This is a genomic window from Comamonas sp. A23 (assembly GCF_004522605.1).
Taxonomy (GTDB): Bacteria; Pseudomonadota; Gammaproteobacteria; order Burkholderiales; family Burkholderiaceae_C; genus Comamonas; species Comamonas thiooxydans.
Genome location: NZ_RSDT01000007.1, coordinates 220,964 through 277,239, shown reverse-complemented (window position 1 = coordinate 277,239; position 56,276 = coordinate 220,964). Strand labels below are relative to the sequence as shown.

General features: G+C 61.0%; 50 protein-coding genes. 36 read left to right on the top strand and 14 right to left on the bottom strand.

The window, feature by feature from the left end; translation table 11 throughout:
• Positions 1–29 precede the first annotated feature (29 nt).
• On the bottom strand, positions 30–419 hold the full coding sequence (locus tag EIC84_RS17300; RefSeq protein ID WP_003052449.1) for a DoxX family protein: 390 nt from the start codon (positions 417–419) through the stop codon (positions 30–32).
• Positions 420–745: 326 nt separating this feature from the next.
• Here EIC84_RS17300 and EIC84_RS17295 point away from each other — a divergent pair, with 326 nt between their 5' ends.
• Positions 746–1,330 (top strand): YSC84-related protein, encoded by a 585-nt coding sequence (locus tag EIC84_RS17295; protein ID WP_003067122.1) that lies wholly within the window; start codon positions 746–748, stop codon positions 1,328–1,330.
• Positions 1,331–1,414: 84 nt separating this feature from the next.
• Here the strand turns inward: EIC84_RS17295 and EIC84_RS17290 are convergent, their stop codons facing one another.
• On the bottom strand, positions 1,415–1,825 hold the full coding sequence (locus EIC84_RS17290; RefSeq protein ID WP_080746019.1) for an energy transducer TonB: 411 nt from the start codon (positions 1,823–1,825) through the stop codon (positions 1,415–1,417).
• 266 nt (positions 1,826–2,091) lie between these two features.
• Here EIC84_RS17290 and xdhC point away from each other — a divergent pair, with 266 nt between their 5' ends.
• Both xdhC and EIC84_RS17280 read left to right on the top strand, forming a co-directional pair.
• Entirely contained in the window at positions 2,092–2,922 is an 831-nt protein-coding gene (xdhC, locus tag EIC84_RS17285; RefSeq protein WP_003067126.1) for a xanthine dehydrogenase accessory protein XdhC, read from the top strand.
• Between the two features lie 291 nt (positions 2,923–3,213).
• Positions 3,214–4,524 carry a urate hydroxylase PuuD gene (locus EIC84_RS17280; protein WP_003067128.1) on the top strand — a complete coding sequence of 437 codons (1,311 nt, stop codon included), beginning with the start codon at positions 3,214–3,216 and terminating at the stop codon, positions 4,522–4,524.
• 241 nt (positions 4,525–4,765) lie between these two features.
• Here EIC84_RS17280 and EIC84_RS17275 read toward each other — a convergent pair whose 3' ends face one another.
• A complete protein-coding gene (locus tag EIC84_RS17275) occupies positions 4,766–5,563 on the bottom strand; it encodes a helix-turn-helix domain-containing protein (RefSeq protein WP_034362435.1) in 798 nt (265 codons plus the stop codon).
• Between EIC84_RS17275 and EIC84_RS17270 the strand changes: the two genes are divergently transcribed.
• Positions 5,562–6,329 (top strand): MSMEG_1061 family FMN-dependent PPOX-type flavoprotein, encoded by a 768-nt coding sequence (locus tag EIC84_RS17270; protein WP_003067131.1) that lies wholly within the window; start codon positions 5,562–5,564, stop codon positions 6,327–6,329. The two genes, EIC84_RS17275 and EIC84_RS17270, sit on opposite strands and share 2 nt — an antisense overlap.
• 67 nt (positions 6,330–6,396) lie before the next feature.
• Here the strand turns inward: EIC84_RS17270 and EIC84_RS17265 are convergent, their stop codons facing one another.
• A complete protein-coding gene (locus tag EIC84_RS17265) occupies positions 6,397–7,038 on the bottom strand; it encodes a TetR/AcrR family transcriptional regulator (protein WP_003067135.1) in 642 nt (213 codons plus the stop codon).
• Positions 7,039–7,281: 243 nt separating this feature from the next.
• On the opposite strand from EIC84_RS17265, the gene EIC84_RS17260 reads away from it, so the two are divergent.
• From EIC84_RS17260 to EIC84_RS17165, 20 genes are all read left to right on the top strand, one after another.
• Positions 7,282–8,976, top strand: coding sequence for an ABC transporter ATP-binding protein (locus EIC84_RS17260; RefSeq protein WP_237704471.1), 1,695 nt, complete (start codon positions 7,282–7,284; stop codon positions 8,974–8,976).
• Positions 8,970–10,739 carry an ABC transporter ATP-binding protein gene (locus tag EIC84_RS17255; RefSeq protein WP_003067137.1) on the top strand — a complete coding sequence of 590 codons (1,770 nt, stop codon included), beginning with the start codon at positions 8,970–8,972 and terminating at the stop codon, positions 10,737–10,739. Before EIC84_RS17260 ends, EIC84_RS17255 begins: the two co-directional genes overlap by 7 nt.
• Positions 10,739–11,680: an ABC transporter permease gene (locus tag EIC84_RS17250; RefSeq protein ID WP_003067138.1), complete on the top strand. Its 942-nt coding sequence runs from the start codon at positions 10,739–10,741 to the stop codon at positions 11,678–11,680. Before EIC84_RS17255 ends, EIC84_RS17250 begins: the two co-directional genes overlap by 1 nt.
• Complete coding sequence (locus EIC84_RS17245) at positions 11,680–12,636, top strand: iron chelate uptake ABC transporter family permease subunit (RefSeq protein WP_003067139.1); 957 nt, start codon at positions 11,680–11,682, stop codon at positions 12,634–12,636. Before EIC84_RS17250 ends, EIC84_RS17245 begins: the two co-directional genes overlap by 1 nt.
• On the top strand, positions 12,633–13,409 hold the full coding sequence (locus EIC84_RS17240; protein WP_034362439.1) for an ABC transporter ATP-binding protein: 777 nt from the start codon (positions 12,633–12,635) through the stop codon (positions 13,407–13,409). Before EIC84_RS17245 ends, EIC84_RS17240 begins: the two co-directional genes overlap by 4 nt.
• Positions 13,406–14,347 (top strand): siderophore ABC transporter substrate-binding protein, encoded by a 942-nt coding sequence (locus EIC84_RS17235; protein WP_003067141.1) that lies wholly within the window; start codon positions 13,406–13,408, stop codon positions 14,345–14,347. The genes EIC84_RS17240 and EIC84_RS17235 overlap by 4 nt, the downstream gene beginning before the upstream one ends.
• A gap of 98 nt (positions 14,348–14,445) precedes the next feature.
• Entirely contained in the window at positions 14,446–16,650 is a 2,205-nt protein-coding gene (locus EIC84_RS17230) for a TonB-dependent siderophore receptor (RefSeq protein WP_034362443.1), read from the top strand.
• A gap of 317 nt (positions 16,651–16,967) precedes the next feature.
• The gene (locus EIC84_RS17225) at positions 16,968–17,447 is read left to right on the top strand and encodes a sigma-70 family RNA polymerase sigma factor (RefSeq protein ID WP_003067144.1); all 480 of its coding nucleotides are present in this window, start codon (positions 16,968–16,970) and stop codon (positions 17,445–17,447) included.
• Between the two features lies 1 nt (position 17,448).
• A complete protein-coding gene (locus EIC84_RS17220; RefSeq protein WP_003067145.1) occupies positions 17,449–18,402 on the top strand; it encodes a FecR domain-containing protein in 954 nt (317 codons plus the stop codon).
• A 143-nt stretch (positions 18,403–18,545) separates the two neighbouring features.
• On the top strand, positions 18,546–21,086 hold the full coding sequence (locus tag EIC84_RS17215) for a TonB-dependent receptor (RefSeq protein WP_034362458.1): 2,541 nt from the start codon (positions 18,546–18,548) through the stop codon (positions 21,084–21,086).
• Between the two features lie 400 nt (positions 21,087–21,486).
• Positions 21,487–22,125 carry a Crp/Fnr family transcriptional regulator gene (locus tag EIC84_RS17210; protein ID WP_003067148.1) on the top strand — a complete coding sequence of 213 codons (639 nt, stop codon included), beginning with the start codon at positions 21,487–21,489 and terminating at the stop codon, positions 22,123–22,125.
• 248 nt (positions 22,126–22,373) lie between these two features.
• Positions 22,374–24,449, top strand: a complete 2,076-nt coding sequence (locus EIC84_RS17205; protein ID WP_003067149.1) for a diguanylate cyclase domain-containing protein — start codon at positions 22,374–22,376, stop codon at positions 24,447–24,449.
• A 155-nt stretch (positions 24,450–24,604) separates the two neighbouring features.
• Positions 24,605–25,537, top strand: a complete 933-nt coding sequence (locus EIC84_RS17200) for a LysR family transcriptional regulator (protein WP_003067150.1) — start codon at positions 24,605–24,607, stop codon at positions 25,535–25,537.
• 76 nt (positions 25,538–25,613) lie between these two features.
• Positions 25,614–27,173, top strand: a complete 1,560-nt coding sequence (locus EIC84_RS17195) for an ABC transporter ATP-binding protein (protein WP_034362445.1) — start codon at positions 25,614–25,616, stop codon at positions 27,171–27,173.
• On the top strand, positions 27,166–28,260 hold the full coding sequence (locus EIC84_RS17190) for an ABC transporter permease (protein ID WP_003067153.1): 1,095 nt from the start codon (positions 27,166–27,168) through the stop codon (positions 28,258–28,260). Before EIC84_RS17195 ends, EIC84_RS17190 begins: the two co-directional genes overlap by 8 nt.
• 3 nt (positions 28,261–28,263) lie before the next feature.
• On the top strand, positions 28,264–29,184 hold the full coding sequence (locus tag EIC84_RS17185; RefSeq protein WP_003052482.1) for an ABC transporter permease: 921 nt from the start codon (positions 28,264–28,266) through the stop codon (positions 29,182–29,184).
• Positions 29,185–29,236: 52 nt separating this feature from the next.
• Entirely contained in the window at positions 29,237–30,382 is a 1,146-nt protein-coding gene (locus tag EIC84_RS17180; RefSeq protein WP_003067155.1) for a BMP family ABC transporter substrate-binding protein, read from the top strand.
• A gap of 195 nt (positions 30,383–30,577) precedes the next feature.
• Complete coding sequence (locus EIC84_RS17175; RefSeq protein WP_003067156.1) at positions 30,578–31,735, top strand: BMP family ABC transporter substrate-binding protein; 1,158 nt, start codon at positions 30,578–30,580, stop codon at positions 31,733–31,735.
• A gap of 181 nt (positions 31,736–31,916) precedes the next feature.
• Positions 31,917–32,891, top strand: a complete 975-nt coding sequence (locus tag EIC84_RS17170; protein WP_003067157.1) for an aromatic ring-hydroxylating dioxygenase subunit alpha — start codon at positions 31,917–31,919, stop codon at positions 32,889–32,891.
• A 168-nt stretch (positions 32,892–33,059) separates the two neighbouring features.
• Positions 33,060–34,103: an adenosine deaminase gene (locus tag EIC84_RS17165; protein ID WP_003067158.1), complete on the top strand. Its 1,044-nt coding sequence runs from the start codon at positions 33,060–33,062 to the stop codon at positions 34,101–34,103.
• 104 nt (positions 34,104–34,207) lie between these two features.
• Here the strand turns inward: EIC84_RS17165 and EIC84_RS17160 are convergent, their stop codons facing one another.
• The 3 genes from EIC84_RS17160 to glaH form a co-directional block, all read right to left on the bottom strand.
• Positions 34,208–34,648, bottom strand: a complete 441-nt coding sequence (locus tag EIC84_RS17160) for an HIT family protein (RefSeq protein WP_003067159.1) — start codon at positions 34,646–34,648, stop codon at positions 34,208–34,210.
• A gap of 52 nt (positions 34,649–34,700) precedes the next feature.
• Positions 34,701–35,942 carry an alpha-hydroxy acid oxidase gene (locus tag EIC84_RS17155; protein ID WP_003067160.1) on the bottom strand — a complete coding sequence of 414 codons (1,242 nt, stop codon included), beginning with the start codon at positions 35,940–35,942 and terminating at the stop codon, positions 34,701–34,703.
• Positions 35,943–36,042: 100 nt separating this feature from the next.
• Positions 36,043–36,966, bottom strand: coding sequence for a glutarate dioxygenase GlaH (gene glaH / locus EIC84_RS17150; RefSeq protein WP_003067161.1), 924 nt, complete (start codon positions 36,964–36,966; stop codon positions 36,043–36,045).
• 104 nt (positions 36,967–37,070) lie between these two features.
• Here glaH and EIC84_RS17145 point away from each other — a divergent pair, with 104 nt between their 5' ends.
• The 3 genes from EIC84_RS17145 (at position 37,071) to dcd (ending at position 40,132) form a co-directional block, all read left to right on the top strand.
• Positions 37,071–37,967, top strand: a complete 897-nt coding sequence (locus tag EIC84_RS17145; protein WP_003067163.1) for a LysR family transcriptional regulator — start codon at positions 37,071–37,073, stop codon at positions 37,965–37,967.
• A 242-nt stretch (positions 37,968–38,209) separates the two neighbouring features.
• On the top strand, positions 38,210–39,502 hold the full coding sequence (gene guaD / locus EIC84_RS17140) for a guanine deaminase (protein WP_034362447.1): 1,293 nt from the start codon (positions 38,210–38,212) through the stop codon (positions 39,500–39,502).
• 63 nt (positions 39,503–39,565) lie between these two features.
• Positions 39,566–40,132 carry a dCTP deaminase gene (dcd, locus tag EIC84_RS17135; protein WP_003052512.1) on the top strand — a complete coding sequence of 189 codons (567 nt, stop codon included), beginning with the start codon at positions 39,566–39,568 and terminating at the stop codon, positions 40,130–40,132.
• A gap of 73 nt (positions 40,133–40,205) precedes the next feature.
• On the opposite strand, the gene nadB is transcribed toward dcd, so the two are convergent.
• From nadB to EIC84_RS17120, 3 genes are all read right to left on the bottom strand, one after another.
• Positions 40,206–41,732 (bottom strand): L-aspartate oxidase, encoded by a 1,527-nt coding sequence (gene nadB / locus EIC84_RS17130; RefSeq protein ID WP_003067166.1) that lies wholly within the window; start codon positions 41,730–41,732, stop codon positions 40,206–40,208.
• Between the two features lie 15 nt (positions 41,733–41,747).
• Positions 41,748–42,881 carry a quinolinate synthase NadA gene (gene nadA, locus EIC84_RS17125; RefSeq protein ID WP_003067167.1) on the bottom strand — a complete coding sequence of 378 codons (1,134 nt, stop codon included), beginning with the start codon at positions 42,879–42,881 and terminating at the stop codon, positions 41,748–41,750.
• 213 nt (positions 42,882–43,094) lie between these two features.
• Positions 43,095–44,054: a delta(1)-pyrroline-2-carboxylate reductase family protein gene (locus EIC84_RS17120; protein WP_003067168.1), complete on the bottom strand. Its 960-nt coding sequence runs from the start codon at positions 44,052–44,054 to the stop codon at positions 43,095–43,097.
• A 157-nt stretch (positions 44,055–44,211) separates the two neighbouring features.
• Between EIC84_RS17120 and EIC84_RS17115 the strand changes: the two genes are divergently transcribed.
• From EIC84_RS17115 to EIC84_RS17105, 3 genes are all read left to right on the top strand, one after another.
• Positions 44,212–44,547 (top strand): hypothetical protein, encoded by a 336-nt coding sequence (locus EIC84_RS17115; protein ID WP_003067169.1) that lies wholly within the window; start codon positions 44,212–44,214, stop codon positions 44,545–44,547.
• Between the two features lie 143 nt (positions 44,548–44,690).
• Positions 44,691–45,560 (top strand): neutral zinc metallopeptidase, encoded by an 870-nt coding sequence (locus EIC84_RS17110; protein ID WP_003067170.1) that lies wholly within the window; start codon positions 44,691–44,693, stop codon positions 45,558–45,560.
• A 211-nt stretch (positions 45,561–45,771) separates the two neighbouring features.
• Positions 45,772–47,193, top strand: coding sequence for a DEAD/DEAH box helicase (locus EIC84_RS17105; RefSeq protein ID WP_034362449.1), 1,422 nt, complete (start codon positions 45,772–45,774; stop codon positions 47,191–47,193).
• 60 nt (positions 47,194–47,253) lie between these two features.
• Here the strand turns inward: EIC84_RS17105 and EIC84_RS17100 are convergent, their stop codons facing one another.
• Positions 47,254–48,108, bottom strand: coding sequence for a symmetrical bis(5'-nucleosyl)-tetraphosphatase (locus EIC84_RS17100; protein ID WP_003067173.1), 855 nt, complete (start codon positions 48,106–48,108; stop codon positions 47,254–47,256).
• A gap of 273 nt (positions 48,109–48,381) precedes the next feature.
• Between EIC84_RS17100 and EIC84_RS26360 the strand changes: the two genes are divergently transcribed.
• From EIC84_RS26360 to EIC84_RS17080, 4 genes are all read left to right on the top strand, one after another.
• Positions 48,382–48,732, top strand: a complete 351-nt coding sequence (locus EIC84_RS26360; RefSeq protein WP_003067174.1) for a hypothetical protein — start codon at positions 48,382–48,384, stop codon at positions 48,730–48,732.
• On the top strand, positions 48,713–49,126 hold the full coding sequence (locus EIC84_RS17090) for a TlyC (protein WP_237704472.1): 414 nt from the start codon (positions 48,713–48,715) through the stop codon (positions 49,124–49,126). Before EIC84_RS26360 ends, EIC84_RS17090 begins: the two co-directional genes overlap by 20 nt.
• A 429-nt stretch (positions 49,127–49,555) precedes the next feature.
• Positions 49,556–49,846: an H-NS family nucleoid-associated regulatory protein gene (locus EIC84_RS17085; protein WP_003052529.1), complete on the top strand. Its 291-nt coding sequence runs from the start codon at positions 49,556–49,558 to the stop codon at positions 49,844–49,846.
• Positions 49,847–49,968: 122 nt separating this feature from the next.
• Complete coding sequence (locus EIC84_RS17080; RefSeq protein ID WP_003067176.1) at positions 49,969–51,159, top strand: FAD-dependent monooxygenase; 1,191 nt, start codon at positions 49,969–49,971, stop codon at positions 51,157–51,159.
• 61 nt (positions 51,160–51,220) lie between these two features.
• Here EIC84_RS17080 and EIC84_RS17075 read toward each other — a convergent pair whose 3' ends face one another.
• A complete protein-coding gene (locus tag EIC84_RS17075; protein ID WP_003067177.1) occupies positions 51,221–52,486 on the bottom strand; it encodes an MFS transporter in 1,266 nt (421 codons plus the stop codon).
• Between the two features lie 114 nt (positions 52,487–52,600).
• Complete coding sequence (gene kynA / locus EIC84_RS17070; RefSeq protein WP_003067178.1) at positions 52,601–53,476, bottom strand: tryptophan 2,3-dioxygenase; 876 nt, start codon at positions 53,474–53,476, stop codon at positions 52,601–52,603.
• 155 nt (positions 53,477–53,631) lie between these two features.
• Here kynA and ada point away from each other — a divergent pair, with 155 nt between their 5' ends.
• A complete protein-coding gene (ada, locus tag EIC84_RS17065) occupies positions 53,632–54,510 on the top strand; it encodes a bifunctional DNA-binding transcriptional regulator/O6-methylguanine-DNA methyltransferase Ada (RefSeq protein WP_003067179.1) in 879 nt (292 codons plus the stop codon).
• A 141-nt stretch (positions 54,511–54,651) separates the two neighbouring features.
• On the top strand, positions 54,652–55,593 hold the full coding sequence (locus EIC84_RS17060; RefSeq protein ID WP_003067180.1) for a DNA-3-methyladenine glycosylase 2: 942 nt from the start codon (positions 54,652–54,654) through the stop codon (positions 55,591–55,593).
• Positions 55,594–55,613: 20 nt separating this feature from the next.
• On the opposite strand, the gene EIC84_RS17055 is transcribed toward EIC84_RS17060, so the two are convergent.
• Positions 55,614–56,189, bottom strand: a complete 576-nt coding sequence (locus EIC84_RS17055; protein ID WP_003067181.1) for a helix-turn-helix domain-containing protein — start codon at positions 56,187–56,189, stop codon at positions 55,614–55,616.
• Positions 56,190–56,276 lie beyond the last annotated feature (87 nt).

Sequence of the window (56,276 nt, the reverse complement as noted above, 5' to 3'; positions counted from 1 at the left end):
AGGCGCAAGCCGCTCTTGTTTTTAAGGACTTATTTGCCCTTGGAATAGGCCATGGCCACGACCAGGGCGCTCACGAAATAAAAGGCCTGCAGCTCCAGCGCCCAGCCGCCGGTGTTGTTGAGCATCAGAATCTGCCGGGTGTGCATCAGCGCAAATGCCACCACCATATTCACCGCAATCACCAGTGCGGCGGGTACCACCCACAGGCCCACCAGCAACAGCAAGGGCGCGACCACTTCGCCCAGATAGACGGCATAGGCGAGAAATCCCGGTGCACCCAGACTCTCGATCTTCGCCTCTATGCTGCCTATGCCATAACGAATCTTGGCCCAGCCGTGCAGCAGCATGAGCAGGGCCAGGGTGACACGCAGCACAACCAGAGCTGCCTTGGGGTGGTGAAAGTAATTCCAGAACTTCATGAATTTCCTGTCGTCCGCGCGATGCTTATATCAACAATGCTAGCGCCTGTTTCAGACAATTCGTCTGATTGCCTATGGATGAGGCCAAGTGTTGTCTTGTGTTCATGTTGTAGGTCTTTTTCGACAACTGCTCTTGCCTTCTGTAGGCCAATGGCGCAAGCTGTAACCGCTGAGTTTTATCGGCAACGCTGCGCACTAGCATCGTGCCAACCCTGTTTCTGACAGCTTTGCATCGGGGGGATGTGCAAAAGCGACTCAATGTCGGACTGCAGGACCTTCTACCTCTGAAATGTGTCTACACATTCATCCCATGAAAGGATATAGGTATGCGTCAAATTTCTCTGCGTTCTGTTGCGATGGCTGCTGCACTGGCTGCCGGTGCCTTGACCATGACGGCCTGCACCACGACCAAGCCTGACACGACATCGGCTCCCCGTGCCGATTCCACAACGGTCAATACCCGTGCCAATGCAGCTCTGGAGCGCCTGTACCAGACCGCACCAGGATCCAAGGAAATGGTGCAACGCGCCAAGGGTGTGCTGATCTTCCCGTCGGTGATTGGCGGCAGCTTTGTGGTCGGGGTGGAGCATGGCCGCGGCGTGCTGCGCGTGGGCGGTCACAACCGTGGCCTCTACAGCACGACAGCGGCCTCTATCGGATGGCAAGCTGGTGGTCAGTCCAAGGCTGTGATCTATGTGTTCAACACACAGGAAGCACTGGACAAGTTCCTCAAGAGCGACGGCTGGTCCGTGGGGGCTGATGCCACCGTGGCAGCAGGCAAGATCGGTGCCAATGGCAGCGTGGACACCACGACCGCCCAGGCTCCGGTCACCAGCTATGTGCTGACCAACGCGGGCCTGGAGGCCGGTGTATCGCTGCAGGGCACGAAGATCACCAAAGTGGTCGAATAAGCCTCGCCTGGCTTGTTGCAACAAAAAACCGGCCTTGGCCGGTTTTTTATTGTCCGATGCAGCGGGCTGCATCGCTGTGCACTTTTACTGGCCCAGCTGACCTTCGGTCAAGGTGTCGAGCTGGAAGCGTCCCGACTTGTCCCACAGCCAGGTGTCGGTATAGGTCACGCTGCGACCCGGGGCCGGGAAGGGGGCGGCGGAGCGCACGGCTCGCTCGATCTCGGCCACCACTTCGGGGGCATGACCTGGCTTGCGCATCCAGTGCAGGTTTTTCACGCGGCCCTGGCCGTCGAGCTGAACCTGCAGCACGCCGATCGCATACAGCATAGGCGGCAGCATGCCCTGGTAGATGCGGCCGGAGTTGCGTTCATACAGATGCTGGGCAGCCTGCTTGCGATAGCCGGGGCTGGCCTTGTCGGCAGGCGTTGTGCCGATGGATGGGCTTTGAGGTGCGATCTGACAGGCGGTCAGCACCGCTGCAACGGCAGCCATCATCCCGGTCCGCAGCCAGTTCAGGGGGCGGCGGGCTGTTGTGGCGCGGGTGGGGTCGTGGGTTTCAGACATGACGTCAAGCGTAGCCGCAAATGGATGGAGGCAGCGGCCTGGGGGGCACAATTCTGACGCCTCCTCGTGAAAAATCTGCAACGACTCGTCAAAACCGGTCCGGATATGCATCCGATTAATGTGCTCATACGCTTGTCTGTCTATTGCGACTCGCAAAATGCATGAACATCGGTCATCAAAGCAATCGGCGTTCAGTCATGTGGAGCGAAACACAGCAAGGAATCTTGAACCGTCTGGCGCAGCAGCCGCTGTGCTGGGTGCAGGTACAGGCCACTCGTGGCTCCGTGCCCCGCGAGGAGGGGGCCTGGATGGCGGTGTTCGCCGATGAGGTGATGGGGACGATCGGCGGCGGTCATCTGGAATGGCAGGCCATTGCCCAGGCGCGCCAGCTGCTGGCGCAGTGGGACGCAGACCCCGCAGCCTTGCGCGAGCATGTCCAGCGGTATGCGCTTGGCCCCAGTCTGGGGCAATGTTGCGGCGGTGCGCTGGAGCTGCACTTTGCATGGTTTGACGCCCGCGATGCTCAACGTCTGCGGGCCTTGATGCCCGAGCCGTCGCAATGTGTGGCCTTGTTCGGCGCGGGCCATGTGGGGCATGCGCTGGTGCGCATTTTGCGCAGCTTGCCGTACCGCGTGGTCTGGGTGGACAGCCGTGATGCAGTCTTTCCCGTGGAGGAGCAGATAGGGGTGCAGTGCGAGCATTCCGATCCGGTGCAGGCCGCGGTGGCAGAGTTGCCGCCGCAGTCGCAGGTGCTCATCATGAGCTTCAGCCATGCCGAAGACCTGGAGGTGGTGGCGCAATGCCTGCTGCGCCAGCGCGAGCGAGGAGATCTGCCTTTTGTGGGGTTGATTGGCAGCAAGACCAAATGGGCCAGTTTCAGCAGCCGCTTGCGCAGGCGAGGGTTCAGCGATGCAGAGTTGGCTCACATCACCTGCCCGATCGGCGTGCCGGGCATTACCGGCAAGGAGCCCGAAGTGATCGCTGTGGCGGTGGCGGCACAGCTTCTGCAGCGCTTGTCTGCGAGCTGATGGTGCAATGAATGCCCTGATCTGGTGCGTGTGGCCGCAAACATGCTGTTACCTGCCCTAAAAATCAGGCCCGATCCTTGCATATCGCTCTTGTATTAGGGAAATCTCTAGGGTGGTTTATCCCTGATTCGAGAGTTGTGGCAGCAAAAATTGCATACACTTTCGGTCGACAGAATGGTCGCAGCGGTGCCCCGTGTGTAACGTCCGGGAGCGCGGCCTTTTCTTCTGCTCAGAGCGCCCGCAGTGGTGAGCAGGTTGTTCGGCAGCCCCACGCTGCCAAGGTTGAGAGCTATGGAAAGCTACATTCTCGACTGGGCCGGCCTGCTGTTGCGGTGGCTCCACGTCATTACCGCGATCGCCTGGGTCGGTTCCTCCTTCTACTTTGTGTTCCTGGACAGCAGCTTGACGCCGCCCGTGGATGACGACCTGAAGAAGCAGGGCGTTAACGGCGAACTCTGGGCTGTGCACGGTGGCGGTTTCTACCACCCCGTCAAGTTCAATGTGTCTCCTCCCAAGATGCCGGATCACCTGCACTGGTTCTACTGGGAAAGCTACACCACGTGGCTGTCCGGTTTTGCCCTGCTGACGGTCTCCTACCTCTGGAACGCCAACATCTACCTGGTCACTCCCGGCGACCCCAATGCCATGAGCACCGGCGCTGCCGTGGCTTCGGCTCTGGGCTTCCTGGTGGTCTTCTGGCTGCTGTATGACTTCATCTGCCGCACTTTCGGCCAGAAGAAGAATGGCGACGCCACCGTCGGTGCCATGGTTCTGGTTCTGGTGTGTATCGCAGCCTACCTGGCCTGCCACATCTTCCCCGGCCAGGCAGCCTTCTTGCTGATGGGCGCGATGATCGCGACGTCCATGAGCGCCAACGTGTTCTTCTGGATCATCCCTGGCCAGCGCAAGGTGGTGGCTTCGCTCAAGGCTGGTGAGCCTGTGGACCCACGTCACGGCCAACGTGCCAAGCAGCGCAGCGTGCACAACACCTATTTCACGTTGCCCGTGCTGTTCGCCATGCTGTCCAATCACTATGGCTGGTTGTACAGCCACAAGCTGAACTGGCTGGTGCTGATCGGCATGATGTTTGCCGGCGCTGCCATTCGCCAGTTCTTCGTGATGCGCCACGGCTACAAGCTGGGTCGCAACAGCCACCCCTGGCCTTACGCTGCTGTCGGCGTAGCTGCTCTGCTGGCCGTGTTTGTCTGGCTCAAGCCTGCTCCTGTGGCTGCAACCGCTCCTGTTGCTGCAGCGCCTGCCGCTCCTGCTCCAGCCGCGACTGCTGCTCCTGCAGCACCCGCTGCCACTGCCGAGCCAGCGGCCCCCGCCGCCGAAGGCGCTGCACCGGCAGCCGCTGGTGGCGAAGGCTTCGCCAAGGTCAATGCCATCTTCCAGCAGCATTGTGTGGTGTGCCACGGCACTGCCATCCAGCAAAAGGCGGTTCGTCTGGACTCCCCCGAAGCTGTGAAGTCGCACGCCCAGCAGATCTACCAACAGGTGGTGCAGCTGAAGAAGATGCCTTTTGGCAACCCTGCGGCTCTGTCGGATGACGAACGCAACCTGATCAAGACCTGGTACGAGTCCGGCGCTGCCGTGAACTGACCATCAGCTATTCGGGGCAATTGAAGTCGTAGGCAGCGATCTGGTATCCATGCGGCTTTCTGTGGAGCTAGGTTGCGTCAGCAAAGCCTAGACTCCTTCTCCTCGTAAAAAAGCGCTCCTTGTGAGCGCTTTTTTTATTGAGATTCAACACTCAAGCTTCGGCGATGCGGTGTTGAACAAGACGACTGCAGCAAATGAAAGTGTGAAGTCTGCCTTGGCCTGAGGACTCAACTGATCCCTGCTAAACGGCTTTCAAGCGTGATCGATAACATGCCGGCGTTTCACCGAAGGTCCGGCGAAACAGGCTGATGTAAGCGCTGATACTGGCATAGCCGAGATCCAGTGCAATGGCTGTAATGCTTATGCCTTCGGCAAGCATCTCAAGTGATCGCAATAGGCGTACGCGCTGGCGCCAGGCAGTGAAGTTAAAGCCTGTCTCGCTGACAAACCTGCGACTGAGAGTGCGCGAGCTGATGGCTCCGAAACTTGCCCAGTCATCGATGTTGCGCTCGTCGGCTGGATTGGCTATCAAAGCTTTGGCGATACGCTGCAGACGCGCATCTGCTGGTATGGGCAGGCCAAACTCCTCAACCGGCAGGCTTCTGATCTCGTCCAGAACCACAGCGCATATATGTGACTGTGCTTGACTCGATTGATCGGAGGCTTGCGACATGGAGCTGGCAATACGCAGCACCGCTTCGCGCAGCAGGCCCGATACCCGGATGATGCAGGGCTGTGCCGGCAAATTGGCGCATGCGGCTTCTGCCACATAGGCGCTCCAGCCATGGTAGGGGCCGAAGGAGCGCCCCGCGTGAGCATGATGGGGAGGAAGCCAAACGGCATGTATGGCCGGCACCACCCAGAGACCGCCATCGACCTGCACCGAGATCAAGCCTTTGATTGAACCAAACAATTGACCGCGTGCATGCTGATGCATCTCGGAAGAGAGTTCACTCTCCAGCATCCGAGTGGCCGCTACAACACTGGGCCCGTCAGGGGAGTCCATATAGGAGCCCAACAGATGCATGAGATCAGGCATGGCGGATTTGAGTTATCTAATGGCCGATAAATTCTACAGCCGCCATATCACCTGGGCCTACGCTTGCAACTTTCCTCAAACACAGGAGTTTCACGTGCCTTCATCAAAAGACTCGGCAGATCAAGGATTGCACAAGAGCAGTCGGTCAGATGCGGTTGATCTGAATCGGCTGTACGCGCGCCCAACGGAGCGAATTCAAAAAGCGGTTCTCGATCATTTGATGGATTTCCACAAGGCGTATTTGGCAAAAGCGACGTTTTTCTGTCTTGCCACGGGAGATGGGAATGGCTTGGATGCATCGCCACGCGGAGGTCCTCCCGGTTTCGTACGGGTACTGGATGCACGCACCTTGGTTTTTGCGGACTGGCCCGGCAACAATCGCATTGCCTCCTTGCGCAATCTTCAGGATGACGACCGGTTGGCGATGCTGTTTCTCTTCCCTGGTCTGGAAACCTTTTTGCGAATCAATGGACGCGGTCGAGTTTCATCCGATGGTGACTTGATGCAAGAGTTGCGAGAAGGGGTCAAGCTGCCAAAAACTGCAATAGTGATTCGGATCGATGAAGTGCTGTTCCACTGTGGACGAGCCATCAATCGCGCCCGGTTGTGGCGCGACGAGAGTCATCTGGACCCCAATCATCTGCCTACAGTCGGAGACGTGATGGCTGGCCTGGCCCAATTGCAGGGTGACGCTCAATTCACATCAGAGCAGATCGTTCACGCAAATGAGCGCTACTCAAGTGCCGTAAGAACCGAGCTTTACTGAGCGCTCACAGCTTCGCTCTATTTCTGCCCATCTCTGCCGCATGCCCTGCGGTTTCGCAGGACTCGAATTACTTGTTGATGCGAGCGCCGATCTTGGGGTCTGGCCTGCTTTCGAGTAGCCCCAGGGCTCCTGCTATCAAGGCTTGAGTTCCCTCAATCAGTTCTGCCTCCATTTCTGCCTCTTGCAGTTGCCAGTCCGCTTCCTCAATCGGCTCCAGACGGGCTGCGGAATACACCGTGTCGGCCGCAGAGATGCAAAAGAAGGTCACGGTGGAGAGCAGCCAGCGTGATTGTTCCTTGGTGATGCCGTAGGCCTGTGCAATATGGGCCTGATGGGCGCTGATCTTCTCCAGCATGGCCGGTGTGGCCGCCAGGCGGCGAATCACGAAGGGCGTGACGCCGGGGTGCGCTTTTACGAACTGTCGTGTGGACGCAGTGAACCCCATAAGGTATTCCTCCAGCCCAATCTGCTGAGGGCTTGTTGCCTGCGGCAACTCCCAGCGCTTGAAGATTTCCTCTGCAATCAGGTGTTTGAGTGCTTCCAGGCTTGGCACATGCTTGTAGAGCGCCATGTGGCTGACGCCCAGTGCAGCGGCAACGCCGACGAACGTAATGCCAGGAAGGCCGATGGCAATTCCGGCGTCTGCAATTTTCTCTCTGGTGATGGAGCGTGGTCGCCCACGAGTCGAGGGCTTGGGTGTGTGGGGCATACGCTGGTTCTCAGTCTCTGGGCGAGATTGTCGGCGATTCACATCACTTGTCGTAGACCTATTACTTGAATCGTTTTGAATTAGTTTATCATCATGCAACTAATTCGCATCTAGCTTCTCGTTCGCATCTTTGCGAGAGATAGCCTTCTTCCATATCGAATGTCTACCTCTGAATCGCTTGCAGTTGCTGCCAGACCCGCGCAGCCGATCGCCCGGATATTCGCGCCTGTTCGCGGGCGCTTGATGCTTGCTGGTCTGAGCGCTGCGGTTGGCACCATGTTCACGCTGGTGCCACTGGCGGTCATCGCGCATACCGTCAAGCAAGCCTTGCTCGATGACTTGGGGGGCATATGGGTCAGCATCGCTGTCGGAGTGCTGTGCATGTTCGTGGGCATGGGTTTGGTGATCGTCGCCGAGCTGATCGCGCACCTGGCAGACAACCGCCTCACTTACGATCTGCGCATTGCTGTAATCAAGCGGTTGTCGCAAGTGCCTTTGGGCTGGTTTACTGCCCGCGCCTCAGGGGAGGTCAAGCAGGCACTACAGGACGATATCGCGACGCTGCACAGTCTGACTGCGCATTTCTATACCGCCGTGGGGCGTGCGGCCGGGGCGATCGTGATTGCAGTGATTTATCTGTTTGTGCTGGATTGGCGCATGGCGATCTTTGCGCTACTGCCATTTCCCGGATTCTTCGTTTTTCTCAAACGCGCAATGAAAGCCAGCAATGCTCACATGCAGGAGTTCGTTGCGCGACTGGGGCGGATCAACAGCGCTACGGTGGAGTTTGCGGGAGGGATTCCGGTCATCAAGGCCTTTGGTGGAGCGAGCCCGGTCCACGCAGGTTACAGAGATGCCGTGGATGGATTTGCCAGTGCCTTTACGGATTTCACTCGCCCGCTGGTGATCTCCATGGCTCGTGCGCATGCATTGATTGCGCCTGTGACCGTCCTCGGTGTGGTGCTGGCTTCTGGCGCTGCGTTTGTTGCCATGGGCTGGATGCAGCCTCTTGATGTATTGCCGTTCGCACTCGTCGCGCCCGGTATTTGTGCGCCGCTTTTGCTTTTGCATACCTTGCTGCATGACCTGCAGGGTGCAACCGGTGCGGCCCAGCGCGTGCTGGCATTGCTGGACACTCCGGTGCTGCCGCAACCGACGCCGGGGCAGCCATCGCATCCTGAAGGCAATGCCGTGCGTTTCGAGCAGGTGGGTTATGCGTATGCGGCAGAGCATCAGGTGCTGTCCGGCATCAGCTTTGACATGCAGCCCGGCACCGTCACGGCCGTGGTCGGCCCTTCGGGTTCTGGAAAATCCACGCTGGCACGTTTGCTGTTGCGGTTTTTCGATCCCGCACAAGGGCGCATCACTCTGGGTGGAGTCGATTTGCGGCAGATCACCAGCACAACCCTGTATCAACGCATTGGCTTTGTGCTGCAGGAAGTGCAGCTGATTCACGCCAGTGTGCGCGAGAACATTGCGCTGGCCCGTCCATCGGCCACTATTGAGGAAATCGAGGCCGCAGCCCGCGCAGCCCACATCCACGATCGCATTCTGGCGTTGCCGCGTGGCTACGACTCCGTGGTGGGCGAGGATGCGCAGCTCTCCGGCGGGGAACGCCAGCGCCTGAGCATTGCCCGGGCAGTGCTGCTGAATCCGCCCATTCTCGTGCTGGATGAAGCTACCGCATCTGCAGATGTGGAAAGCGAAGCCTTCATTCAGGACGCACTTTCTCGCTTTGCACGCGGGCGCACCTTGCTGGTGATTGCACACCGGCTCGACACCATCGTGCATGCGGATCACATTCTGGTGCTGCGCGATGGAGAGATTGCCGAGCAAGGCAGACATGCGCAACTGCTGGCTGAAGACGGTCTCTATGCGCGGCTGTGGCAGCTGGGTGCTTATGCCAGCCCGATGCCAAAGAGTGAGCTGCCATGCTGAAGACCTTTTTGAAGTTGCTGGGTGATGATGCACGCCTGCTGCACCGCTACACATGGATGGCTGTTGCCTACGGTGTGCTGTGCGGTCTGACGATGGCGGCGCTGCAACCGTTGCTGACGCATTGGTTGCAAGGTGACTGGCGTGCAGCCATGGGCTGGCTATGCGTGCTGCTGCTGGGTGTGCTGCTGTCATGGATTGCCAGACGTGTCGTGGAGCAGGCGGGCATCTGTGTCGGCGTGGCGGTTCTGCAAAGCGGACGCCATCGCCTGGGCCTTCATATGGCGAGCCTGCCCATCGGCTGGTATACGCCGAAAAATACTGCGCGCATCGGCCATGTGGTGACGCAGGGGATGATGGGCATTGCGCAATTGCCAGCGCATGTTTTCACTCCACTCATCAGTGGTGCGGCCACGGCCGTGATCGTGTTGGTGGCACTTCTGGTTGTGAGTCCGGTCCTGGGGCTCACTGCGCTGATTGCGCTGCCATTGCTTGCAGGGTCGTTCGCATTGACTTCGTCGATGTCGGCGCGCGCCAATGCCGCTTTCCAGCGCGACTTTGCCCAAGCCAGTCAGCGTGTGGTGGAGTTCGCGCAGGCCCAATCCGTGCTGCGTGCGTTCAGCGGCGATGGCCGCAGTACACGCTTTCTGGAGCAGGCCATCACCGAGCAACGTCAATCCGGACTGCGGCTGGTGGTGTTGTCATCGCTGTCCTCCGTATTCTGTGTATGGACCGTGCAGCTGATCTTTGCCGTGCTGTTGGTGGTCGCGATCTCCGGTTTGAACGCAGCATCCGGTGGCTCCTTGTCCATAGCGCAAATCATTGCCTTGACGGTTGCGTTATTGCTTGTGGTGCGTTTTATCGAGCCCTTGCAGGAAATCGCCGGCTACGCAGAAGTGCTTAGGAGTGCAGGCTCGCAGCTGCAAGCAGTACAGGAGCTATTTGCCGTGCAGCCGCTGCCGCAACCGAAGCAGGCAACACTTGTTGGCGATTCTTCCGTGGAGTTGCGTGATGTGCGGTTTCAATATCCAGGGTCTGCAGATGAAGTGCTGCACGGTGTGAGCTTGCATGTGCCGCCGCGCAGCATGACGGCGCTGATAGGTGCATCTGGTTCCGGCAAGTCCACGGTGATGCGACTGATCGCCCGTTTCTTCGATGCCACGCAGGGCGAGGTCTTGATCGCAGGCGTGGATGTCCGTGACATTGGCGATGCGCAACTGGCCGGGCAAATCAGCCAGATCTTTCAGGATAGCTATCTGCTTTGCGGCAGCATTGCCGACAACATCCGCATTGGCAAATCGGACGCCAGCGATGCGCAAGTTCTGCAAGCTGCGCATCAGGCCGGGCTTGATGAAGTCATTGCGCGACTGCCAGACGGGGTGCTGACGATGGTGGGCGAAAACGGCGCACGTCTTTCCGGAGGCGAACGCCAGCGCATAGCGATTGCCCGGGCCTTGATCAAGGAGTCCCCCATCCTGCTGGTGGATGAAGCCACTGCTGCGCTGGACGCAGAGAACCAGTCCATCATCGCTCAAACACTTGCACGGCTGAAGGGGCAGCGCACGCTCATCGTGATCGCACACCAGCTCTCCACCATTGCCATGGCCGATCAGATTGTGGTGCTGGAAGGCGGCGGTGTGGTAGAGAGCGGATCACCTGCGCAGTTGAAGGCAAGGCAGGGTCGCTATGCCCAGTTGCTTGCGCAGAGCCGCGCTGCCAAAGGCTGGCGGATGGACGCCGTGCAGATGTCCGGGGATGCCGTGTGATGCGCAAGCGTTGGTTGCTGGTGTTTGCTGTGCTGTGCGTGGTGTCCGTGCTGCTGGGGGCGCGACAGATGGTGTGGTCGGATCTGCTTTCATTCTCCGGCGATGCCTGGCTCACCCTGACTGCAAGCCGTTTGCCGCGTTTGGCGGCGCTGGTGCTTACGGGGGCGGGTCTGTCGGTGTGCGGCGTGATCCTGCAGCACATCGTGCGCAACAAGTTTGTGGAGCCGGGCACCACAGGGGGGCTGGATGCGGCCAAGCTCGGTATCTTGGTGGCGCTTACCGTGATGCCTGCTGCGGGAACCCTGAGCCGGATGCTGTTTGCGCTGGTGTTCTGCCTGATGGCAAGTCTGCTGTTCATAGCCGTGATCCGACGCATCCAGTTTCGCAATCTGGTGCTGGTGCCCGTCGTCGGTCTGATGTACGGCAGCGTGCTCACCTCGATTGCCGAGTTCTATGCATACAGCCACAACATCCTGCAAAGCATGCAGGGCTGGTTGCTGGGCGACTTTTCCCGCGTGGTGCAAGGCCATTACGAGATTCTCTACCTCATTTTTCCGGTGGTGATGCTGGCCTATTTGTATGCGCACCGCTTCACTGTGCTGGGTATGGGCGAAGACATCGCCACGAGTCTGGGCCTGGGTTATGCAGCCACGGCCATCATCGGTTTGGTGCTGGTGGCATTGACGATTTCTGCCACGGTGATTGCCGTGGGGGCGATTCCTTTTGTGGGCCTTGTTGTGCCCCAGCTGGTTGCCATGCGCTGTGGTGAGAACTTGCGACGCACATTGCCACTGGTGGCTTTGGGAGGTGCATCCCTGCTGCTGGCCTGCGACATTGCAGGCCGCCTGATGATGTACCCGTTCGAGGTGCCTATCGGCCTTACTGCCGGTGCGGTGGGCGGTGTGATGTTCCTGGCGCTGATTGTGCGGGGGCTTCGCTGATGCGCATGTCGTTGACCAAGACCTGCTGGTTCGCAGCGCTGTCGATTGCACTCCTGGCGCTTGCTTTTGTGCTGCTGGGCTCCGGACTGGATACGGATTATGTGATCCCCAAGCGCCTTGTACGCCTTGCGTCGATTGTCATTGGCGGGATCTGCGTGGCTGTGTCGGCCATAGTGTTTCAGGCACTGGTGAACAACCGCATTCTGACGCCCTCCATCATGGGTTACGAGGCCGTGTATCTGCTGTGGCAAGCCATGCTGCTGTTGCTGCTGGGTACACATGGCTTGAGCATGCTTGGCGTACACGGGAATTTCCTCGTCTCCGTGCTGCTGATGCTGACCTATTCATGGGCACTGCAATGGTGGCTGTTGCGCCGCGGCCGCAATGATGTCTATGTGCTGCTGCTGCTCGGTCTGGTGCTGACCATGGTGATCGGCACGTTCACCCAGTTTGTGCAGCTGCGCATCAGCCCCGGCGAGTTTGCAGTGTTTCAGGGCGTGAGCTACACATCCTTCAATCGTGCCAAGCCGCAGACTTTGCTCTATGCCGCCATTGCGGTAGCGCTCGCCTGTGCCGTGGTCCGCAAGACGCTGGCGGTGCTGGATGTGCTGGCCCTGGGGCGTGAGCAGGCCATTTCTCTGGGCGTGCCGCATGGCCGGTATTTGCAGCTCTACCTGGCGCTGATCGCCATTTTGGTGGCGCTGTCCACCAGCCTTGTGGGACCCACGGCCTTCATGGGCATCTTTGTGGCCAACATCGTCTACGCCCTGGTGCCGTATGCACGCCACCGCGTCACGCTGCCGCTGGGGTGTGCGGTTGCCATTGCCATTTTTCTTGCCGCTCAACTGCTGGTTGAGCATGTTTTCAACTACAAGACCACCGTCAGCATTCTGGTGAATCTGGTGTGCGGTGTGTATTTCCTGGCACTGATTGTGCGCAAGCGGGGTGCAGCATGATGGGGGTCCACCATCTTTCCAAGCAATATGGCGGCGGGGCGGTGTTGTCAGACGTGAGCGTGGAGTTTCCTGCCCAGCGCGTCACATCGCTGATCGGACCCAATGGTGCGGGCAAGTCCACGCTGCTCATGCTGATGGCGCGCTTGCTGGAGCCTAGCAGCGGTGCGATTCAGTGGCAGGCACGTGACGTCAGCCGAATTCCCGTTGCCGAATACGCACGGCATGTTGCCACGCTGCGTCAGGCCCCCGGCTTCAATATGCGCCTGACGGTGGAAGAGCTGGTCGCTTTTGGACGTTTCCCGCATAGCCGTGGCGCGCTGACTGTTCACGACCGCCAAGCCATGGATGAGGCAATCGCCTTTCTGTCTTTGGAGCCGCTGCGTCACGCTTTCATCGATGAGATCAGTGGCGGTCAGCGGCAGATGGCATTTCTCGCAATGACGATTGCGCAGCAGACAGATGTGCTGCTGCTTGACGAGCCACTCAACAACCTCGACATGAGGCATGCCGTACAGATCATGCGCGCACTGCGTCGCCTCTGCGACGAGCAGGGCCGCACCGTGATTCTGGTGATTCACGACATCAACTTTGCGGTCAATTACTCGGACCACATAGTCGCGCTCAAGAACGGAGCACTGCGCTTTCACGGCCCGGCCCAGGACGTGGTGACCGAGACGCGCATGGCCGATCTGTACGAGCTGGATTTCGAGATCACGCGCAACCAGCGTGGCTGTTTCTGCAATTACTTCACATCCAGGGAAGATCACTCATGAATTCGTTGCGCAGGCAACTCCTGCTCTCTGTTGCCGGCGTGGCGGCTTTGTCCTTCGCGCCCGGCATGGCTCACGCCTATGAGCCTGTTTCCATTCGTCACAAACTGGGCACCACGCTCATCAAGCGTCTGCCGCAGCGTGTGGCGGCGCTGGAGATGAACGAGGTGGACTTCCTCGATCAGCTTGGCGTGCCCGTTGCGGGAATGGTGAAGGACTACGTTCCCCATTTCCTCGCCAAGTACAAGGGCGACGCCAAGGTGCAGGATCTCGGCGCCATCGTACAGCCCAATCTGGAGCGTGTGCACGCGCTGAGGCCGGATCTCATCCTGATGACATCGCTGCAGGCCGGCAAATACGAGGAGCTGGCTGAAATTGCCCCCGCCTTGTACTACGAGGTGGACTTCAAGAACAGCGAGAAGGGACATATCGAAGTCGTCAAGAACCATCTGCTGACCCTGGGCCGCATATTCAACAGGGAAGGGCTTGCCAGCGCCAAGGCTGCAGAGCTGGATGCACAGGTTCAACAGGTGCGGCGCATCACGCAAGGTCGGCCGGAGCGGGCCATGATCGTGTTGCACAACAACGGAGCTTTCAGCTCCTTCGGTCTGCAATCGCGTTACGGCTTCGTATTCAGCGCGCTGGGCGTGAAGCCTGCAAGCTCTGCGCTGGAAACCAGTCTGCATGGGCAACCCATCTCCAGCGAATTCATCCAGCAGGCGGATCCGGAGATCCTTTATGTGGTGGATCGCACTGCGGTGATGGAGCGCCGCCCCGTCATCAATGCCGATGGCATTGCCAATCCCTTGTTGCGCCAGACCAAGGCCTGGAAGAACGGGCGCGTGGTGTTTGTCGATGCAGATGCCTGGTACACCACAGGTGCCAGCCCAAGCTCACTGAAGCTGTTGTTTAGCGATGTGCTCAAGGGCTATTCGCGCTGATTGCTTCTTTATTTGTCGTAGCCAGGTCCATACCCAGCCAGCAGTTCTATTAAGCATGCGGTGCAAAAACGTCATGCATGTATCGACAGGAATCGGGTATGCCCAAGAACCCAGGTCTCATTTCACTCAACTCTCTGACGACTCCTCCATTTGCGCGCCGGCGTAGCGTGATGTGCCCCTATGTGCTGCTGGGACTGGCCATGGGCAGTCAGCTGGCGGGAGCGGCGCACGCCCAAGTGCAGACCAGCGAGGCCGAGGCCACGCTGCCACAGGTCACCGTGCAAGAAAAAGTCGCTCCCGTCACCGCTCCCTATGCGGGGGGGCAGGTCAATTCCGGCGGTCGTGTCGGCCTGTTGGGAGACAAGGACTTCATGGAGACGCCCTTCAACACCATCAGCTATACCGAAAAGTTCACGCAGGATCGTCAGGCACAGACCATTACCGATGTGATCTCTGCCACCGATCCCACGGTGTTCAGCAATGGGGTTGCAGCGTCATGGAGCGAGAACTACTCGATTCGCGGTTTCTCTTCGAGCAGCTCCGACATGACGCTGGGCGGTCTCTACGGCATGGCTCCTTACTACCGCACCACGCCGGAGATGTTCGAGCGCATCGAAGTCCTCAAAGGACCGTCCGCATTGCTCAATGGCATGCCCCCTGGAGGATCAGTGGGGGGATCCGTCAACCTGGTTCCCAAACGCGCTGCCAGCGATCCCATCACGCGACTGACCACCACCTATATGTCGGATTCGCAGTTTGGCGGCCATATTGATCTGGGGCGCAGGTTTGGCGCAGACAAGCAGTTCGGCATCCGCTTCAATGGTGTTTACCGTGGAGGTGAAGGGGCGGTAAACCAGCAGGACAAGAAATCCAGGCTTGCATCGCTGGGCCTTGACTGGCGTGGCGATCGAGCCCGGATCTCCGCCGACTTCTACACCAGCGACGACCGCGTGAACGGCGTGACACGCGGCATCAGTCTGGCCCCGGGTGTGGCCATTCCCAGGCCGCCCAAGCCTGAGACCCTGCTGAACCCCAACTGGTCGCATGTGCACAATCAGGACAAGGCCGCGATGGTGCGCGGTGAATTCGATGTGAACGACCAGGTGATGGCCTACGCGGCCTTCGGCGTCAGCAAAACCGACTATGAATACAACGGCGCGATGTCGGCTCAGGTGCTCAACGCTGCGGGCGATTTCAAGACCGCCATGGGACAACTGGCCTTCGAGCAGAAAAAGCGTTCGGCAGAAATGGGTCTCAAGGGAAGGCTCCAAACCGGAGCCATCAAGCATCAATGGGCGCTCAATGCAACGCACTATGCTCACAAGCAGGACGACTATGGGCGCCGTAGCGTGCCGGGCGCAGACTGGACTACCAACCTCTACAACCCGGTCTGGGGACCGGAAGCGCCCTTTGTTGCTCCGCATATCTCGCACACCGAGGTGCGCCTGGCCAGCTATGGCCTGGCGGACACCATGTCATTTGCCGAAGATCGTGTGCAACTCACCCTGGGCGTGCGCCGCCAGCAAGTGGTCAGCGACGCCTTCAGCATCACCACGGGGGCGCGCACTTCGCGATATGACCAGAGCGCCACATCACCTGCCGCAGCCTTGCTGTTCAAGGCCACAGAACATGTGTCGGCTTACGCCAACTACATTGAAGGCCTGAGCCAGGGCGCAACCGCACCAATGACCGCTGCAAACGCGGGTGAAGTGTTTGCGCCTTACAAGACCAAGCAGAAAGAAGTGGGCGTCAAACTTGATCTTGGGGAATTCGCGCACACGTTCAGTCTGTTCGAGATCACACGCCCCAGCAGCTATACGGACCCGGTCACCAATATCTTCTCGTTCGGCGGAGAGCAGCGCAATCGCGGCATCGAATGGGGCTTCTGGGGATCGCCGCTGCGTGGCGTACGCATGATGGGCGGGATTGCCTACACCGCGCCCAAGCTGACGCAGACCGCTGGCGGCGTCAATCAGGGCAAAGTCGCCACGGGGGTGCCCAAGCTGCAAGGGAAATTGGGTGCTGAATGGGATGTTCCTGCCATTCCCGGGCTGACTGTTACGGGTAATGCAACGGCGGTGTCCAAGCAATATATCAGTGCGGACAACAGCCTTTGGGCGGCAGGTCGTGTGACCTACGACCTCGGTGCACGCTATGCAACCAAGGTCGCCGGCAACCCAGTCACGTTTCGCGCGACGCTGCTGAACGTTTCCAACAAGGCTTATTGGGGCATGCCACTGCTGTCCAGCTTGGCACTGGGGGCACCGCGCACGCTGGCGCTGTCGGCAACGGTTGACTTCTGACGCGGGTGTGCTGAAGTTTGCAGTCCGGTCTCTGGTCTCCAGGTGGACGATGCTCTTGCTAATTCCGAGCAGATATGGATCCGAGATCCTTTGACGGCGGCTGCGCAGTTGCTGCATCTGCGCGGCTGCTTTTCATGGCTGCGATGACGCTCGGATGGACCAGGTCTGGCCTGACAGAGGGCTGTGCCCACTGGGCGGTGGGGCTTCTCAATAAGTGAGAATGGGTATCATTTATGTAGAATCGTTGCATTTCCAATGCACGAGAGACTTCGGTGCCTACCCACGCCAACAGCATCGCCAGTGAAGCACTTGGCAGCATGTACACACTGCACAACCGCTGGCTGATCTCCTGGCTGCAGCGCAAGCTTGGCAACCGTTGTGATGCGGCAGACATTGCGCAGGACACATTCACGCGCATTTGGACAACTGCCAGAACGCAAGCAATCGAAGACATCAGAGAGCCCAGGGCTTATCTGACAATCGTCGCCAGGCGATTGATGATCAATCACCTGGAACGGCGCTCGCTCGAACAGGCATATCTTGCCTCCTTGCAGCTATTGCCTGAAGCCACCGCGCTCTCGGCGGAGGCCCGAGCCATCTTGCTGGAGACCCTGGAGGAGCTGGATGCATTGCTGGGAGAGCTTCCAACGAAAGTTCGCACCGCATTCCTGCTTTCACAGCTCGAAGGGCTTGCTTATGAGGAGATCGCCACGCAGATGCAAATAAGCGTGCGTACGGTCACCCGCTATATGGCGCAAGGCTTCCGGCAATGCCTGCGCGTGATGCTGGACGCCTGAAATGAGTGCAGTCGATGCAAGCATTCTCGATGAGGCCGCTCAATGGCTGGCTCGCCGGCATGCATCGGACTTCAGCGAAGCAGAGCAGGCCGAGCTTGCCCGGTGGCGCAGCCTCAGTGCAACCCACGAGGAAATCTGGCAACGCATAGAGCAATTGAAATTCCGAATGGAGAGTGTTCCCTCGGCAGTCGGCATGGCCGTTCTGGATCGTCCACGTGCGACGGGAAATCGCCGGCAGATTCTGCGTGCATCGGCACTCGCTCTGGCAACTCCAATGCTTGGCTGGTTCTCCTACCGCTATCTGCCATGGCACATCTGGAATGCGGACTTCAGAACAGCAACAGGCGAAAGACGCGAACTGACATTGGCTGACAACAGTCAGGTGCTGTTGAATACGGCTTCCGCAATAAGCGTTCAGTTCGATGGCAAAGAACGTCTGATCCAGCATCTTGCAGGTGAGATTCTGGTGGAAACCGCACACCTCAGCGAATACAAGACCTTGCCCTTTGTTGTCCAGACTGCCGATGGGCGGTTGCAGGCACTGGGCACCAAATTCATCGTTCGAAAGCATGCGCGAAGCACGACGCTGTCGGTGCTGCAAGGCGCGGTGCAGGTAGTGCCTGTGCATTCCAGGCAATCCCTTGTCGTGCAGGCTGGCGAGCAAGTGAACTTCGATGCTCACAAGGCGGGCGCCTTCACCTCCCTGCCATCCCACGCCGATGCCTGGACTCGGGGTGTGCTGTATGCCGAGAACATGCGCCTGGCTGACTTCCTGGAGGAGTTGCAGCGCTATCGTGAAGGGATCCTGCGCTGTGATCCAAGTGCTGCTGAGCTGCTCGTGTCCGGAACATTCCATTTGCGCGATACAGATCGCATTCTCGAGCTACTGGCTCGGACCATGCCAATCCATAGGCAGCAACGCACCCGTTACTGGATCACCGTCACGCGTTCCTGAAGTTTCCCAGGATCAGGTTTTCGCACGCTGTCCTCCGAAATTCAGGCCGCAGCGATGACTTTGTCAAATCGCTGTCCTGTTTTTCAATCTCGCCTGTCAAGTGCATCAAGACCCGTTTATTGACAGCCAAGAGGATTGAGCAGATGCCCGAAAAGTACGTCCGGAAACCCAACAGGAACGCCAATGCGATGCGACTGCGCCTGGTCGCAACGGCAGTCAGAGGAATTTTTGTTGCCATCGTCGGCACAGCCGCTATCGGTTTGCACATGCCGGAGGCTTACGCTGCAGATCCGGTTACCAGTCCCGCGCAGAAGTCCTATCAGGTATCCGCTGGCCCGCTCGGTCCTGCACTGATGGACTTTGCCGGTCAGGCGGGCATCAATCTCAGCATGGATCTGAGCAAGCTCAAGGACAAGCGTACTCCTGGCCTGTCTGGTTTCCACACCGTCGATAGCGGTTTTGCACATTTGCTGGAAAGCTCGGGACTGAGTGCACGTCGTCTAGGTGAAGGCAACTATGCACTGGAAGTCCCGGGGAGCACCAAGGCATCCATCGAACAAAAGAGCAGTGCTTCCGTGCCCGTCAGCGGGCAAGGCTCTCCGGAGCTTGCAGCCGTGACGGTGACGGCTCGTACCCAGAATAATCTCGTTGCGCCGTCTCGGCAGGTCAGTATTCTCGAAGCTGAAGAAGTTCAGCAACTTCGGCAAGGCTCCGACAGTCTGGCAACCATGCTCAGCAAAGTCGTCCCGGGGATGGCAGATTCCAACCACACAATCACCGACTATGGGCAGACTCTGCGCGGCCGGAACATGCTTATCCTGGTGGACGGGGTTCCACTGAACACCAATCGCGACTCATCCAGAAACCTCGCCAACATCAACCCTGCGGACATCGAACAGATTGAGGTGCTTCGCGGCAGCAGCGCCATCTACGGCAGCGGCGCAGCAGGCGGCATCATCTCTGTGCGTACCAAACGCCCCTCGGGCGAGACTAAAGCAGAGACCATAGTGACAGGGTCTGCACCGCTGTCCAAACTCAGAGGCGCCGGGCTTGGAGCCGAAGTCCAGCACTATCTTTCTGGCGGCGGCGATGTGGTCGACTATTCCGTCAGCCTGGGCGCCAAGCATGCCGGTGGCTCATTCGACGCCAAGGGCGCACGCATTGCACCCGAGCCCAGCCAGGGAGACTTGTTCGACTCCGATATCTACAACGCGTCCGCCAAGATCGGCTTCAAGCTGGACGCAAATCAACGGCTTCAATTCTCCGCGAGCCACTACAACGCCAGCCAGGACACCGACTATGCATCCGATCCGTCAGTGGCCCGCTTGCCCGCAGGTACGGCAGCCGCCAGGCCTATCAAGGGCTTGGTACTTGCAGATCAAAACCAGATCAAGAACACCATGCTGGGTCTTGACTATGAGAACCGCGATCTCGCAGGCAGCGCCGTGGCGGCTCAACTCTATTACCGGGATTTTTATACGCGCTTTGCGCCCTTCGATGCACGAGCCGTTCCTGTGCGAGGCGCCAACGTCGATCAGTCCATGCAGAACTCCGATGTGTTCGGTGGTCGCCTGACCATCAAAACACCTCTCGGACAAGAGAAGAACACCTTGCTGATCTGGGGGGCCGACTTCAATCACGAGCGCACCGACATGCCGATCGATATCTTTGATCCCAAGGCCTATGACGCCAGTGGAGGTCTGGTGTTCAACAAGATTGGCCGCCTGATCTATATGCCCCAGGTCACGACTCGAAGCATTGGCGCCTTTGCCCAGCTGCAACACAAATTCAACGATCAGTGGTCCGTGGAAGGCGGAGCGCGCTACGACCGAGCTCAGGCCAGCTTCAACGACTTCACCCCTTTGTCGCAATCGAAATTGCCCAGCCCCCAGTCCGTCTCTGGCGGTACCGTTAAATACGGCTCATGGACTTACAACCTGGGCACGGTCTTTGCGCCGACCAAGGGACACGAGTTCTATGCGTCCTACAGCCAGGGCTTTGAGCTGCCGGATATTGGGGTCGTGGTGCGCAATGCCACAGCGGGCTTCAACATCGGCAATTCCAACCTGCAGGCCGTCAAAACAGATACCGTGGAAGTCGGTTGGCGCGGCAAGTTTTCCAATGTCATTGCCAACCTGGGAGCCTTTCAATCGCGCTCCGATCTCGGCGCCGTGCAGAGTTTCAATAACGGGCTCATGCTGTTGCGAACCAATGAAAAAATCAAGGGGATCGAAGGCGGCCTCGATTACTTCAGCGACGATGACCGCTGGAGCAGCGGTGGGAGCTTTACCTGGATGAAAGGGCGTGAACTTCCGCAGGGATCAAGCCTTTATCAGGACATGACGGGCTATCGTATTCCGCCCCTCAAACTGACTGCCTATGTGGAATACCGTCCCAATGCCAGCTGGAGCCACCGCATCCAGGCAAGCGCATATGCCTCCAAGGATTACCGCCTGGATGGCAAGACCAGCTTTGGGCGCCACGACACCAGGGGCTACACCACGGTGGACTTGATCAGCCAATGGAAAATCGACTCCAAGAACCGCGTATCGCTCGGTGTGGAAAACCTGCTTAACCGCAACTACTTCCCGCTATACAGCCAGCTGCTTCGCAATAACAACAACACCAGCCGCCTCCCTGCAGCGGGCACTGTGTTGCGAGTCAGCTATGCACACACTTGGTAGGTGCGCGTCATACAGGCCGATCGACGAATGGCAGCGCTTTGCGACAGCAGCGCCTGATCTGATGGAGCTGTTTTGACGCCGAGGCACTGCGGCTGCCGCTTGCCGTATTTCTGACAGCGTTCCCTGAGAGTCTGCTGCCTTAGCTGGCTTCCTGTGTCCGGTAAGGAATGACAGCCATCGGCAATCCATGGTCGACTGGAAAAAAGATGCAGCGATATGAGCCGCCTGGACGTATCTGTTTCCGGGGGCTGAGTTGTGTTTACGACGTTGTCGATCTGAAATATCGACCTGTCAGCTCCAAAGGGCCGCAGCTTCGGCAGCGGCCCTTTTGGCTGCTCGGCCTGGCTTGTTGACTTGGCTCAATATGAGCCGGGGCAAAGCCCGGCACAGTGTGGCGCATATGTTCACCATGCCCTCCATGTCGCAAATCGCTTCCACGTTTGGGCAGCCTGAGAGCTTTGCTCCAGGCTCTTGGCTCAGGCAACGTCGCCAACCCCTTGATTCGGTGCTGTATCTGGAAAGCGGCAGCGTGATGCTCGGGGTCGGGCAGGATTCGGCCATGCGCCATCAACTGGGGCAGGTGGAAGGGCCGACCTGGCTGGATGCCGCTTTTGCGCTGCAGGAGCGTCCTTCCTGCCTAGATATGCAGGCGCAGACGGCTGGGCGCATCTACATCATTCCTCTGGCGCGCTTTCTAAGTTCTGTGGCGGAGCTTGCACCCGCCGTACAGCACTTGCTCAAAGATCTGGCCAGGGCCTATTGCTCGCAGACCGAGCTGGCGGTCAGTCGTCTGGCTCAGGACGCCGAAGCTCGCTGCGCCCAGTGGCTGCTGAACCATGCGAGCCCGGGAGGAAATGGCAATGCCCTGCATGTCACCCTCAAGGCACGCAAACGCCTGATTGCAGCGCAACTGGGTATTGCGCCGGAAACATTCTCGCGTGTGCTCCGGCAGCTGCGAGAGCATGGGCTGATTGCCGGGCGAGGCAATGTCATTGAATTGCCCAGGCCCGGCGCACTGGAGGTGCTGGCGCTGGGGTAAATACCGGGCCGGGTTGCAGACCATGCAGCGCTTGGCTTCTGCTCTGAGCAGGAGCTTGCGGCGTAGCATTTGTCGACAATCTCCGGGGTTTCCTCTCGTTGGGTTGCAGACATCGGCTCTCTATATTGAGGCCCATGTCAGATGCTGTCTTCTCCCTGCAAGCAGAGCCGCCATGGGTTGCGCCGTCGCAGCCAGAGGAGGTTGCTGCCGCACCACAGTCTGGGCGGATACGCAGAGGCCCAGGCCCCATGCTGCGCAGCATGGTGCTTGTTGCCATGATTGCAGTGCTGCTGGCTGGAGCTGGCGCTGCGGGCTGGGTGGCTTATTCCCTGCGCCGGGCGGTCATGGACGGAGCGTTGCCGGCGCAGACCAAGGCGTTGGAATACGCGGCTCGTTCGCTGGCCTTCAGAGTCGAGCAGCAGCAAAAGCCCCTGCATAGTCTGTCCTCTGTGCTGGCGGGCCATATGCATGATTCTCCGGAGTCACTGCAGGCCATGCTCAAGCAGCCCACATCCATGGCACAGCAGTATGAGCAACTTCAACTGGCTGATGGAAAAGGGCAGTTGCTGGTCAATCTGCATCAGGAGCAGGCGCTGGCCGCAGAACAGCTTGAAGAGCCGCTGCGTGAAGTGCTCAAGCGCTCGTTGGCTGAGGGCAAGCCGATCACCCAAGCCTGGGTGCGTGCCGGTGATGCGGGCCTGCAGCTGGAGTTTCAGAATGTCGTGCCGGTGCGTGATCTGCAAGGCAAGTTGCAGGGCGTTCTTGGCGGCAGCTACCGGACGCCTTTGTCGGTGTTGTTTTCGCTGGAGGTTGCCTCTGCCGAAGCGGGTAGCCAGCTGCTGCTGATCGACCGTGACCTTCGTCCGCTGGCTCTCAGCAGCAAAGGGCAGTGGCAATTGCCCCCTGCCTTGGGAGATGCTGCGCTACCTCGCGGGCTTGATCCAGCCTGGCTCAAGACGGCCCAGACCGGTGCGGTCAGTGAGCAGAGAAATAACCAACTCTGGAGCGCCATGCCGCTGCCTTGGGCGCAATGGACTCTGCTGAAGGTCAGCAACGTTCAGGAATGGGTGCCGGGAGTCTCGGTCAAGATGATGGGCTGGCTGGCCACGGCCCTGCTGGTACTGGCTGGACTGCTTGGAGCGGTGCTTTGCCTGATCGCCTATCCGCTGACGGCCTTGTTCCGCTCGGCAGAGCAGGCTTCTCGACGCGGGCTGATGCTGGAGGTGGACTTGGGCAGCCGGGGGGGCAACTGGTGGCATGGCCTGTCCGATCACGACTGGGGAGAGGCTCAGACCCTGCGCACTGCATTGCAAGCCCTGGGCGGTGGTTATGAGGCGCATGGCGAGCTGGAGCGTGATTTGCAGATGCAGTTGCAGACCTTGATGGACTATGCCCCCGTAGGTTTGATCGTGACGCATGGCTCAAAGGTGCAGCGTGTGGGCATGCAGGCAGCCAGAGTACTTGGCTATCAGCCTCAGGAAATGCAGGGCCTGGCTGTGCGTGATCTGTGTGCCAGCGATGCCGACTATGAGGATCTGATGGGGCGGGTTCGGCGGGCTCTTGATACTTACGGACAATTTGATAGCGAAGTTTGCTTGGTACGCAAGGATGCAAGGCCGGTATGGGTGCGAATTCACGGTCAGAGCATGCAGCGCATGCACAGGGCCTGGGAGCAGTCGGGCAAGGCGCTGGATGGTCAATACCTGGTCTGGGAGTTGGAGGATGTGACCACGCAGCGGCAGTTGCGCGAGCAATCGAGCTGGAAAGCCATGCACGATCCCTTGACCCGCCTGCCCAACCGAACGGCGTTTGCTCTGCGGCTCAAGGAATGGCTGCGCGAATATACGACTCCCGACTATCTGGAGAGCATGGGAGGCGCGAATGTGATCGCGCGTTCGCAGAGCGAGCCCAAGGCGCATGGCATCGTGCTCTATGTTGACCTGGACCACTTCTCCCAGGTCAATCGCCAGGGCGGGCGTGAAGTGGGTGACGAGGTGCTGGGCCATATCGCGCGCCTGATCGAATCAACGGTGCGGCCTCATGGCTGGGTGGCCAGGGTTGGGGGCGATGAATTTGCCATTCTCATGGCCGGAATCAGCCGTGAGGAGGGAATGCGCCATGCGCAACTGCTGTGCATGGCCATACAGGACTGGGAGGGCTCCTACCAGGGGCAGCGCTATATGTTGAGTGCCAGCATCGGCATGCTGTTGCTGGACGCCAGCTACCACACGGCGGCCAGCGCCTTCAAGGGGGCCGATATGGCCTGCTACGCCGCCAAGCGCAAAGGGCGCAACCGTGTGGAAGTGATGACAGCGGCTGTTTGAGCCGGATTGCGCATGCTGAATTCAAGGCAGATATGACAGCCTAGAGGGCAATCCCTTGGCTGCTCAAAGGGGCTGACTGAGTTACGCTCTGCGACTGCTTTGTATACAAAATGGATGAGGCTGGCCGTGCCAAAGCGCCCGGATGGCCGTGACCTATGCGTGACCAGACCTTGTTCGACAAGATAGATTTGCACCTGATCAGGGTGCTGCACACGGTGCTGACGGAACGTAGCGTCTCCAGGGCAGCGCTGCGACTGGGCATGCACCAGCCGGCGGTGTCTGCAGCACTGCGGCGTCTGCGCGAGCTCGCTGGCGACCCTTTGCTGGTGCGCTCCGGGGCACAGATGCAGCCTACCGATGTGGGTCTGCGCATGGTGCAACCCTCGGCAGACATTCTGCGTGCGGCCGAGGGGCTGTTCAGCGATGCGCGGCAGTTTGACCCACGCACCTCGACTCGTACCTTCCGCATTGCGGCCAGCGACTATCTGGATCCCCAGTTCCTGCCGCGGCTGATGTCGGCCATGAAGGCGCAGGCCCCGCATTGCCCGGTCGACTTTCTGCCGCTGAGCGCCGAGGCGCATTACGAGGGGCAACTGGCCGATGGCGAGATTGATGTGGTTATCGGCAACTGGCCGCAGCCACCGGAAGGCCTGCACATGGCCAAGCTGTTCGAGGACGAGGTGGTCTGCCTGGTCAGTCCCAAGCATCCGGCAGTGCGCAGGGGCTGGGATGTACAGCAATGGCTGCAGGCCGAGCATATTGCGCCAACCCCGGCCTATCCCGGTGCCCTGGGCGTGATAGACGAACAGTTGGCGGGCATGGGTTTGAGCCGCCAGGTGGTGGCACGCTGCGCGCATTTCAGTCTGATTCCCGACATGGTGGCATCAAGCTTGCTTGTCATGACCTCGGGCAGATTGTTCTGTGAGCGTTTCAGCGAACGTCTGTCCCTGGCCATACTGCCTTGCCCCGTGGAATTCCCTCCGCTGGTCTATTACCAGCTCTGGCATGCGCGTTCGCATGCCGGAGCCGCCACACGCTGGCTGCGAGAGGTGGTTCGCAATGTTGCACTAACGCTGCGAAATCAATAGCTTGTATCGTATTCCTGTTCAGCGCATAGAGCCTGTTTGAGTCAATTTGTTATTTGAATTGAGAGACAATCCAGCGATGAATCCCCCCCCGACACATTCCCCATCTGCGAGTGCGCCTGCGCGCTTGCAGCTGGAGGGTATTACCAAGCGGTACCCGGCTGTGGTTGCAAACAGCAAGGTATCGCTGAAAGTTAAGCCCGGCGAGATCCACGCCATCCTGGGCGAAAACGGCGCTGGCAAGTCCACGCTGATGAAGATCATCTACGGTGCGGTCAAGCCTGACGAGGGTGCCATCCTGGTCGACGGCAAGCCGGTGCAGATCCGCAATCCGCAGGAAGCCCGGGCACTGGGCATTGCCATGGTGTTCCAGCATTTCAGCCTGTTCGACACGCTGACCGTGGCCGAGAACGTCTGGCTGGGCCTGGACAAGAGCATTGCACTGGCCGAGGTGATCGAGAACATTCAGGCCACGGCCCGCGATTACGGGCTGGAGGTGGACCCGCATCGTCCCGTACACACGCTTTCCGTCGGCGAAATGCAGCGCGTGGAAATCATCCGCGCCCTGCTGACCAATCCCCGCGTGCTGATTCTGGACGAGCCCACCTCGGTGCTCACACCCCAGGCCGTGGAGATGCTGTTTGTGGTGCTGCGCCGCCTGGCTGCGGAAGGCTGCTCCATCCTCTATATCAGCCACAAGCTGCATGAAATCCGCTCGCTGTGCACGGCTTGCACGGTGTTGCGCGGCGGTGTGGTGACGGGGGAGTGCAACCCGGCCAACGAGACCAATGCTTCGTTGTCACGCATGATGATCGGCTCGGAGCCGCCGGAGCTGGAGCACCGCAGTGCGAATACCGGCGATACCGTGCTGCGTGTACAGGGGCTGTCGCTCAGAAGCCAGGATCCTTTTGGTGTCGATCTGCAGAGCATTGCGCTGCAGGTGCGTGCGGGCGAAGTCGTCGGTATTGCCGGCGTCTCCGGCAACGGCCAGAAAGAGCTGATGTATGCGCTGTCCGGCGAGGACACACGCTCCGAGGCAGAGGCCGTGCAGTTGCTGGGCAAGGGCGTGGGACGCATGGGGCCTGGTCGGCGCCGTGGCATGGGCCTGCATTTCGTGCCCGAAGAGCGTCTGGGGCGCGGAGCCGTGCCCAGCATGGGCCTGGCCCACAACCTGTTGCTGACGCGCAAGACTGCGGTGGGCAAGGGCGGCTGGATTCGCATGGCGGCTCTGCAGGCACAGGCGCGGGACATCATCGGTCGCTTCAACGTCAAGGCCGGTGGCCCGAATTCGGCCGCGCAGTCGCTGTCAGGCGGCAATCTGCAGAAGTTCATCGTGGGTCGTGAAATTGATGCCAAACCACGTCTGCTCATCATCTCTCAACCCACCTGGGGGGTGGATGTGGGGGCTGCGGCGCAGATTCGGGGCGAGATTCTCAAGCTGCGCGACCAGGGTTGCGCCGTGCTGGTGGTCAGTGAGGAGTTGGACGAGTTGTTTGAGATTTGTGACCGCCTGCATGTGGTGGCCAAGGGCCGCCTGAGTCCTTCGGTGGATAGAGCGGCTGCCACGGTGCAGCAGATTGGTGAATGGATGAGTGGCCTGTGGGATGCGGCAGTCGTGCAGGGAGGTGCCCATGCTTAAGCTGGAACAACGTCCCCAGGCATCGAAGTTCTGGACCTATGGCTCGCCGATTCTGGCCTTGCTGATCACCGTGCTGGTAGGAGTCTGCCTGTTTGCCCTGCTGGGCAAGGATCCGGTCAAGGGCTTGCAGGCCTTTTTCTGGGAACCCATCAAGTCGGGCTATGCCCTGGGCGAGCTGGCTGTAAAGGCCACGCCTTTGCTGCTGATCGCGCTGGGGCTGGCCGTATGCTTTCGCTCCAATGTCTGGAATATCGGTGCCGAAGGCCAGTTCGTCATCGGTGCGGTGGCTGCGGGCGGCATTGCCTTGCTGGCCGACAAGACCACAGGGCCCTGGATCGTGCCGGCCATCCTGATCGCCGGCATGCTGGGCGGCATGGTCTGGGCGGGCATAGTCGCCTTGCTGCGCGACCGTTTCAACGCCAACGAGATTCTGGTCAGCCTGATGCTGGTCTATGTGGCCACGCTGGTGCTGGGCTATCTGGTCTATGGTCCCTGGAAGGACCCCATGGGCTACAACTTCCCGCAGACCAAGAGCTTTGAGCGCGTCACGCAGATTCCTCGGCTGGTGCAGGGCATGCGCATGAATATCGGCGTCATCATCTCGCTGGTGGGGGCCGGTCTGCTGTGGGCATTTCTGTTTCGCACGCGTGCAGGTTTTGCCCTGCAGGTCGGCGGCCTGGCGCCGTCGGCGGCACGCTATGCCGGTTTTTCCTCGCGCAAGGCGCTGTGGACGGCGCTGCTGATTTCCGGCGCTACAGCCGGTCTGGCGGGGGCGCTGGAAGTCGCTGGCCCCCTGGGTCAGCTCACGCCCTATGTGCCCGCCGGCTACGGCTTTGCGGCCATCATCGTGGCCTTTGTGGGGCGCCTGCATCCTGTGGGCATGATTTTCTCGGCCATTCTCATGAGCATGTTTTATATCGGTGGCGAGCTGGCGCAGTCGCGTCTGGGCCTGCCCAAGGCACTGACCGGCGTCTTCCAGGGACTGCTGCTGTTCGCGCTGCTCGCCTGCGACACGCTGGTGGCCTATCGCATCCGCTGGGGGGTAAAAAAAGCCGGCAGCGCCATTTCTGCAGTGAAGGGAGCCTGATCCATGGAATCCTATGCACTGCTGCTGGGCTCCACACTCAGCGCCGGCACCGTTCTGGCGCTGGCGGCCCTGGGCCTGCTGATCAATGAAAAATCGGGCATCGTCAATCTCGGCGCCGAAGGCATGATGCTCTGCGCTGCCATTGCGGGTTTTGCCGCTACCGTGCACACCGGCAATACCTGGATGGGCTTTGGCGCGGGCATGCTGGCCGGGGCCTTGCTGGCCGCCATCTTCGGGGGACTGGTGATCTGGTTCAACACCAACCAGTACGCAACCGGTCTTGCGCTGTCGCTGTTCGGCGCGGGCTTCTCGGCTTTCGTGGGCCTGGGCTATGTGCAGGCCAAGCTGCCCGAGCTGCCCAAGTACTCCATCCCGGGCCTGGCAGATCTGCCGGTCGTGGGCCCGGCCTTGTTCACGCTGCACCCGCTGGTTTACGGCGCCATCGTGCTGGCTGCCCTGATGGTCTGGTTTCTGTACCGCACGCGTGCGGGCCTGGTGTTGCGCTCGGTCGGCGAGTCGCCATCCTCGGCCCATGCCCTGGGCTACCCCGTGCGTCGCATCCGTCTGATGGCCGTGATGTTTGGCGGTGCCATGTGCGGTCTGGCGGGGGCCTTCATCTCCGTGGTCTACACGCCGCTGTGGGTGGAGAACATGGTGTCGGGTCGAGGCTGGATCGCTCTGGCGCTGACGACTTTCGCGACCTGGCGACCGGCCCGCGTCCTGCTGGGCGCCTATCTGTTTGGCGGCGTGACCATGTTGCAGTTCCATCTGCAGGCCACGGGGGTCCAGGTGCCCAGCCAGATTCTGTCCATGCTGCCGTATCTGGCCACCATTGTGGTACTGGTGCTGATCTCGCGTAATCCGACCTGGATTCGAGCCAATATGCCGGCCTCCCTGGGAAAGCCCTTCTACCCTGGAGCGTGATGCCCAAATGTGGTGCAATCCGCTTTTCAAAAATAACGAGAGGACAACTTCGATGACAACTCTGGGCAAACGCGCTCTGATCAAGATGATCGGCCTGACGGCTGTTTCCATGGCTGTGCTGACCGCTTGCGGCAAGAAGGAAGAGGCTCCTGCAGCGCCTGCCGCCGCACCTGCGGCTGCTCCTGCTGCCGACAAGCTCAAGATCGGCTTCATGTATGTGAGCCCCATCGGCGACGGCGGCTGGACCTACCAGCACGAGCTGGGCCGCAAGGCCATCCAGGAGAAGTTCGGCGACAAGATCGAGACCTCCATGGTCGAGAGCGTGCCAGAGTCTGCCGATGCCGAGCGCGTGATGCGCGACATGATCGGTCAGGGCAACAAGCTGGTCTTCGCCACCAGCTTCGGCTATCAGGACTTTGTGCAGAAAGTCGCCGCCGACGTCAAGGATGTGAAGTTCGAGCACGCCACCGGCTACAAGACGGCCGACAACGCAGCCGTGTACGACACCAAGACCTTTGAAGGTGCTTATCTGGCCGGTATCGTGGCGGGTGCCATGACCAAGACCAAGACTGTGGGCGTGGTGGCTTCGGTGCCAATCCCCGAAGTGGTGCGCAACATCAACAGCTTTGTGCTGGGCGCCCAGAGCATCGACCCATCCATCAAGGCCAAGGTGGTCTGGGTGAACGAGTGGTTCGCTCCTCCCAAGGAATCCGAAGCCGCCAACAGCCTGATCAACGGCGGCGTGGATGTGATGTACCAGAACACCAATTCTCCAGCCGTGCTGAAGACGGCCGAGGAGCGCGGTGCCCGTGCCTTCGGCAAGGACGGCGACATGAGCGGCTTCGCGCCCAAGGCTCATCTGGGCTCGGCCGTGATCGACTGGACTCCTTACTACAGCAAGGTGGTGGAAGACACGCTGGCCGGTAAGTGGCAGACCGGCAACTTCTGGTGGGGTGTGAAGGAGGGCGCCATCGACCTGAAGAAGATCGCTGACGACGTGCCCCAGGAAATCAAGGACAAGGTTGAGAAGGCTCGCGCCGGCCTGAAGGACGGCTCCTTCGCCGTCTGGACCGGTCCCATCAAGGACAACACAGGCAAGGAACTGCTGGAAGCCGGCAAGGTTGCCGATGACGCCTGGCTGCGCAGCATCAACTTCTATGTGAACGGTATCGAGGGCAAGGTGCCCGGTGCCAAATAAGCACTGTTTGCGGGGCGCCTGAGCAGCGTCCGATCAAAGGCCCCTAGGGGGCCTTTCTTTTTGCGCTGTCGTTTTCAGGATACCTATCTGCAATTTGGCGCAGTTTATGCATATATTGCCCAAGGTGTAACCGGTATCCATGGGCTTGCGCTCCTATCGGTTTCAAACCTCACTCTTTGTTCCAAGGAAACTTTAATGACTGATTTGCACAAGCGTTCATTGATCAAGGTCGCCGCACTGACGGCTATTGCCTCGGCCGCTCTCGTGGGCTGCGGCAAGAAGGAAGAAGCAGCTGCGCCGGCAGCAGCCCCCGCTGCCGCTCCTGCGGCCGCTGCTCCCGAACCTCTGAAGATTGCTTTTGCTTATGTCGGCCCGGTGGGCGACGGTGGTTGGTCCTTTGCCCATGACCAGGCCCGCAAAGCCCTGGAAAAAGAGTTCGGTGACAAGATCAAGACCAGCTATGTGGAGAGCGTGCCCGAAGGTGCCGATGCCGAGCGCGTGCTGCGCGACATGGCCTCGCAGGGCAACAAGCTGGTGTTCGGTACCACCTTCGGCTACATGGACGTGATCCAGAAGCTGGCCCCCGAATTCGCCGATGTGAAGTGGGAACACGCCACCGGCTACAAGACCGCCGCCAATGTCAGCACCTATGACAGCCGCACTTACGAAGGTGCCTATCTGGCCGGCATCATTGCCGGTGGCATGACCAAGTCCAACACCCTGGGCGTGGTGGGCTCGGTGCCTATTCCCGAAGTGATCCGCAATATCAACAGCTTCACCCTGGGTGCCCAGTCCGTGAATCCCAAGATCAAGACCAAGGTGGTCTGGGTCAACGAATGGTTCAGCCCTCCCAAGGAGACCGAAGCTGCGACCAGCCTGATCAACGGCGGCGCCGACATCCTGTTCCAGAACACCGATTCGCCGGCGGTGCTGAAGACGGCCGAGGAAAAGGGCAAGCGTGCCTTCGGCTGGGATTCGGACATGACGGCCTACGGCCCCAAGGCTCACCTGGGCTCGTCCATCATCAACTGGGCGCCTTACTACATCGACTCCACCCGCAGCGCGCTGGAAGGAAAGTGGAGCAGCCGCCAGACCTGGTGGGGCGTCAAGGAGGGCGTGATCGACATCGTTTCACTGGCCGACGACATTCCTGCCGACCTCAAGGCAAAGGTTGAGGACGTGAAAAAGGGACTGAAGGAAGGTACATTCACCATCTGGAAGGGCCCTATCACTGGCCAGGACGGCAAGGAACTGATCGCTGCCGACAAGGTTGCCGATGACGGTTTCCTCAAAGGCATCAATTTCTACGTCAAGGGCGTGGAAGGCAAAGTGCCCGGCGGCGACGCCAAGTAAGCACTGCGGATCAGGCATCGCGCCGCCTCGTCGCACCGATTGCGGCCTGTGGCGCATGTCTTCAAGGCAGACCCCGGGTTTGCCGGGTAGTGTTGGCTGTTAACAGTCGTCCAGACACGACTTGCAGCGACAGGGCCGCCGCAGAGCGGCCCTTTGTATTTCGATAATGACGAGTATCCCCATGACTGAACGTACCCTCTGGCATCCTGTTGCCCAATCCTCCGAGGTGGTGAGCGCGCCGTTTTCCGTGCTGCTGCTGGAACAGCCGCTGGTGCTGTGGCGCAATGCCGAGGGACTGGTGCAGTCCTTCGTGGATCGCTGCCCGCATCGCGGTGCACGCCTGTCCATGGGGCGCGTGGAGAACGGACATCTGGAGTGCCCCTATCACGGCTGGCAATTCTCCTCCGGTGGCCAATGCGTGAAAGTACCCGCCGTGCCCGATTTCACTCCCCCCGCATCGCAGCGCGTACGGGCCTTCGAGGTGCAGGAAGCCTACGGACTGATCTGGGTGCGCCTGGAACCTTCCGACAGCCAGCTGCCCGTGTTCGCTGCCGAGACGGATGAACATCTGCGCAAGGTGAACTGCGGGCCTTACGATGTGGCGGCCAGTGCACCGCGCATCATCGAGAACTTCCTCGACATGTCCCACTTCGGCTTTGTGCACGAAGGCTGGCTGGGCAGCCGCGACGCCACGGCCATTGCCACTTACAAGGTGGAGAGCACCTCCACCGGCGTGCTGGCGACAGGCTGCAAGGCTGTACAGCCCCAGTCCAATCTGCACTCCACCCAGGCGGCCGAGGTGGAGTACACCTATGAGGTGACCGCCGCCTACACTGCCGTGCTGACCAAGATTCCCGAAGAGGGCACTTCCAAACAGGGCTGGCGTGAGCAGATCGGCCTGTTCATCTGCCCTGTCACTCCCGAAACCAGCCGCGTCTGGTTCCGTCTGGCGGTCGCGGACTTCGAATCGACCGATGAGCAGTTGCAGACCTTCCAGCACACCATCTTTGTGCAGGACCAGCCGGTGCTGGAGTCGCAGCTGCCCAAGGCCCTGCCGCTGGATCCGCGCGCAGAAATGCACTCGGCGGCCGACCGCATGTCGTCGGCTTATCGCCGTTTCCTGAAGGCCCAGGAGATCGCCTTCGGAACCTGCTGAGACAGGCCTGCCCGGCCTGGCGTCCATGCGGCTCGCCGGGAGGCCGCGCCACTGGCTTGTGGCCGCCAGGCCGAAGTCACAGACTCGTCGGGGCTGGCCATATGGCTTGAGCTGCGCCGGTTTGGTAGGCTAGACATTGAATGGCGCGTAGCGCCAAGGAGAATAAAGATGAACACCGTGCCTGCCGTAGATGTTTCCCGTCTGCCGGAGCTGCTGCGAGCCATGCCCAAGGCCGAGCTGCATATGCATATCGAGGGTTCGCTGGAGCCCGAACTGATTTTTGCGCTGGCGCAGCGCAACAAGGTGGCTCTGGCCTATGACAGCGTGGAAGCTCTGCGCGCGGCCTATGCCTTCACCGATCTGCAGAGCTTTCTGGACATCTATTACGCGGGTGCCAGCGTGCTGCTGCACGAGCAGGACTTCTACGACATGGCGCGCGCCTATCTGGACCGCGCCGTGGCCGACAATGTGGTGCACACGGAGATCTTCTTTGACCCGCAGACCCACACCGAGCGCGGCGTGGCCATGGAGACCGTCATCAACGGTCTTTACCGTGCCTGCCGCGATGCGCAGATCGAGCAGGGCATTTCCTCCTCGCTGATCCTGAGCTTTCTGCGCCATCTGAGCGAAGAAAGCGCCCTGCAGACGCTGGAGGCCGCGCTGCCGCTGCGTGACCGCTTCATCGGCGTGGGGCTGGACAGCAGCGAGCTGGGCAATCCGCCCGAGAAGTTCGAGCGCGTGTTTGCGCGCTGCAAGCAACTGGGCCTGCATCTGGTGGCCCATGCCGGGGAGGAGGGGCCGCCCGCCTATATCTGGGGTGCTCTGGATGTGCTGAATGTGGAGCGCATCGACCATGGCGTGCAGTCAGAGCAGGATGCGCTGCTGATGCAGAGGCTGGTCAAGGAGCAGATTCCGCTGACGGTCTGCCCTTTGTCCAATCTCAAGCTCTGCGTGATCAAGGACCTGGCCGATCACAATCTGCCGCGCCTTCTGGCGGCCGGGCTCAAGGTCATGATCAACTCGGACGACCCGGCCTATTTCGGCGGCTATGTCAACGAAAACTACACCCAACTCTTTGCCGCCACGGGAATGGGTGCACCCGAGGCCTACCAGCTGGCGCGCAACAGTCTGGAAGCGAGCTTTGCCAGCGAGGCGCAGAAGGCTGAATGGATTGCAAAGCTGGATGCAATCTTCGCGCAATTTGCGGCTTGAAAATAGGAGCTTCCAGCGCTTGCTAAATGTGGGTTTCAGATGGTTTTCTATCTGAAATCGATGAATATCAGGTGCTGGCAGCTCTTTTTTATCAGTGGCTTGCTTCAGGAAAACTGGGCCTTGATGCGCTCAGCCAACTCTCCCAGCGCTGCAAAGTCCGGCTCCTCGCGCTTCCAGACCACGGACAGGCCATCGCCCTCGAAGCGCGGCAGCACATGCAGGTGAAAGTGAAACACCGTCTGCCCCGCAGGCGCGCCATTGGCCTGGAAGATATTGATGCCGTCGGGATCGAAAGCCTTGTTCACCGCAGCCGCCACGCGCTGGGCCGTCTGCATCACGGCGCCGGCTTCCTCGGGCGTCAGCTCCAGCAGATTGACGGCATGGCGCTTGCTGGCTACCAGCACATGGCCTCGTGTGGCCTGGCCGATGTCCATGAAGGCGATGGTCAGATCGTCCTCATAGACCTTGGCCGATGGAATCTCCCCTTTGACGAGCTTGCAGAAAATGCACTCGCCAGGGGGCGAGTGGTCTACAAACATGGGCATGACGCTCTCCTTTTTTATGGTTCAAGCGTTCTATCTTAGAGGCTGAGCGGTTTCAGGCCCGCGTCGCGCGCAGGCAGCTTGGGGTGATCTCGGCCATGGATGTCGCGCCCAGCATGGCCATATTGCGGTCCACCTCGTCACGCAGCAAGGTGATGGCGTGATGAACGCCCTGTGCACCGCCGACTGCGGCGGCGTACATGAAGGGGCGGCCCAGAAACACCATGCGCGCGCCCAGGGCCACGGCCTTGAGCACATCGCTGCCGCGGCGAATGCCGCTGTCCATCATCACGGCCGTGCGGTGGCCCACGCGGTCCACCACATAGGGCAGCATCTGCAGCGGCGCGACCACGCCGTCGAGCTGACGGCCGCCGTGGTTGGAGACCACGATGCCTTGCGCGCCGATATCGGTGGCCATCACGGCATCGTCTTCGTTGAGGATGCCCTTGATGATGAGGTTGCCTTTCCAGCGCTGGCGAATGCGTTCGATGTTCTTCCAGTTCAGGTGATCACGGCCCGAGGTGTCGCGGATGGCGGTGCCCGACAGCAAAGGCGCGCCGCGCGTGGCAAACGAATTCTCGAAGTGCGGCATGCCGTGGTTGATCAGCGTGCGCAGCATGGTGCCCACCATCCAGCGCGGGCGGGTGATGCCGTCATAGGCCAGGCGCAGCGAGGGGCGCAGCGGCATCGAGAAACCGGTGCGCACATTGTTTTCGCGATTGGCCCAGACGGGGATGTCCACGGTGATGACCAGGGTGCCGAAGCCGGCAGCCTCGATGCGCTCGATCAGGCCGTCGATGCGCGTGGTGTCGCCGGGCAGATAGGCCTGGAACCAGGTCGACGGTGCGGCCTTGGCGACATCTTCCATGGGGATTAGCGAGGTGCCGCTCATGATGGCGGGAATGCGGTTGGCAGCCGCCGTCTGTGCCAGCACCAGATCGCCACGGTAGGCATTGATGGCGCTGATTCCCACGGGGGCCACGCCGAATGGCGAGTCCCAGGTCTGGCCGAACAGCTCGACCTTCTGGTTGCGCTGCGACACATCCACCATGACCCTGGAGCTGAAGCCATATTGCAGGAAGCTGTCACGGTTGGCCTGCAGCGAGACGCAGTCTTCAGCCGCGCCGGAGACATAGCCAAACAGAGGGCGGGGCAGGTGCTTGCGTGCGGCGGCCTCGAAGTCATGCAGCGACAGAATGTTCTGCAGACGACGGGGAAGCCCTGCGCGTTGGCCGTAGGCGGCTTGCGCTTTGGGGGCGGAGGCTGCGTTTGCAGCAGGGGCTTGTGACGATGCCATGGTAGGGCGCCTCGGGAGCGAAATTCAGGGGTTTAACTGGCTGCGCCCCCGCACACTTGCGGTGCACGGGGGCGTGACAGAAACATCAGGTGTTCAAGGTTTACTGAGCGAATGTACCGCGCTGACGCATCAGCTCGCGGTGCAGTTGCTCGTTACGCTCGAACGGTGCGCGGCCATGCACATAGAAGTAGTTGTTCAGAACCACCAGGTCGCCAGCGGGCAGGCTGACGGTGCGGGTGCCGGGCGAATTTTCCATCGATTCGGACAGGTTCTGCAGATATTCGGCTTCGGCGTCGTTGGCGGGCTGCACGAACTGGTCGATGAAGGAGATCGACAGGCCGAACTCGCCGTGGAAGAACACGGGGCGTTCCACGCGCTCGTTCACATTCTTGGAGCCGGGGGCCTTGTACAGCAGGGGCTTGGCGCCCAGCGGGTCTTGCACAAAGCAGTCCAGCTCGCTCCAGTCGTCCAGATGCAGAAAGCGCGACTCGCCGCCCACGGCGTTCTGCTCGTCGAACTTCATCATCAGCAGCCAGTCGGTGGCTTCGGTCACGAAGGTGCCGTCGGTGTGCATGGTGAACAGACGATAGGCCTGGCGCAGATAGGAGTCGCTGGCGTCGGTGTGCTTGACCAGGAAACGTGCGTAGTACTTGTTGGACATGGAGTCGTGGTTGGCCGGGCCCAGGATATGGCCGATGGCGGTGCCGAACTTCACGTAGTCGTCGCTATCCTGGCTCACGCCTTCCAGACCCAGCACAAAGCCGCCATGCTTGCGGTCCTTGATGATGTTCACCAGGGTCTCGCCAAAGTCGGCACCCATGTGGGCCTTCAGGCGGCGCGCCAGATGAAAGCGCATGAAAGGCACGTACTCGAGGTTCTGCACGTCGATATCGCGCACATCGGCCAGGAAGGCGTTGAGGGCTTCGGCGTTCAGGGTCAGCTTCAGCAGGCGGGGATGCTCGGGGTGAGCGGCGATCTCGTAAGCGGCAGGCTGGATCAGTTGCTGGGGAGTAGTAGCGTTCATGGTGGGCGGGTACTTCAATCAGGAATGGTGTGATTGAACACTTCTTGTTTGATACGATCTACGGGGTTAAATGCATTTTTTAATAAGAATTTCAGATTAAATCCATGCTCAGCTACCGCCAACTCGAGCACTTCGTCACCGTGGCCCAGGAGCTGCACTTCTCTCGTGCCGCCGACAAGCTGGGCGTGGCCCAGTCCGCCGTCAGCGTGCAGGTGCAGCAACTGGAACAGCAACTGGGGGTGCGCCTGCTGCAGCGCAACAAGCGCAAGCCCATCACGCTGACCGATGCGGGTGAGCTGCTTTATGACGAAGCAGTGGCCGTGCTGCGCCATATGGAGCGGGCCCAGCAGATCGGGCAGCTGGCGGCCCAGGGCATGAGCGGCCATGTCAAGCTGGGCTATATCTCCTCGTCCGTGACCTCGGGTGTGCTGGCGCGCATGCTCACGCAGTTCCGCCCCGGCCATGAGCAGGTGCACATGCAGGTGCTGGCCATGGAGACGCCGCGCCAGTTGCAGGCGCTGCAGCAGGGCGAGATCGATGCCGGTCTGCTGCGGCCGCGCCGTCGCTACCCCGAGGGGGTCAAGGCGGTCATCGTGCATAGCGAGCCCTTCATGGTGGCGCTGGCCGAGAACCACCCGCTGGCACGCCATGAGTCCATCAGCGTGGCCGATCTGCGCGGCCAGACCTTTATTGCGCCGCAGTTCATCAACGAAAGCGAAGGCTTCGCCGAGGTGCTGGCGCGGCTGGCCGAGACGGCCGGGTTTTCGGCACGCGAGGCCTATCGCGTCAACGACTTCGTCACGGCAACCAGCCTGGCGGCCGCGGGCTATGGCATTGTGGTGCTGCCCGAGTCGAACCGCCTGCTCAATCAGCCGGGCGTGGCCTTCAGGGCGCTGCGCGACTTCAAGGAAAACGTGCACATGGCGCTGGCCTACCGCGAGCGCGAGAACTCACCCGCAGTGCGCGCCTTTCTGGCCGTGGCCAGAAGCTGCGCTGCCTAGTTACGCGGCTGCGGGCAGGGCGGTGTTGCAGCGCAGGGTTTCGGGTGTTGAACTAGCTAAAATGCTAGCTGCTATCGCTTGCTGATATTAGTTTCTGGATATGAATTGAATTGAATTCAATGCATGAAAAGCGCAGTATGCTCTGTTATTAATAGCGAAAGCCCTGGCCTGCGCGCAGCCGTATAGCCTCTATAAGCGCTGCCGTGTTCCGCAGGCGAGAGCGGGCGCGTAAGCTCTTGTCCATGAAAATCTATCGTAGTGCCCTGCTGCGCTTCGCCGATGACGGCCAAGCGGTTTATGACTCCGACGCCTTGCTGGCGATTGCTCCCGATGCCGCGGGCGTGCAGCGCGTGGTGGCTGCGGGCAGCTGGCAGGCGCTGGCCGACCAGTATCTTGAGCGCGAAGGCGTGCAAGTCATTCACCTGCCCGGCAAGCTGCTGGCACCGGGCTTTGTCGACCTGCACATCCACTATCCGCAGACCGATGTGATCGGCGCGCCTGCCCCGGGCCTGCTGCCCTGGCTGGAGAACTACACCTTCCCGCACGAGTCGCGTTTCCACGATCGCGAATATGCCGATGGCGTGGCCGATTTCTTCATGAACGAGCTGCTGCGCAACGGCGTGACCACGGCGCTGGCCTTTGCAACTTCGCATCCGGCATCGGTGGATGCCATCATGACGGCTGCGCAAAAGCGCAGCATGCGCATGATTGCCGGCAAGGTGCTGCAGGACCGCAACAGCCCCGACGGCGTGCGCGACGACACCGAGCAGGGCCTGATCGACACCGAAACCCTGATCCAGCGCTGGCATGGCGTGGACCGCCTGGGCTATGCGATCACGCCGCGCTTCGCGCCCACCAGCACGCCCGAGCAGCTGCGCGGTGCGGGCGAGCTGGCAGCCAGATATGGCGATGTCTGGATCCAGTCCCATGTGGCCGAGAACCTGGACGAAGTCGCCTGGGTCAAGCAGCTGTTTCCCGAGTCACGCAGCTATCTGGCCGTCTACGACGACTTCGGCCTGATGCGCGAGCGCGCCGTCTATGCGCACAGCATCTGGCTCGATGAAACCGACCGCCAGCTCATGCACGACACGCGTTCGGCGGCGGCCATCAGCCCGACCAGCAACCAGTTTCTGGCCAGCGGCTATTTCGACTACCTCAAGGCCGATGAGGCCGGCATGCTTTACGGCCTGGCCAGCGACGTGGGCGGCGGCATGAGCTTCTCGCCGTTTCGCACCATGCAGGCCGCCTATGTGGTGGGGCGCGAGAGCCATGCCAAGCGGGGCCAGAGCCTGTCGCCACAGAACCTGTGGTGGCAGCACACGGCAGGCGCTGCGAGAGCCCTGGGCCTGCAGGGCGTGATCGGTAATCTGCAGCCCGGCTGCGAGGCCGACCTGGTCGTCATCAACCCCGGCTGCACGCCGCTGCTGGCGCGCAAGACGGCCCAGGCGCGCAATCTGGACGAGCTGCTGTTTGCCATGATCATCCTCGGAGATGACCGCCTGATTGAGCAAACCATTGTTTCTCAAGCAAAATAGCGGTCTTGCGCTTGATTTGTGAGCGCACAACGCTATGAAAAATCAAGCGATACAGGATTTCTAATGAGCATCAAGAGCGACAAATGGATCCGTCAGATGGCGGAGCAGCACGGCATGATCGAGCCTTTCGAGCCTGGCCAGGTGCGCCAGGTCGACGGCAAGAAGATCATCAGCTACGGCACTTCGAGCTATGGCTACGACATCCGCTGCGCCCGCGAATTCAAGGTCTTCACGAATATCCACAGCACGGTGGTGGACCCCAAGAATTTTGACGAGAAGAGCTTTGTCGACTTCGAAGGTGATTACTGCATCATCCCGCCCAACAGCTTTGCACTGGCCCGCACGGTGGAGTACTTCCGCATCCCGCGCGACGTGCTGACCGTCTGCCTGGGCAAGAGCACTTATGCGCGCTGCGGCATCATCGTCAACGTGACGCCCTTCGAGCCCGAGTGGGAGGGCTATGTGACGCTGGAGTTCTCCAACACCACGCCGCTGCCGGCCAAGATCTATGCGGGCGAAGGCTGCGCCCAGGTGCTGTTCTTCCAGGGCGACGAGCAATGCGAAGTCAGCTACAAGGACCGCAACGGCAAGTACCAGGGCCAGCATGGCGTGACCCTACCCAAGGCCTGAGGCCTGTTGCTCCGCCAAAAAAGCCCGCTGCGGATACAGCGGGCTTTTTGCTTTCCTGGGCTGCTGGACCAGATCAGGCGGCTGCCGCTTCGAGCGCCGGCCAGTCCAGGTTGCAGTGCGCGCCCACGCTGGCATGGCGCTGCAGCGCCGCGTCCACCATCAGGCTGCACAGGGCCAGCTGGTTGCGCAGTGCAGGGTCGGCACCGCGCCATTGAGCGCGCCACAGCACCAGTTGCTTGGCCGCTGCAATCAGGCTGTGGTTGCTGCGCACGATGCCGACGTTGTGCAGCATGAGCTGCTGCAGCGACTGGCGCATCTCCTGCTGGCTTTCAGTGCTCAGGCTCTTGCCGGGCTTGCGCTGCCTGCCAGGAATGGCAGCAGGCTTGTGCAAGGGCTGCTCGGCCATGCGCAGCGCGGCAGACCTGCCCATGACCACGCACTCCAGCAGCGAGTTGCTGGCCAGACGATTGGCGCCATGCAGGCCGGTGCGGGCCACCTCGCCAATTGCCCATAGCCCGGCCACGGCAGTGCGGCCGTCCACATGGGCCTGCACGCCGCCGCAGGCATAGTGGGCACAGGGCGCAACAGGGATGGGCTGGGTGGCGATGTCTATGCCGTGCGCCGCGCACAGCGCCATGACGCCGGGGAAATGCTGCTCCAGCCAGTCGCGGCTGCGGTGCGTGATGTCCAGCAGCACATGGGGCAACTGGTGGGCACGCATTTCGCCATCGATGGCACGGGCCACGATATCGCGCGGCGCCAGCTCGGCACGCGGGTCGTGGCGCAGCATGAAGCGCTCGCCGGGCTGGCCGTGCCGGTCCGGCAGGCAAAGCAAGGCTCCTTCGCCGCGCAGCGCTTCCGAGACCAGGCCCACGGACCGGCCGCCCACCTGCAAGGCCGTGGGGTGGAACTGCATGAACTCCAGGTCGCGCACGACACAGCCCGCGCGCCAGGCCATGGCAATGCCGTCGCCGGTCGCCGTGACCGGGTTGGTGGTGCTGGGGTAGATCTGGCCCATGCCGCCCGTGGCCAGCACGGTATGGCTGGCCAGCATAGGCTGCTGCCGGCCATCGGCATTGCGCACGTTGGCACCCACGCAGCGCTGCTGCACGTCCAGCAGCAGTTCCATGGCGGTGCAATGCTGTAGCAAGGTGATGTGCTTCAGATGCCGGCAGGCCTGCAGCAGGGTCTGGTGCACGGCCTGCCCGGTGCGGTCGGCCGCATGCACAATGCGCCGAGCGCTGTGACCGCCTTCGCGCGTCAGGTGCAGGCGGCCGTCTGCATCGGTGCTGAAGGGCACACCCAGGGCCTGCAGCCAGGCGATAGCCTGGGGGCCTTGTTCCAGGATGCGGCGCACGGCGCCTTCGTCGCAGAGGCCGGCGCCGGCGATCAGCGTGTCCCGAACATGGGCTTGCAGGCTGTCGGCGGGATCCAGCACGGCGGCAATGCCGCCTTGGGCCCAGGCGCTGGCGCATTCATCGGCACTGCTTTTGCTGAGCACGGTGATGCGCAGTGTGCTGGGCAGGCTGAGCGCCAGCGTCAGGCCGGCCAGTCCGCAGCCGATGATGAGCACATCGCTGCAAGTCTGAGATTGGGGCATGGTGCTTGTCCTTTCTCAGGCCGGACCGAAGTTCTGGAACAGGGCCGCGTCGCGTTCCAGCTCGCCGCTGGCGCGTACCGGCTGGCGCTGGGCAGCGGCAAAATCCAGCATGCGCTGTATGGGCCTGCGGGCGGCCAGGCCCAGCGCCGCATCAAGCTCGATGGCACCGCTGCCTTGCAGCAGGGTCCGCTCCACGCCTGGCAGGCTGTTCATGGCCATCCAGGGGCAGAAGGCACAGCTTTTGCAGCTGCCGCCTGTGCCAGCCGTCGGTGCCGCCAGAAAGTGCTTGCCCGGATAGCGCTGGCGCATGTCATGAAGAATGCCCTGGTCGGTGGCGACGATAAAGGTGTCGGTGGGCAGCTTGCCCACGGCGGCAATCAGCTGGGTGGTGGAGCCCACCACATCGGCCAGTGCCGTGACTGCGGCCGGCGATTCGGGATGAACCAGAATCGCGGCCTCGGGGTGGGCGCTGGCCAGGGCCTGCAGCTCGTCGGCCTTGAATTCGTCGTGGACCACGCAACTGCCCTGCCACAGCAGCATGTCGGCACCGGTCTGTTGCTGGATGTGGCTGCCCAGATGGCGGTCGGGTGCCCAGAGGATCTTCTCGCCGCGTGCGTGCAGGGCGGCCACGATGTCCTGTCCTACCGAAGAGGTGACCACCCAGTCGGCCCGGGCTTTCACGGCAGCGCTGGTGTTGGCATAGACGACCACGGTGCGGTCGGGGTGAGCATCGCAGAAGCGGCTGAACTCGTCGGCCGGGCAGCCCAGGTCCAGCGAGCAGGTGGCATCGCCGTCGGGCATGAGCACGGTCTTCTCGGGGCTGAGGATTTTTGCGGTCTCGCCCATGAAGCGCACGCCGGCCACGATCAAGGTCTTGGCGGGATGGTTGGCACCAAAGCGCGCCATCTCCAGCGAGTCGCCCACGCAGCCGCCGGTATCGCGTGCCAGATCCTGCAGCGCACCGTCGACATAGTAGTGGGCAACCATGACGGCATTGCGTTCCTTGAGAAGAGCCTTGATGCGCTGCGCCGTCTCGCGCTGCTGCTGGCGGTCCTGCTGCGGCAGCACCCTGGCCCAGGCCTGGCCTGTGCTGCACTGGCTGCTGCTGCCCGGTGCGGGCTGGTCGAATTCCACGGTTCTGATCGTCATCGTCTCCATCCTGAGTTGTGCTGTTAAATATTTATACTCAATCTGAGTATTATTAAAACCGCTTTTTTTGAATTTGTCACCATGGAGACAAATTAGCTTGAATGGCGTCGCTTTTCAGTGCCGTCAGTGCTCGGGAAGGTAATCCAGAGAACGGATGGATCGCTTATGCATCAATGACTTGATGCTTCTGAAAAATGAGCAAATGGAGGATGTTCAGGCGGGCTGCCTGAGCAGGTGCTGGCGCAGGGCCAGGCGAGTGGCGGCCAGATCCCAGCCGCCCCAGCCGCAGGATTTGAAGAGTACAGGCTTCGTGGAGCGCGACCAGTCCTGATGCACCACGGCGGCCAGCGTGGGCAGGGGGTCGACCTCGATGCCGGCCTGCAGCAGGTCGCCGGCCTCGTGCGCAGCATCGGCGGTGTCAACGACGATCTGGCCCTGGTGCAGAAAGCGCCGGCACAACTCGGGATCCAGCTCCACCATTTGCGGCGTGAAGGCGCCGACAGCGCAGACAAAGGCATCGGGTCTTGCCGCCTCATGCAGCACCACGGCCTGCGCGGGCGTACAGGTCACGATCAGCGGGCAGTGCCGGGCGGCTTCCTCCAGGTCGTCGGTGATGCGCGCATGCAGACCTAGGTCGCGGGCCTCGTCTGCAAGCCGCTGCGCGCTGCTGGCACTGCGCGAGTGAATCCAGACCTCCTGCGTGCCAAGGCCCTGAGCAAAAGCCTGCATATGGGCGCTGCCCTGCACGCCGGCGCCGACGATGAGCAGGGCGCCTTGAGGCCTGGGGGCCAGGCGGCGCGCTGCCAGCAGCGATACGGCTGCGGTGCGTCTGGCCGTGACGGTGGGGCCGTCCAGAATCAGTTGACGCACTCCGGTCGCTGCATCGAAAACCACGATATCGCCCTGAATGGTAGGCCTGCCCATCCGGGCATTGCCTGGCGTGAAACTGATGAGCTTGGTCATGACCAACTGGCCATCGGTGGCCGGCATGCAGAACAGGCAATTGCCCGCAGCCGTCGGCATGACGATGCGTGGCGGAACCGAGACACTGCAACTGTTTTGCAGCTGGCGCAAGAGTGCTTCGATCTCATCGGCCAGGGCGGACCATGGCAGCAATGCGGCAGTGGCGCGGGCGTCCAGAGACGCTGTCGAGGGCTGGGTCTGGGCATTCATGGGCAGTCTTATGGGGGCAGCGGACAAGCCTCCGAGCTTACAGAATTGCAAGCCCGGCCCGGTGTTGACCGACAGAATGTCGCAGCACGGACGCTTCTGGCGAAGGCTGCCAGCGCGCACAATAGCCACTGTCTTATCCATCGACTTTGTCGTACACATGTTTGGCTTTTCTCCCCGCTCCGGGCAACGCAAGGACCCTACCTGGACACAAGCGCCTTCCAGCCGTGGTCATGGTCATGTCGAGCCTGTCTGGCGGGATGGCGGCTCGGCTGCAAGCTATGAGCCGACCCAGCAGCAGGCGGCAGCACCGCGCAAATCCTCTTCGGCCAAGCTCTGGGCATCGGCCGTCCTGGCGGTGGTGGGCCTGCTGGCAGTGGCCTTTCTGTTTCTGAGCATGGTCGATGTGGTGGAGGAACAGGTAGCCCGCAACCAGCCTCAGTCCACGCCTGGCGTGCCGGGCGTGACCCTGATCCCCACGCCTGCCGGCCGCTGAACACCAGGCCAAACGTCAACAATGCTGCGCTGCAGCTTGACTGAGGTGGCAAAAGCACAGCTTGATACCTGCATTCGGAGCCACAGCCCTTAATATCGCCACCCGGCGCAGGCCGCGTGCAACACAGCTAAGGAGTAAGCACCATGAGATGGGAAGGTAACCGCGAGTCGGACAACGTCGAGGATCGCCGCGGAGACGGTGGTGGTGGTGGTTTTCCCATTGGTGGTCGCAGCATCGGCATCGGCACCGTGGTGCTGGCGCTGATTGGCTGGGGCGTGTTCGGCATCAACCCACTGACCACGATTGGCGTTCTCTCCGGTGGTGGCTCGCCCCAGGTGCAGCAGGCTCCAGCGCATCGCCCGGCTGGCGATGACCAGGGGGCCAAGTTTGTCTCCACGGTGCTGGCTTCAACCGAGGATGTCTGGACCCAGATCTTCCGTGAAGGCGGTGCTCAGTATCAGAACCCCAAGCTGGTGCTGTTCACCGGCGTGACGCGCACGGCCTGCGGCACGGGGCAGTCGGCCATGGGGCCGTTTTACTGCCCGGGTGACTACAAGGTCTATCTGGACATGGACTTCTTCAACACCATGAGCCGTCAGCTTGGTGCTCCCGGTGAGTTCGCGCGCGCTTATGTGGTTGCCCATGAAGTGGGTCATCATGTGCAGAACCTGCTCGGCATCTCGGGCAAGGTGGACAGCATGCGTGGCCGTGTCAGCGAACGCGAGCAAAATGCCATGTCCGTGCGCCTGGAGCTGCAGGCCGACTGCCTGGCCGGCATCTGGGCCAACAAGTCGCAGCAGGCCAAGAGCTGGCTGGAGCAGGGCGATATCGAGTCGGCGATGAATGCCGCACAGCAGATCGGCGACGACAAGCTGCAGCGCGAAGCCACGGGCACGGTGCGTCCCGACAGCTTTACCCATGGCTCCAGCGCCCAGCGTGTGCGCTGGTTCACCCAGGGCTACAAGACCGGCAGCGTCAAGGCCTGCGATACCTTCGCAGCTCAGTCGCTTTGAGCCACAAGCTGGTCTGAACCAGGCGTGTGCACTGTCACACGCCTTTGTTTTTGGGGCGGCAGAATGTGAAAATCCGGGTTATCCCGATAGATTGCACGGGATATTGGCAAGGCTTCTAACGCGTGAAAACAGAGGGGGCGAAGGCTTTTCATCTGCAGAAAATCACAAAGCCAACGCGAAAAACCCACTCGGTGCGACAATAACGCCCTCAATGACAAGCTCTTTCTCCAATCTTCACTTGGCTGAGCCCCTGGCACGCGCAGTGGCCGACATGGGCTATGAGTCCATGACTCCGATTCAGGCGCAGGCCATTCCGGTGGTATTGACCGGCAAGGACGTCATGGGCGCAGCCCAGACCGGCACAGGCAAGACGGCGGCTTTCTCCCTGCCCCTGCTGCAGCGCCTGATGCGCCATGAAAACGCTTCGGCATCGCCTGCCCGCCATCCGGTGCGTGCCCTGGTGCTGCTGCCCACGCGTGAACTGGCCGACCAGGTGGCACAACAGATTGCCCTGTACGCCAAGCACACCAAGCTGCGCAGCACCGTGGTGTTTGGTGGCATGGATATGAAGCCCCAGACCATCGAGCTGAAAAAAGGCGTCGAGGTGCTGGTGGCCACGCCCGGTCGTCTGCTGGACCACATCGAGGCCAAGAATGTGGTGCTCAATCAGGTGGAGTATGTGGTGCTGGACGAGGCCGACCGCATGCTGGATATCGGCTTTCTGCCCGATTTGCAGCGTATCCTCTCCTATCTGCCCAAGAGCCGCACCACGCTGCTGTTCTCGGCCACGTTCTCGCCCGAGATCAAGCGTCTGGCCGGCAGTTATCTGCAGGATCCGGTGACCATCGAGGTGGCTCGTCCCAACGAGACTGCGTCCACCGTGGAGCAGCGCTTCTACAAGGTCACGGATGACGACAAGCGTTACGCGATTCGTTCCGTGCTCAAGGAGCGCGACATTCGCCAGGCCTTCATCTTCTCCAACAGCAAGCTGGGTTGTGCGCGTCTGACGCGTGCCCTGGAGCGTGACGGTCTGCGTGCCGCCGCACTGCATGGAGACAAGAGCCAGGACGAGCGCCTGAAGGCGCTGGAAGCCTTCAAAGCCGGCGAGGTGGATCTGCTGGTCTGTACCGATGTGGCCGCGCGAGGTCTGGACATCAAGGATGTGCCCGCAGTCTTCAACTACGACGTGCCTTTCAATGCGGAAGACTATGTGCACCGCATCGGTCGTACCGGCCGAGCCGGCGCATCGGGCCTGGCCGTGACTCTGGTGACCGATCATGACAGCCGCAATGTGGCCGACATCGAAAAGCTCACCAAGAAGAAGATCGAAGTCGAACCTGCGCCCATGCTGGATTTCCGTCCGGCACGCCGCAGCCGCAGCGATGAGGAATATCGTCCACGTCGCGAGCGTGAATTCGATGCAGCATCGCGTGGCGGTCATGCGCATCGTCCATCGCGCATGGCCCAGCGCCCTGTCAATCTGGATCCGTTCTTTGACAAGCCTTATGAGGCCAGCAGCGCCAGCGAGACCGCATCCTGGGACAGCAAGCATGCAGCCCCGGTCAAGAGCGCAAGCATCAAGCCCAAGCGCAAGATTGCCGCTTTGTTCAAGGCTCCCGTCGTGGCTTCCTGAACACCGGGTCATCGCGCCAAAAGAAACGCCTGCGGATGCAGGCGTTTCTTTTTTGAAGCTTCAGCCTTTGCTGCCAGGCACCTGAGCCTGCGGACACTGCAGCTGTATCAGCTCTCGTTCGTCCATGCGCTCCCCGATTCTCATCATGCTGAGGCAGCCGCCCCAGACGCAACCGGTGTCCATGGCCATCAGATCGGGCCGGTTGACATGGCCCAGCGTGGACCAGTGCCCAACAGCCATGGGTGTATCGGCAGTGAGCCGGCCCGCCACATCGAACCAGGGCATCAGTCCTTCGGGTGCGTGATCGGCGGATTCCGCGCTCTCAAAATCCATGACGCCGTCGGCACTGCAAAAACGCAGACGGGTAAAGGCGTTGACGATGCAGCGCAGTCTGTCATCGCCTTGCAGGTCGGCGGACCAGCGATCGGGCTGGTTGCCGTACATATTCTGCAAAAAATGCGCATGGTCGGCATGCTGAAGCACGGCCTGAACTTCGGTGCTCAAGGTCACGGCATCCTGCACACTCCATTGAGGAAGCACGCCGGCATGCACCATGAGAAGGTTCTCACCCAGCGCATTGGTGTGCAGGCGAGCCAGAGGCTGCTGGCGCAGCCAGTGCAGCAGGTCATCGCAATCGGGTGCGCTCAGAACCTGGGCCAGAGTGTCGCGCTTGCTTTGACGGCGAAGGCCCCGGGCTGCGGCCAGTAGGTGCAGGTCGTGATTGCCGAGCAGAGGGCGAATGGCATCGCCGCCCTGCATGCAGCGGCGCAATACCTCGGCGGATTTGGGGCCGCGATTGACAAGGTCGCCGAGCACGTAAAGTGTGTCCCGACTTGCGGAAAAATCCACGGTTTGCAATAAGCGCTCGAAAGCGTCATCGCAGCCCTGGATGTCTCCGATACAGTAAAGTGCCATGGTCTTCTTTCTGATGGACGAGTCAGGGATTTTCTGCTGTTTGCATTGCTGACACTGCTTAACGGGGTGTTTGTAATGTCGAAACTGGCATTGGCCTTCCGGTTGCAGGGCAGGATTGCCGGCTTTGGCAAAGCTCGTGAGCAAGGACGCTCAAGCTGAGCTGGAGTTGCTTGAGAGTCCACGCAGTTTCTGTCTTTCGTGCAGCTTGGAATTACCTCTATCGGACGCTCAGCGGTATTTGGGTGGGGCTGCGATCAGCGATGGATTGGCCGTTTGGCTGATATCTCCGGGAATATTGGAAAAGACAGCAACCATTTCGGCAACGACTATCGTCGTAACTGCTATTACATTTATAACGATTATCTTTGGAGAGCTGGCTCAAAAGCGTATCGGGCAGCCCTATTCAGCGCTGGCTTTGGCATGGCAAGGCGCACCATGGCCTGGGTTGCATCTATCTCAAAGTCCTTTGTTCGTTTGTTGTCATTTTCAATGCATGTCATATTGACTTTGCTGCGGATTAGTGAGTTCACCTGTACAGCAATGGCTGAGGAAGAAATCGCAGCTGGTTTGGAGCAGGGGCGTCAGCCAGGTTTGATGGAGGTGCATGAACACCAGACGGCGTAAGCGTATTTCATTTAGACGATATTTATCTGACGTATTCAATGTTATTTACGCCGATATGTATTGTGTGGATGGCGAAATGGCGATGCATCAGGTTCTGCAGGCCTGTGCCTGGCTGTTGCCCGGATGGAGAGCTGGGAAGACATTCCTGGTTACTGCATGCCACAGCTCGCTGGAGGAGATGCAAGGCATCATCGGCGTGCCCAATGGGCTGGCGCTCGCTGAGAAATCACAAGACCTGAAGGGAGAGCAGGCGCTGGCTTTGAAATTATTGCCTGAGACTTGGTGCGAGCCGAGGCGGCTGGATCAGTTGCGTGCCAATGCAGGGAGCGGGGTGTTTGTCGTCGAGAAATATGGGGCGGAGCAGGGCATCACAACACCGCATGATTGGCTCTAAGTCAGTGCCAGAGAGCTTTGCTTCTTGGAGGAGGCTGAGGCCTGGGCAACTCGCAGAGAAGACGGATTCTGACTGCTCAAGGGCCTGATGCCTATTCAGAATTGAAGGCCAGGCTGACTATTTGAGTATTGCCAGGCGAAGGCCGGGGGCACCATAACACGCCGGCCGGTTTATTCCTTGCCCAAGCAGCCATTTGCCCGTTCCGGACGTGAAGGTCTTGTGTGGTGGCTGGATATTTGAGCTGATCGATTTGGACGAAAGCGTATCGACGGGATATTGGCAGCTCCTGAGGCTGAATAGCTATTTATTAACACGTGGTTGCATTTTATAGATATTCTGAATTGTGGTTTTTGCTTACTAGGAAAATCATGAATTTGAAATTCCGGCATTTATAATGAGCTCACTTTAATCAACCAAGAAGCGCAAATCATGAGCACTTACAAGGAACTCCTGAAGCAGAGAGAAGAGCTGGAACAGCAAATCAACGAAGCCCGTTCGCGTGAACTGGCTGAAGCTGTGAGCAAGGTTCGCGGCCTGATTGCCGAGTACGGCTTGACTGCTGAAGATGTTTTCCCTCCCGCTCGCGCGCGCTCTTCCGCCAATGCGGGCGCCAAGGTGGCCCCCAAGTATCGTGATCCTGCTACGGGTCAGACTTGGACCGGTCGTGGCAAGCCGCCAAAGTGGATTGCAGACCAGGATCGCGAAAAGTTCGCTATTTGATCTGCTTTTGCGCACGTTGAAAGAGCCCGCCTTGGCGGGCTTTTTTCATGGCTGCAAGGTTTGCGGCAGCGCAAACAAGAGTTCTCTTCGATGCTGGCGACTACGCGGCACAATAAGAGTCCATGAACAAGCAGGTGTTGATTGCGGGTGGCGGTATTGGCGGTCTGGCAGCTGCCATTGCGGCGGTGCGGGCTGACTGGGATGTGCGCCTGTTCGAGCGTGCAGCGCAGTTTTCCGAAGTCGGAGCCGGTATTCAGCTGGGACCCAATGTGGTGCGCTGTCTTCAGGCATGGGGGCTGCAGCGGTCGTTGCAGCAGGTCGTGGCCTGCCCTTTGTCCTTGCGAGCCTGCAGTGCCGTGACGGGGCAAGAGCTGGGGCGATTGCCCCTGGGCGCAAATATGGTGCAGCGCTATGGAGCCAACTACCTGACCATTCATCGCGCCGACCTGCACCAGATTCTGCTGGAGGCCTTGCAGGCTCTGCCAGAGGCTCACCTCAACCTAGACCAGTTCGTCAGCAGCTATAGCCAGCAGGACGGCGTGGTCACCATTCGCACCAGTACCGGCAAGCTCATCGAGGGCGATGCCCTGATCGGCGCTGATGGCGTGCGCAGTGCCGTGCGCGCACAGATGCTGGGTGATGGCCCGCCGCGTGTGACCGGGCACCTGGCCTACCGTGCACTGGTGCATCAGGCCAATCTGCCCAAGCGCTTGCGCACCAGCGAGGTCACGGCCTGGCTGGGTCCGCAGCTGCACGCCATTCAGTACCCCGTGCGCCGCGGCGAGCTGCAGAACCTGGTGGTCATTGTGCAGGGGCCGGCCCCCGAGGATCTGGACAACTGGGATCACTCGGCCAATCTGCCCGATCTGCTGCAGCATCTTCAGGGCGCATGCGCTTACCTGCAGGATCTGGTTCAACATGTTCCCGATGTGGGTGGTGAATGGCGTTTGTGGCCGGTGGCCGACCGGCAGCCGGTGTCGTCAGAGGCCCAGATGGCGCAGGGCCTTGTGGCACTGCTGGGCGATGCGGCCCATCCCATGCGTCCCTATCTGGCACAGGGTGCGGGCATGGCCATCGAGGATGCAGCCGAGTTGCAAAGTGCTCTGTCCATGCATGATCTGGATGTCAGTCTGCGGCTGCGCCGCTATGCGCTGAATCGCTGGCAGCGCAATGCCAGGGTGCAGGAACGCTCGCTGCGCAATGGCCGGATCTTCCATGCGACAGGGCCTGTTCGCTGGGGGCGCGATCTGTCGCTGCGCGCCCTGGGCGGGCGCATCATGGATGTGCCCTGGCTCTATGAGGGTGCGCTCTAGCAACAGGTTGCCATAGCCGGAATGGTTTTCGCGCCGGTGCCTGCCTGGCAGATAGACTGCCTCAGTTGCTGGCCTTGTGCAGCAATGGCGAAGGCTTGATGAGCTGGTAAGCCAGCACGCCGCTGCCCAGCATGGCGGCAATCATCAGCATCACGGCCTGATAGATGTCGGCATTCTGGCGTTCCGCAACGCCTGCGACCAGGCCCGACAGCCACTGCATGAGTGCTGCTCCTAGGAACATGGCCATGGTGAAGATGGACAGTGCGCGTCCCGTCGTGGCCGGTGGGTAGGAGGAGCGCACATCGGCATAGATCAGCGTGCCGTAGCCCGAAAGCACACTCATGACCAGCAGCAGCAGCACGCTGCCTACGGATTGGTGGAGCAGGGCCAGCGCTACAAAAACGGTTGCCATGAGCAGCGCAAAGCGTGCAATGCGCTGGCGACGCCTGGCCGGACCGGGGTCCAGCCGGCCGAACATGGAAGGCACAAACAGCGAAATGACGGAGCAGGCCAGGGCCACATTGCCGGTAGTGACCAATGAAAACTGGTAGCGATCCATCAGCATGGGACTGAGCCAGAGGCCGCGCACGGTGAGAAACGAGGCGTAGCTGACCATGCCCAGCAGCACAATGCCCCAGGTATGGGGCAGCAGCAGCAGACTGCCAAAACCTTGCAGCGCCTGCATGAAGCCGGGCTTGGGCTGGGCATCGCCGGGAAGCTCGGGCTCGTGCACCTTGAAGAAAATCAGCAGCCAGGACAGCGCACTCAGCACCGCCAGCAGCGCAAAGCCGGCACGCCAGCCCATGTGCTGCACCAGCCAGGCCATGGGTGTGCCGGTAAACAGCAGGCCCAGCCCGCCCAGGCCAAGGCCTATGCCCGAGAGGTAGGCAAATTTATCGGCCGGAAAGTGGCGCGCGATAAACATGGTGCTGGCCAGAAAGGCGGGCGAGCAGCCCACGCCGATCAGCAGCTGACCCAGCATCAGCCAGGAATAGCTGGGTGCGAGTGCGGACAGCGCGGCGCCCGCAATCGACAGCGGAAAGGCCAGCAGCACGGTGCGGCGCAGGCCGTAGATATCCATGCCTATGCCCATGAGCAGCTGGGCCACGCCGAAGGACAGTGCAAACAGCCCGGCAAACGAGCCCAGCGACTGCGCGGACAGGCCGAAGTCCGTGCGCAGACCGTCGGCGATGATGGAGGTGACGGTTCTGAAGGCCTGGCTCAATGCAAAGCCTGTGAGCAGGCAGACCAGCATGGCCCAGGCGGAAGAGTCGGGTTTGGGGCTGGCGCTCGGCGCAGCCTCGGCGGCGCTGTGATCGGAAGACATGGGCAGTTTGTTGCGATGTTAGGTTTTGCACGGAGCCTAAAGAATTCAGGCTGCCCGCGCTGTCACGAAAGAGCAGCAGGGGCAGCCTGAATGGCGATGGCCTTGATGACCGGCCTACAGCTCGGTGCGCAGGCTCCAGATCTCGGGGAACAGCACCACGTCCAGCATCTTCTTGAGATAGCTCACGCCGCCGGTGCCGCCCGTGCCGCGCTTGAAGCCGATGACGCGCTCCACCGTGGTCAGGTGGCGGAAGCGCCAGAGACGGAAGGCATCTTCGATATCGGCCAGCTTTTCTCCCAGCTGGTACAGATCCCAATACTTGTGCGGATCGCGGTAGACGGTGATCCAGGCCTGTTTCACGCCCTCGCTGGCCTCATAGGGCTGGGTCCAGTCGCGCTGCAGGCGGTCGGCAGGCACGGCGATGCCTTCGCGGGCCAGCAACTGCAGGGCCACGTCGTACAGCGATGGCGATTCGTAGGCGGCCTGCACCTGGGCCAGCAGATCGCTGCGGTGGGCGTGGGGCTGGAGCATGGCCGCGTTCTTGTTGCCCAGTGCGAACTCGATGCAGCGGTACTGGTAGCTCTGAAAGCCGCTGGAGTTGGCCAGATAGGGGCGCATGGCCGAGTATTCGGGCGGCGTCATGGTGGACAGCACGGTCCAGGCACTGACCAGCTGCTCCATGATGCGCGAGACGCGCGCCAGCATCTTGAAGGCATCGGGCTTGGTCTCGCCCGATGCATTGGCAATGGCTGCCGTAGCCGCGCGCACCTCGTGCAGCATCAGCTTCATCCACAGCTCGCTGGTCTGGTGCTGCACGATGAACAGCATCTCGTCATGGGCGGGCGACAGCGGATGCTGGGCCGTGAGAATCTGGTCCAGATGCAGATAGTCGCCATAGCTCATGTCACGGCTGAAGTCGAGCTGGGCTTTCTCGTCGCGGACGATGGCTGCGCCGCCATGCAGGGGGCAACCGGAGGATTCATTCGTCATGGTCAAATCATCTTTGATAGGTCAGTGCGCGCAGCGTAACCGAATCCGGGCACACAAAGCCTGCAAGAACGTGGATGCAAGCTGCCATAGCTTTGCGTAAAGTCGGGCCAGTCATAGACCGATGACAGAAAACGCACTCAGCCGAGATTCACGCCATGCCCAGTCCTCTGCCTTCCACCGCCGCTGCAAATTCGCAAACAGATGAGCGCATGATCCAGTGCTGCCGCTGGCTGGAGAGCGAAGAGCCCATGCCCGCGCTGGAGGTGCTGGCTCAGCGCCTCGGGCTCAGTCCCTGGCAGTTGCACCGCAACTTCAAGCGCGCCACGGGGCTTACGCCCAAGGCCTATGCCAAGGCCCATCGCGGCAGGCATGTGCGTGCCGCGCTGGCGCAGGAGGCCAGCGAGTCGGTCACCGATGCGGCCTATCTGAGCGGCTATGAAGCCAGCAGCAGCTTCTACAAGGATGCACCGGCCATGCTGGGCATGGCGCCGCAGTCCTATCGCAGGCGCGGCCAGGACCAGCGTATCCGCTTTGCCCTGGCTGAATGCTCGCTGGGCAGCCTGCTGGTGGCCAGCACCGACAAGGGCGTGTGTTGCGTGCTGCTGGGCGATGATCCCCATGCGCTGGTGGACGATCTGCAGCAGCGTTTTGCGGCGGCGCAACTGATCGGGGCCGACGCCCAGTATGAGCAGACCGTGGCCCAGGTGGTGGCCCTGATGGAGCAGCCCAGGCTGGGGCTGGCCCTGCCGCTGGATATTCAGGGCACGGCATTTCAGCAGCGCGTGTGGCAGGCGCTGCAGAGCATTCCGGCCGGGCAGACCGTCAGCTACAGCGAACTGGCCCGGCAACTGGGCCAGCCCAGCGCCACGCGGGCCGTGGCCAGCGCGGTGGCGGCCAACCCGATTGCAGTGGCCGTGCCCTGTCATCGTGTGCTGCGCAACGACGGCAGCATCTCGGGCTATCGCTGGGGTGTGGAGCGCAAGCGTGCGCTGCTGCTGCGCGAGGCCCAGCAGGCCCGACTCAAGCTCTCTTAAAGAGAGCTGCCATCGCATGATCCTCAATGACTTTGAATTGATTTCTATCCGAAATCATTGGTTGATGAGCGATAGCAGCTATGAATTTAATGAATAAAGCGCAGGTACGCTACGGCGCAGCCCCCTGTGATAGAAAACCGCATGCTGCTTGAAGTCTTCATTGCCCTGCCCGCGCGTTACCGCTTTGACGAATTCGTGCATTTCCATGATCGCGACGAGCAGCAACTGGCCGAGCGGGTCGATGCCGCTGCGCGCAGCCTGCACAAGGCCATCATGTGGAAGCGCAGCCCCGCCTTGCTGCAGCTGCAATGGCAGACCGGACAGGTACAGGCCAGCCTGCATGCAGCGCACGCAGAGCCGGCCGAGGCAGACCGGGCTGCGCTGCAGGCCATGGTGAAACGCATGCTGGGGCTGATCTACGCGCCCGGCCAGCTGGAGCTGGCGCATGGCGGCCACCGCGAGCTGGGCGCGCTGCTGTCGCGCCAGGCTGGCCTGCATGTGCCCGGCTCGCCCACGCCCTTCGAGGCGCTGACCTGGGCCATCACCGGCCAGCAGATCACGGTGGCCGTGGCCGTTTCGCTGCGGCGCAAGCTGATAGCGCTGGCAGGCGAGCCGCTGGCGCAAGGCGGGGGGATGCCAGCGCTGCACGCCTATCCCGATGCACAGCGCGTGGCGGCCTTGGGGCTGGACGCGCTGCGCGGCGCGGGCTTTTCCCAGGCCAAGGCCCAGACCCTGCTGGCCGTGGCCCAGGCCGTTGCCGAGGATAGCTTGCCGCTGGACGACTGGGCTGCACGCAGCGCCGCCGGTCGCTGGGGCGAGGAGGATGTGGCCGCTGCCTCGGCGCAATTGTTGGCGGTCAAGGGCATCGGGCCGTGGACGGTGAACTACACCTTGCTGCGCGGCTATGGCTGGCCCGACGGCAGCCTGCACGGGGATGTGGCGGTGCGCCGGGCCATCGGTCTGCTTACCGGCAGCGACAAGCCCGATGCGCGTGCCGCCAGTGACTGGCTGGAGCAGTTCAAGCCCTGGCGCGCGCTGGTGGCCGCGCATCTCTGGGCCTCGTTGGCCGACAGCGCCTATTGAGAGGGATAGGCGGCATCGCTTCAGAGCGGCGGCGACAGCACCAGCAGCAGCAGGCGTGCGGGTTGGCCCGAGGCGTTGGCCAGCCGGTGCTCGCTGTCCACCACCAGCGTGGCAGTGTCGCCCGCATGCAGCAGCACCTGCTCCTGGGCGGTGAAGACTTCGATGCTGCCTTCGAGCACGTGAAAGACCTCGCGCGTGCCTGCGCGATGGGCCGCGAAATGGCTGGAGACCGCATGCGGCGGAAAGTGGTAATGCACGAGGTTCACACCCGCGCTGGGGCTGGCCAGGGCCAGGCGCTCCACGCCGCTGGCCTCGTCGACAAAGCGCAGGTTCTCGCCGGCGCGCGTGATCTGCGCGCTGGGGGCACTTTGCACCAGCTCGCCCAGCTCGCAGCCCAGACCTTGTGCAATCGCCATGGCATTGCGCAGGCTGGTGGCCAGCAGGCCGCGCTCCACGCGCGACAGCGCGCCCGGCGAAACACCGCTGGCCTGGGCCAGCTGATCCAGTGTGATGCCCAGCTGGGCGCGGCGCGCGCGGACGGCGGCGCCGAAAAGCGCATCCTGCTCCGATGCCTGCGATGCGGTGGTGGAGTTCAAGTCTGGCTCCTTGTCATGGCGTCTGTTCTTGTGTTGAAAATTTTCCTATGAGAAAATAATTTTGCGTATAGGAAATTATTTTTCGAG

Excerpts from the sequence above, each read along its gene's own strand:
- EIC84_RS17115 (WP_003067169.1), top strand. The coding sequence starts at position 44,212 with ATGTTTGGCTTTTCTCCCCGCTCCGGGCAACGCAAGGACCCTACCTGG.
- EIC84_RS17145 (WP_003067163.1), top strand. The coding sequence starts at position 37,071 with ATGCTCAGCTACCGCCAACTCGAGCACTTCGTCACCGTGGCCCAGGAG.
- EIC84_RS17255 (WP_003067137.1), top strand. The coding sequence starts at position 8,970 with ATGCTGAAGACCTTTTTGAAGTTGCTGGGTGATGATGCACGCCTGCTG.
- nadA (WP_003067167.1), bottom strand. The coding sequence starts at position 42,881 with ATGACGATCAGAACCGTGGAATTCGACCAGCCCGCACCGGGCAGCAGC.
- EIC84_RS17185 (WP_003052482.1), top strand. The coding sequence starts at position 28,264 with ATGGAATCCTATGCACTGCTGCTGGGCTCCACACTCAGCGCCGGCACC.
- dcd (WP_003052512.1), top strand. The coding sequence starts at position 39,566 with ATGAGCATCAAGAGCGACAAATGGATCCGTCAGATGGCGGAGCAGCAC.
- EIC84_RS17260 (WP_237704471.1), top strand. The coding sequence starts at position 7,282 with ATGCTTGCTGGTCTGAGCGCTGCGGTTGGCACCATGTTCACGCTGGTG.
- EIC84_RS17080 (WP_003067176.1), top strand. The coding sequence starts at position 49,969 with ATGAACAAGCAGGTGTTGATTGCGGGTGGCGGTATTGGCGGTCTGGCA.
- EIC84_RS17295 (WP_003067122.1), top strand. The coding sequence starts at position 746 with ATGCGTCAAATTTCTCTGCGTTCTGTTGCGATGGCTGCTGCACTGGCT.
- EIC84_RS17085 (WP_003052529.1), top strand. The coding sequence starts at position 49,556 with ATGAGCACTTACAAGGAACTCCTGAAGCAGAGAGAAGAGCTGGAACAG.
- EIC84_RS17155 (WP_003067160.1), bottom strand. The coding sequence starts at position 35,942 with ATGGCATCGTCACAAGCCCCTGCTGCAAACGCAGCCTCCGCCCCCAAA.
- EIC84_RS17170 (WP_003067157.1), top strand. The coding sequence starts at position 31,917 with ATGACTGAACGTACCCTCTGGCATCCTGTTGCCCAATCCTCCGAGGTG.
- EIC84_RS17205 (WP_003067149.1), top strand. The coding sequence starts at position 22,374 with ATGCTGCGCAGCATGGTGCTTGTTGCCATGATTGCAGTGCTGCTGGCT.
- EIC84_RS17220 (WP_003067145.1), top strand. The coding sequence starts at position 17,449 with ATGAGTGCAGTCGATGCAAGCATTCTCGATGAGGCCGCTCAATGGCTG.
- EIC84_RS17250 (WP_003067138.1), top strand. The coding sequence starts at position 10,739 with ATGCGCAAGCGTTGGTTGCTGGTGTTTGCTGTGCTGTGCGTGGTGTCC.
- kynA (WP_003067178.1), bottom strand. The coding sequence starts at position 53,476 with ATGACGAATGAATCCTCCGGTTGCCCCCTGCATGGCGGCGCAGCCATC.
- EIC84_RS17210 (WP_003067148.1), top strand. The coding sequence starts at position 21,487 with ATGTTCACCATGCCCTCCATGTCGCAAATCGCTTCCACGTTTGGGCAG.
- EIC84_RS17175 (WP_003067156.1), top strand. The coding sequence starts at position 30,578 with ATGACTGATTTGCACAAGCGTTCATTGATCAAGGTCGCCGCACTGACG.
- EIC84_RS17165 (WP_003067158.1), top strand. The coding sequence starts at position 33,060 with ATGAACACCGTGCCTGCCGTAGATGTTTCCCGTCTGCCGGAGCTGCTG.
- EIC84_RS17215 (WP_034362458.1), top strand. The coding sequence starts at position 18,546 with ATGCCCGAAAAGTACGTCCGGAAACCCAACAGGAACGCCAATGCGATG.
- xdhC (WP_003067126.1), top strand. The coding sequence starts at position 2,092 with ATGTGGAGCGAAACACAGCAAGGAATCTTGAACCGTCTGGCGCAGCAG.
- EIC84_RS17180 (WP_003067155.1), top strand. The coding sequence starts at position 29,237 with ATGACAACTCTGGGCAAACGCGCTCTGATCAAGATGATCGGCCTGACG.
- nadB (WP_003067166.1), bottom strand. The coding sequence starts at position 41,732 with ATGCCCCAATCTCAGACTTGCAGCGATGTGCTCATCATCGGCTGCGGA.
- EIC84_RS17225 (WP_003067144.1), top strand. The coding sequence starts at position 16,968 with ATGTACACACTGCACAACCGCTGGCTGATCTCCTGGCTGCAGCGCAAG.
- EIC84_RS17280 (WP_003067128.1), top strand. The coding sequence starts at position 3,214 with ATGGAAAGCTACATTCTCGACTGGGCCGGCCTGCTGTTGCGGTGGCTC.
- EIC84_RS17275 (WP_034362435.1), bottom strand. The coding sequence starts at position 5,563 with ATGCCTGATCTCATGCATCTGTTGGGCTCCTATATGGACTCCCCTGAC.
- EIC84_RS17265 (WP_003067135.1), bottom strand. The coding sequence starts at position 7,038 with ATGCCCCACACACCCAAGCCCTCGACTCGTGGGCGACCACGCTCCATC.
- EIC84_RS17300 (WP_003052449.1), bottom strand. The coding sequence starts at position 419 with ATGAAGTTCTGGAATTACTTTCACCACCCCAAGGCAGCTCTGGTTGTG.
- ada (WP_003067179.1), top strand. The coding sequence starts at position 53,632 with ATGCCCAGTCCTCTGCCTTCCACCGCCGCTGCAAATTCGCAAACAGAT.
- EIC84_RS17110 (WP_003067170.1), top strand. The coding sequence starts at position 44,691 with ATGAGATGGGAAGGTAACCGCGAGTCGGACAACGTCGAGGATCGCCGC.
- EIC84_RS17245 (WP_003067139.1), top strand. The coding sequence starts at position 11,680 with ATGCGCATGTCGTTGACCAAGACCTGCTGGTTCGCAGCGCTGTCGATT.
- EIC84_RS17075 (WP_003067177.1), bottom strand. The coding sequence starts at position 52,486 with ATGTCTTCCGATCACAGCGCCGCCGAGGCTGCGCCGAGCGCCAGCCCC.
- guaD (WP_034362447.1), top strand. The coding sequence starts at position 38,210 with ATGAAAATCTATCGTAGTGCCCTGCTGCGCTTCGCCGATGACGGCCAA.
- EIC84_RS17235 (WP_003067141.1), top strand. The coding sequence starts at position 13,406 with ATGAATTCGTTGCGCAGGCAACTCCTGCTCTCTGTTGCCGGCGTGGCG.
- EIC84_RS17120 (WP_003067168.1), bottom strand. The coding sequence starts at position 44,054 with ATGAATGCCCAGACCCAGCCCTCGACAGCGTCTCTGGACGCCCGCGCC.
- glaH (WP_003067161.1), bottom strand. The coding sequence starts at position 36,966 with ATGAACGCTACTACTCCCCAGCAACTGATCCAGCCTGCCGCTTACGAG.
- EIC84_RS17290 (WP_080746019.1), bottom strand. The coding sequence starts at position 1,825 with ATGATGGCTGCCGTTGCAGCGGTGCTGACCGCCTGTCAGATCGCACCT.
- EIC84_RS17240 (WP_034362439.1), top strand. The coding sequence starts at position 12,633 with ATGATGGGGGTCCACCATCTTTCCAAGCAATATGGCGGCGGGGCGGTG.
- EIC84_RS17230 (WP_034362443.1), top strand. The coding sequence starts at position 14,446 with ATGCCCAAGAACCCAGGTCTCATTTCACTCAACTCTCTGACGACTCCT.
- EIC84_RS17160 (WP_003067159.1), bottom strand. The coding sequence starts at position 34,648 with ATGCCCATGTTTGTAGACCACTCGCCCCCTGGCGAGTGCATTTTCTGC.
- EIC84_RS17100 (WP_003067173.1), bottom strand. The coding sequence starts at position 48,108 with ATGGCACTTTACTGTATCGGAGACATCCAGGGCTGCGATGACGCTTTC.
- EIC84_RS17090 (WP_237704472.1), top strand. The coding sequence starts at position 48,713 with ATGAACACCAGACGGCGTAAGCGTATTTCATTTAGACGATATTTATCT.
- EIC84_RS17105 (WP_034362449.1), top strand. The coding sequence starts at position 45,772 with ATGACAAGCTCTTTCTCCAATCTTCACTTGGCTGAGCCCCTGGCACGC.
- EIC84_RS17195 (WP_034362445.1), top strand. The coding sequence starts at position 25,614 with ATGAATCCCCCCCCGACACATTCCCCATCTGCGAGTGCGCCTGCGCGC.
- EIC84_RS17270 (WP_003067131.1), top strand. The coding sequence starts at position 5,562 with ATGGCGGATTTGAGTTATCTAATGGCCGATAAATTCTACAGCCGCCAT.
- EIC84_RS17060 (WP_003067180.1), top strand. The coding sequence starts at position 54,652 with ATGCTGCTTGAAGTCTTCATTGCCCTGCCCGCGCGTTACCGCTTTGAC.
- EIC84_RS17190 (WP_003067153.1), top strand. The coding sequence starts at position 27,166 with ATGCTTAAGCTGGAACAACGTCCCCAGGCATCGAAGTTCTGGACCTAT.
- EIC84_RS17200 (WP_003067150.1), top strand. The coding sequence starts at position 24,605 with ATGCGTGACCAGACCTTGTTCGACAAGATAGATTTGCACCTGATCAGG.